This window comes from Pseudomonas sp. NPDC089396, assembly GCF_044749545.1.
Lineage (GTDB): Bacteria > Pseudomonadota > Gammaproteobacteria > Pseudomonadales > Pseudomonadaceae > Aquipseudomonas.
This window is the reverse complement of the sequence record NZ_JBIVIC010000004.1, coordinates 55,395-113,065: the sequence shown is the minus strand read 5'-3', so window position 1 is coordinate 113,065 and position 57,671 is coordinate 55,395. Positions and strand designations below refer to the sequence as shown.

The 57,671-nt window shown below is 64.7% G+C and carries 44 protein-coding genes (2 of these 44 cut by a window edge); 15 read left to right on the top strand and 29 right to left on the bottom strand.

From position 1 onward, the window contains the following. From ACIPZB_RS08750 to ACIPZB_RS08725, 6 genes are all read right to left on the bottom strand, one after another. Positions 1-795: the 5' portion of an ABC transporter permease gene (locus ACIPZB_RS08750; protein WP_400639860.1), read on the bottom strand. Its footprint begins 153 nt before the window's first position; only the first 795 of its 948 coding nucleotides appear in the window; it begins with the start codon at positions 793-795; the stop codon falls past the left edge of the window. Between the two features lie 12 nt (positions 796-807). Further along, entirely contained in the window at positions 808-2,310 is a 1,503-nt protein-coding gene (locus ACIPZB_RS08745; protein ID WP_400639859.1) for a sugar ABC transporter ATP-binding protein, read from the bottom strand. Between the two features lie 11 nt (positions 2,311-2,321). Next, positions 2,322-3,266, bottom strand: a complete 945-nt coding sequence (locus ACIPZB_RS08740; RefSeq protein WP_008090463.1) for an ABC transporter permease — start codon at positions 3,264-3,266, stop codon at positions 2,322-2,324. 82 nt (positions 3,267-3,348) lie between these two features. Beyond that, complete coding sequence (locus ACIPZB_RS08735; RefSeq protein WP_400639858.1) at positions 3,349-4,449, bottom strand: sugar ABC transporter substrate-binding protein; 1,101 nt, start codon at positions 4,447-4,449, stop codon at positions 3,349-3,351. 224 nt (positions 4,450-4,673) lie between these two features. Next, the gene (locus ACIPZB_RS08730; RefSeq protein WP_400639857.1) at positions 4,674-6,326 is read right to left on the bottom strand and encodes a GMC family oxidoreductase; all 1,653 of its coding nucleotides are present in this window, start codon (positions 6,324-6,326) and stop codon (positions 4,674-4,676) included. Positions 6,327-6,364: 38 nt separating this feature from the next. Continuing rightward, on the bottom strand, positions 6,365-7,882 hold the full coding sequence (locus tag ACIPZB_RS08725) for an aldehyde dehydrogenase family protein (RefSeq protein WP_400639856.1): 1,518 nt from the start codon (positions 7,880-7,882) through the stop codon (positions 6,365-6,367). 221 nt (positions 7,883-8,103) lie between these two features. On the opposite strand from ACIPZB_RS08725, the gene ACIPZB_RS08720 reads away from it, so the two are divergent. Then, positions 8,104-8,760: a TetR/AcrR family transcriptional regulator gene (locus tag ACIPZB_RS08720; protein ID WP_008090459.1), complete on the top strand. Its 657-nt coding sequence runs from the start codon at positions 8,104-8,106 to the stop codon at positions 8,758-8,760. Between the two features lie 59 nt (positions 8,761-8,819). Here the strand turns inward: ACIPZB_RS08720 and ACIPZB_RS08715 are convergent, their stop codons facing one another. Continuing rightward, complete coding sequence (locus tag ACIPZB_RS08715) at positions 8,820-10,331, bottom strand: CoA-transferase (protein WP_400639855.1); 1,512 nt, start codon at positions 10,329-10,331, stop codon at positions 8,820-8,822. Between the two features lie 188 nt (positions 10,332-10,519). On the opposite strand from ACIPZB_RS08715, the gene ACIPZB_RS08710 reads away from it, so the two are divergent. The 4 genes from ACIPZB_RS08710 (at position 10,520) to ACIPZB_RS08695 (ending at position 14,545) form a co-directional block, all read left to right on the top strand. Further along, positions 10,520-11,665: an acyl-CoA dehydrogenase family protein gene (locus tag ACIPZB_RS08710; protein WP_400639854.1), complete on the top strand. Its 1,146-nt coding sequence runs from the start codon at positions 10,520-10,522 to the stop codon at positions 11,663-11,665. Then, positions 11,662-12,432 (top strand): 3-ketoacyl-ACP reductase, encoded by a 771-nt coding sequence (locus ACIPZB_RS08705; RefSeq protein WP_400639853.1) that lies wholly within the window; start codon positions 11,662-11,664, stop codon positions 12,430-12,432. Before ACIPZB_RS08710 ends, ACIPZB_RS08705 begins: the two co-directional genes overlap by 4 nt. Before the next feature lie 14 nt (positions 12,433-12,446). Beyond that, a complete protein-coding gene (locus ACIPZB_RS08700; protein ID WP_400639852.1) occupies positions 12,447-13,622 on the top strand; it encodes a dihydrodipicolinate synthase family protein in 1,176 nt (391 codons plus the stop codon). Positions 13,623-13,687: 65 nt separating this feature from the next. Then, positions 13,688-14,545, top strand: coding sequence for a sugar phosphate isomerase/epimerase family protein (locus ACIPZB_RS08695; RefSeq protein WP_400639851.1), 858 nt, complete (start codon positions 13,688-13,690; stop codon positions 14,543-14,545). 174 nt (positions 14,546-14,719) lie between these two features. Here ACIPZB_RS08695 and ACIPZB_RS08690 read toward each other — a convergent pair whose 3' ends face one another. From ACIPZB_RS08690 to ACIPZB_RS08655, 8 genes are all read right to left on the bottom strand, one after another. Then, positions 14,720-15,535, bottom strand: coding sequence for a helix-turn-helix transcriptional regulator (locus ACIPZB_RS08690; protein WP_400639850.1), 816 nt, complete (start codon positions 15,533-15,535; stop codon positions 14,720-14,722). Between the two features lie 53 nt (positions 15,536-15,588). Then, positions 15,589-17,007: an aminotransferase gene (locus ACIPZB_RS08685; RefSeq protein ID WP_400639849.1), complete on the bottom strand. Its 1,419-nt coding sequence runs from the start codon at positions 17,005-17,007 to the stop codon at positions 15,589-15,591. Positions 17,008-17,043: 36 nt separating this feature from the next. Next, positions 17,044-18,147, bottom strand: a complete 1,104-nt coding sequence (locus tag ACIPZB_RS08680; RefSeq protein ID WP_400639848.1) for a polyamine ABC transporter substrate-binding protein — start codon at positions 18,145-18,147, stop codon at positions 17,044-17,046. Positions 18,148-18,439: 292 nt separating this feature from the next. After that, on the bottom strand, positions 18,440-19,144 hold the full coding sequence (locus tag ACIPZB_RS08675; RefSeq protein WP_400639847.1) for an NAD(P)H-dependent oxidoreductase: 705 nt from the start codon (positions 19,142-19,144) through the stop codon (positions 18,440-18,442). Positions 19,145-19,153: 9 nt separating this feature from the next. Further along, positions 19,154-20,788, bottom strand: a complete 1,635-nt coding sequence (locus ACIPZB_RS08670; RefSeq protein WP_400639846.1) for an ABC transporter ATP-binding protein — start codon at positions 20,786-20,788, stop codon at positions 19,154-19,156. 2 nt (positions 20,789-20,790) lie between these two features. Beyond that, positions 20,791-21,618, bottom strand: coding sequence for an ABC transporter permease (locus tag ACIPZB_RS08665; protein ID WP_400639845.1), 828 nt, complete (start codon positions 21,616-21,618; stop codon positions 20,791-20,793). Between the two features lie 3 nt (positions 21,619-21,621). Further along, positions 21,622-22,581, bottom strand: coding sequence for an ABC transporter permease (locus tag ACIPZB_RS08660; RefSeq protein WP_008090447.1), 960 nt, complete (start codon positions 22,579-22,581; stop codon positions 21,622-21,624). A gap of 52 nt (positions 22,582-22,633) precedes the next feature. Continuing rightward, a complete protein-coding gene (locus tag ACIPZB_RS08655) occupies positions 22,634-24,235 on the bottom strand; it encodes an ABC transporter substrate-binding protein (protein WP_400639844.1) in 1,602 nt (533 codons plus the stop codon). 187 nt (positions 24,236-24,422) lie between these two features. Here ACIPZB_RS08655 and ACIPZB_RS08650 point away from each other — a divergent pair, with 187 nt between their 5' ends. After that, positions 24,423-24,863 carry an RrF2 family transcriptional regulator gene (locus ACIPZB_RS08650; protein WP_400639843.1) on the top strand — a complete coding sequence of 147 codons (441 nt, stop codon included), beginning with the start codon at positions 24,423-24,425 and terminating at the stop codon, positions 24,861-24,863. Positions 24,864-25,138: 275 nt separating this feature from the next. On the opposite strand, the gene ACIPZB_RS08645 is transcribed toward ACIPZB_RS08650, so the two are convergent. The 11 genes from ACIPZB_RS08645 to ACIPZB_RS08595 form a co-directional block, all read right to left on the bottom strand. After that, a complete protein-coding gene (locus ACIPZB_RS08645; protein ID WP_400639842.1) occupies positions 25,139-26,554 on the bottom strand; it encodes an aldehyde dehydrogenase family protein in 1,416 nt (471 codons plus the stop codon). After that, on the bottom strand, positions 26,547-27,737 hold the full coding sequence (locus ACIPZB_RS08640; protein ID WP_400639841.1) for a pyridoxal phosphate-dependent aminotransferase: 1,191 nt from the start codon (positions 27,735-27,737) through the stop codon (positions 26,547-26,549). Before ACIPZB_RS08640 ends, ACIPZB_RS08645 begins: the two co-directional genes overlap by 8 nt. A 28-nt stretch (positions 27,738-27,765) precedes the next feature. After that, positions 27,766-29,373, bottom strand: a complete 1,608-nt coding sequence (locus tag ACIPZB_RS08635; protein WP_400639840.1) for a 5-guanidino-2-oxopentanoate decarboxylase — start codon at positions 29,371-29,373, stop codon at positions 27,766-27,768. A gap of 10 nt (positions 29,374-29,383) precedes the next feature. Further along, complete coding sequence (locus ACIPZB_RS08630) at positions 29,384-31,483, bottom strand: acetate--CoA ligase family protein (RefSeq protein ID WP_400639839.1); 2,100 nt, start codon at positions 31,481-31,483, stop codon at positions 29,384-29,386. Positions 31,484-31,501: 18 nt separating this feature from the next. Beyond that, the gene (locus ACIPZB_RS08625) at positions 31,502-32,662 is read right to left on the bottom strand and encodes an acyl-CoA dehydrogenase family protein (RefSeq protein WP_400639838.1); all 1,161 of its coding nucleotides are present in this window, start codon (positions 32,660-32,662) and stop codon (positions 31,502-31,504) included. 36 nt (positions 32,663-32,698) lie between these two features. After that, positions 32,699-33,490, bottom strand: coding sequence for an enoyl-CoA hydratase/isomerase family protein (locus tag ACIPZB_RS08620; protein ID WP_400639837.1), 792 nt, complete (start codon positions 33,488-33,490; stop codon positions 32,699-32,701). A 329-nt stretch (positions 33,491-33,819) separates the two neighbouring features. Further along, positions 33,820-35,232, bottom strand: a complete 1,413-nt coding sequence (locus ACIPZB_RS08615; protein WP_400639836.1) for an amino acid permease — start codon at positions 35,230-35,232, stop codon at positions 33,820-33,822. Between the two features lie 126 nt (positions 35,233-35,358). After that, positions 35,359-37,611 carry an ATP-binding protein gene (locus ACIPZB_RS08610; RefSeq protein ID WP_400639835.1) on the bottom strand — a complete coding sequence of 751 codons (2,253 nt, stop codon included), beginning with the start codon at positions 37,609-37,611 and terminating at the stop codon, positions 35,359-35,361. Continuing rightward, positions 37,608-38,372 (bottom strand): substrate-binding periplasmic protein, encoded by a 765-nt coding sequence (locus ACIPZB_RS08605; RefSeq protein ID WP_400639834.1) that lies wholly within the window; start codon positions 38,370-38,372, stop codon positions 37,608-37,610. The genes ACIPZB_RS08610 and ACIPZB_RS08605 overlap by 4 nt, the downstream gene beginning before the upstream one ends. After that, positions 38,369-39,085, bottom strand: coding sequence for a response regulator (locus tag ACIPZB_RS08600; RefSeq protein WP_400639833.1), 717 nt, complete (start codon positions 39,083-39,085; stop codon positions 38,369-38,371). The genes ACIPZB_RS08605 and ACIPZB_RS08600 overlap by 4 nt, the downstream gene beginning before the upstream one ends. Before the next feature lie 76 nt (positions 39,086-39,161). Next, complete coding sequence (locus tag ACIPZB_RS08595; protein ID WP_400639832.1) at positions 39,162-39,809, bottom strand: TetR family transcriptional regulator C-terminal domain-containing protein; 648 nt, start codon at positions 39,807-39,809, stop codon at positions 39,162-39,164. Between the two features lie 116 nt (positions 39,810-39,925). On the opposite strand from ACIPZB_RS08595, the gene ACIPZB_RS08590 reads away from it, so the two are divergent. The 5 genes from ACIPZB_RS08590 (at position 39,926) to ACIPZB_RS08570 (ending at position 48,987) form a co-directional block, all read left to right on the top strand. Further along, positions 39,926-40,672, top strand: coding sequence for an enoyl-CoA hydratase-related protein (locus ACIPZB_RS08590; protein ID WP_400639831.1), 747 nt, complete (start codon positions 39,926-39,928; stop codon positions 40,670-40,672). Positions 40,673-41,051: 379 nt separating this feature from the next. Next, positions 41,052-41,612 carry a TetR/AcrR family transcriptional regulator gene (locus ACIPZB_RS08585; protein ID WP_400639830.1) on the top strand — a complete coding sequence of 187 codons (561 nt, stop codon included), beginning with the start codon at positions 41,052-41,054 and terminating at the stop codon, positions 41,610-41,612. A gap of 571 nt (positions 41,613-42,183) precedes the next feature. After that, the gene (locus tag ACIPZB_RS08580) at positions 42,184-45,681 is read left to right on the top strand and encodes a hypothetical protein (protein WP_400639829.1); all 3,498 of its coding nucleotides are present in this window, start codon (positions 42,184-42,186) and stop codon (positions 45,679-45,681) included. Positions 45,682-45,723: 42 nt separating this feature from the next. Then, positions 45,724-47,427, top strand: coding sequence for a hypothetical protein (locus ACIPZB_RS08575; RefSeq protein WP_400639828.1), 1,704 nt, complete (start codon positions 45,724-45,726; stop codon positions 47,425-47,427). A gap of 36 nt (positions 47,428-47,463) precedes the next feature. Continuing rightward, a complete protein-coding gene (locus ACIPZB_RS08570) occupies positions 47,464-48,987 on the top strand; it encodes a DUF2235 domain-containing protein (RefSeq protein ID WP_400639827.1) in 1,524 nt (507 codons plus the stop codon). 97 nt (positions 48,988-49,084) lie between these two features. Here ACIPZB_RS08570 and ACIPZB_RS08565 read toward each other — a convergent pair whose 3' ends face one another. Then, positions 49,085-50,203: a DUF3616 domain-containing protein gene (locus ACIPZB_RS08565; RefSeq protein ID WP_400639826.1), complete on the bottom strand. Its 1,119-nt coding sequence runs from the start codon at positions 50,201-50,203 to the stop codon at positions 49,085-49,087. 227 nt (positions 50,204-50,430) lie between these two features. On the opposite strand from ACIPZB_RS08565, the gene ACIPZB_RS08560 reads away from it, so the two are divergent. The 4 genes from ACIPZB_RS08560 to ACIPZB_RS08545 all read left to right on the top strand — a co-directional run bounded on the left by ACIPZB_RS08560 (position 50,431) and on the right by ACIPZB_RS08545 (position 54,977). Next, the gene (locus ACIPZB_RS08560) at positions 50,431-50,946 is read left to right on the top strand and encodes a sigma-70 family RNA polymerase sigma factor (RefSeq protein WP_400639825.1); all 516 of its coding nucleotides are present in this window, start codon (positions 50,431-50,433) and stop codon (positions 50,944-50,946) included. 5 nt (positions 50,947-50,951) lie between these two features. Then, positions 50,952-51,911: a FecR domain-containing protein gene (locus tag ACIPZB_RS08555; protein WP_400639824.1), complete on the top strand. Its 960-nt coding sequence runs from the start codon at positions 50,952-50,954 to the stop codon at positions 51,909-51,911. A gap of 109 nt (positions 51,912-52,020) precedes the next feature. Then, positions 52,021-54,528 (top strand): TonB-dependent siderophore receptor, encoded by a 2,508-nt coding sequence (locus tag ACIPZB_RS08550; RefSeq protein ID WP_400640130.1) that lies wholly within the window; start codon positions 52,021-52,023, stop codon positions 54,526-54,528. 182 nt (positions 54,529-54,710) lie between these two features. Continuing rightward, positions 54,711-54,977 carry a WYL domain-containing protein gene (locus ACIPZB_RS08545; protein WP_400640129.1) on the top strand — a complete coding sequence of 89 codons (267 nt, stop codon included), beginning with the start codon at positions 54,711-54,713 and terminating at the stop codon, positions 54,975-54,977. Between the two features lie 5 nt (positions 54,978-54,982). Here the strand turns inward: ACIPZB_RS08545 and ACIPZB_RS08540 are convergent, their stop codons facing one another. Beyond that, positions 54,983-56,929, bottom strand: coding sequence for a response regulator (locus ACIPZB_RS08540; RefSeq protein ID WP_400639823.1), 1,947 nt, complete (start codon positions 56,927-56,929; stop codon positions 54,983-54,985). Further along, on the bottom strand, positions 56,919-57,671 hold the 3' portion of the coding sequence (locus tag ACIPZB_RS08535) for a sensor histidine kinase (protein ID WP_400639822.1). The gene runs 117 nt beyond the window's last position; the window shows 753 of its 870 coding nt (coding positions 118-870); its start codon lies off the right edge, out of view — the gene reads right to left on this strand; it ends in the stop codon at positions 56,919-56,921. Before ACIPZB_RS08535 ends, ACIPZB_RS08540 begins: the two co-directional genes overlap by 11 nt.

Below are 57,671 nucleotides of genomic sequence, written 5' to 3'. Positions count from 1 at the left end.
GCGCCACACGCTGCCGACGCCGCCGGTGAGCGCGGTGCCGCCGACCAATACGGCAGCAATCGCCGGCAGCAGGAACTCGTTGGCCAGGGTCGGCGAGCCGCTGGACAGCCGCCCGGCCATGAGCACCCCGGACAACGCCGCCAGCCCGGCCGACAGGGCGAACGTCAGCACCTTGATGCGGTTGACGTTGATCCCCGAGGCCCAGGCGGCCGGCTCACCGGCCCCCACGGCATTGCCGAAGCGGCCGAAGGGGGTCTTGCGCTGCAGGAAGATGCACAGCGCCAGCACCACACTGGCGACCAGCACTTCATTGGGGATGCCGGCCGTCTGCCCGGTCACCCAGCCGAACCAGGCATCGCGCTGTGCGCCATCGATATTGATGGTGCGATTGCTCGACACCAGCATGGTCAGGCTGGTGACCACCCCGCCGATCGCCAGGGTGACGATGAACGACGGGATGCGCAGCCAGGTATGCAGCACCCCGCTCAGCGCCCCGGCGGCGATACCCGCCAGCAGCCCGATGCCGAAGGCCCACGGGCCGAAGCCTGGCAACAGCAGCGCGACCAGCACGCTGGCCATGGAGGCCACGGCCTGGGACGACAGGTCGATGCCGCCGATCAGCAGCACGAAGGTGATGCCCGTGGCCATGATGAACAGCGTGGCGGTGTCGGCGAGCAGCCCTAGCACGGCGCCGGGGTGGATGAAGCCGGGGTCGTAGCCGGCGATCAGGGCCACCAGCAGGATCAGCGCCAGCAGCGGCGCCTGGGTGCGAAAACCATTGAGGATGATAGGCATCGTTGTGCTCTCTCAGACCATGTACTGGATCAGGTCGACCTGCTTGGGCTTGGCCCCCGGCAGGCATTCGAAGGACTGCGCCACGTCGCCATCGCGCATCACCAGGATGCGGTGGCTCAGGCCGATCATTTCCTCCAGGGTGTCGGCGGTGAGGATCACCGACACGCCCTCCTCGGTGATCTCGCGGATCAGCTGGTAGACGTCTTCCTTGGCGCCCACATCCAGCCCGCGGGTGGGGTGGTCGAGGATGAGGATGGTCGAGCCTGCGTTGCGCCACTTGGCCAGCACCACTTTCTGCTGGTTGCCGCCGCTGAGGTTGAGCAACAAGGCATCGGGACCTGGGGTCTTGATGCTCAGCCGCTTGATCCAGCTTTCGGCGAGGCTGCGCTCGTGCTTCTCGTCGAGCAGGCCGGCGCGGGTGACCTGGCCGATCCGCGCCAGGGTCATGTTCTGCGCCACACTGAGCATCGAGACAATGCCTTCGATCTTGCGTTCACGCGGGATGTAGCCGATCCCGGCGCGGATCGCCGCCGCCGGGCCACCGCCGGCCAGGCGCTTGCCATGCACCTCGATCTCGCCGCTGCTTCTGGGCAGCAGCCCGGCCAGCACCCGGCACAACTCCTCGCGCCCCGAGCCGATCACCCCGGCAATGCCGAGGATCTCGCCGCGATGCAGGTCGAAGTCGAGGCTGGCGAAATGGCCGTGCAAGGCCAGCCCGCGCGCCGACAGGACGACCTCGGGCAAGCACGCCTTCTGCAGCGATTCACGGTAGAACTCGGCCTGCAGCGAACGGCCCACCATCAGGCTGTGCAGGCGTTCCTTGGAGGCTTCGGCGGCCGGCATCTGCGCCACCACTTCACCGTCCTTCATCACATACACCCGGTCGCTGAGTTCGAGCAGTTCATCCAGCCGGTGCGACACGAAGATGAACGAAGCACGGGATTTGAGCTGCCGCACCAGGCGGAACAAGGCGTCGATCTCGCGCTGCTCCAGTACCGAAGTGGGTTCGTCGAGCAGAATCACCAGGTGGCCCTGGCAGCGCTCCTCCAGCGCCAGCGCCTTGGCCAGCTCGATCATCTGCCGCTGGCCGAAGCTCAGCTCGCTGCACAACATGCCCGGGTCGATGTCGAGGTTGACCTTGGCCAGTTGCTGGCGCGCCGCACGGTGCAGTTTTTTCCAATTCAGCCAGCCGAAGCGCGAGAATTCGTCTTCGCGGCCCATGAAAAGGTTTTCCGCCACCGAGAGGTTGGGCAGGATCGACTGCTCCTGGTAGACCATCGCGATGCCCTGCGCGGTGGCACCGCGTGGACCGTCGAGGACGATGGGCTGGCCATCGAGCTCAAGGTGTCCTTCATCGGGTTGGTAGACCCCGGTGAGGATCTTCATCAGGGTCGACTTGCCGGCACCGTTCTCGCCGATCAGGCCGACCACTTCGTGCTTGCGCACTTCCAGGTCGATGCCCTTGAGCACAGTGACGCCGTTGAAGCGCTTGGTGACATTGTTCAGGGTGAGCATGGCAGGGTTCCTCACTTGACGACCCGTGCCTTGGCACGGTCGAGGGCGATGGCGACAGCGGCGATGATCAACACCCCCTGCACGCCTTGCTGGACATAAGGTGCAACGCCCATCAGGACCATGCCGTTGCTCACCACCACCACGATCAGCACGCCCAGCAAGGTGCCCAGCGGGCTGCCGTTGCCACCGGCCAGCGAAGCGCCACCGACCACGATGGCGGTGATCGCGGTGAACAACTGGCCCTGGGCGATCAAGGCGTGCCCCTGACCGAACTGCGCGACCGCCAGGATCGCCGCCAGGCCATAGAACGCGCCGGCCAAGGCGAAGATGCAGATACGCGTGCGGTTGACGTTGACGCCGTTGAGCTGCGCCAGGTCCTCGCCTCCGCCAATGGCCAGGGCGTGGCGCCCCAGCACGGTGTGGCGCGAGATGAAATGCGCGACGCCCAGCGCCAGTACCACGATCCACACCGACAGCGGCAGGCCGAGCAGCCGCTGCAAGGCGATCGCCCGCACGTCCATGTCCAGCACCCGCACGGTGTTGCCTTGCAGCAAGGCCGTGGCCAGGCCGATGCCGACGAAGCCCAGGCCCAGGGTGGCCATGAACGACGGGATACGCAGCTTGACCTGCAGCAGGCCGTTGAGCAGGCCGGTGCCGGCGCCGACCACAATGGCCACCGGCAGGGCCCACAGGCCAAGGCTGTGGGCATTGAGGTTGTTGCCCACCAGCAAGGCGAAGCACACGGCAGCGACCGCGACCACGCCTTCGACGGACAGGTCGATGCTGCCCATCTGGATGACGAACATCCCGCCCAGTGCCATCAGCAGCGGGATCGAACAGGTGGTGGCGATGCGCACCAGGTTCATCGGGTCGAAGAAGTTGCTGTTGATCGAACCGATGAGCAGGCCGATGAGCAGTAACACAAGCAGTGACGAAAACCGTCGCAGGCGGGCCATGACGATAACTCCGGAAAACAGGCAGTAGGAAACCCTCGGCGTGCAGCCTTGCAGGCTGGCCGAATGACAAAAACGCAAGGGGTCAGGAGGTGTAGCGGATAGGCCCGGCGACACGCCCCCAGAAATCATTCACGTCCACCTCGGGCGTGGATTTGAAGTGGCTGGCGTAGAACGCCTCGACATTGGCCTTGGTAACCAGCTGCGGGCGCACGTAGAACTCGCGGTGCTCGTGGGGTTCCTTGGCCGGGTCGATGCGCCCGGTCTTGGCCGCGTGGCCGAGGGCCAGGCCCATGCTGCCGAGCCAGTAAGGGTCCAGGCTGGTGGTAGCGATGTACTCGCCGGTGCGGATCGCCTCGACGGCCTGCTCGATGCCATCGATGCCCACCACCGGGATCATCCCGGCCAGGCCTTCGCCGCGCAGCGCTTCCAGCGCGCCCATGCCCATGTCGTCATTGGCGCACCAGATGCCCTTGATGTCGCTGTTGAAGCGGGTCAGCCAGGACTGCACGATGGGAAATGCCTTGTTCGCGCTCCAGTCGGCAGGCTGGAAGTCCAAGAGGGTGATGCCGGGGTACTTCTTCAGCGCGGCTTCCAGGCCACTGCGCCGGCCGATGGCCGCCACGTTGCTGAGAATGCCGCCCAAGGCGACGATGCCACCGCTGCCGCCCATGGCTTCGAACAGCTCGGTGGCCACCGCCTCGCCCACGGCCTGGCCGTCTTCGGAGATGTGCGCCACCCAGTAGGGGCTGTAGTCCCAAGGGTGCATGTCGTCGGGCTTGTTCCACACGGTGGTGACGTACACCCCGGCCTTGACGCACTGCTCGATGATCGCGCGGGCATCGGCGGAGTCGTTGGGTTCGATGTTGAGGATCAGGTTGCCTTCGGTCTTGGCGATCAGCGCGCGGATATCGGCGATACCCTTCTGGCTGTTGCCCTCGGTGACCAGCGGCGAGTACGGCAGGTTGAGGCTGGCCGCATAGGCCTGACCGCCGCGGTTGTAGATCGCGTGGTAGGGGTTGGTCAGGGAGCGGAATGAGTTGGAGAACGTCAGCGTGGTCTGCGCCCAGAGCATGCTGGGCATCATCGCCGCCACGGCACCGACACCGGCAAGGCCCGCTGCACCGACCAGCAGCTTGCGCCGGGTGATGTCCAGCGGGCGGGTGGAATCATTGTTGTTGTTCATCTGGCCTCCGGGTGCAAGGCACCGGGTGAGTACTGCCTGTTGTTTTTATGTAACCAACTAGTTATTTATAAATCTAACGCAGCGAGGATGCAATCACTAATGTTTGGCTTGGGTTGAAAGGGGGTGTTGGCAGGTCTGGCCCTATCGCCGGCAAGCCGGCTCCCACAGAGGACGGTGCCGTACCTGTGGGAGCCGGCTTGCCGGCGATAGGGCCACAGCAGGATTCAGACTGCCTTGTGCAGCTCCCCACGCTCACTGCGCACCTGCACCTCGGAAGGCGCCAGACTGCGCCCAAGGATCAAGTCGGCCCCCTTCTCGGCAATCATGATCGACGGTGCATTGGTATTGGAGCTGACCAGCCGTGGCATCACTGAAGAGTCAACCACCCGCAGGCGCTGCACGCCCCGCACACGCAACTGCGGATCGACCACCGCCATGGCGTCGATGCCCATCTTGCAGGTACCCACCGGGTGATAACCGGTGCGCCCGCAACGCCGTGCGTAGTCTTCGTAGTCGGCCTGGGTGCGCACGCTGTCGCCGGGGAAATGCTCAGCCTTGATGTAGCGGCTCAAAGACTGCTGGGCCATGATCTCGCGGCTGAGCTTGATGCCCTCGACCGACACGTGCAGGTCATAGGGGTCGCTGATGTAGTTGGGGTCGATCAGCGGCGGCTGCAGCGGGTCGGCGCTGCGCAGGCGCACGCTGCCGCGGCTGCGCGGGCGCAGGAAGTAGGAGTTGAGCGTGCAACCGGAGCCGGACGGCACCGGCGGGATGCCCGCCTCCACCCCGGCACCGGGCAGGAAGTGGAACTGCAGGTCCGGCACGCTGGCGCGCGAATCCCCGTACCAGAAGGCGCCCGCCTCGGCGATGTTGGAGGTGACCGGGCCCTTGTTGAACAGTTTGTACTCAAGCCCGGCCATCAGCATCATGTGCGGCTTGGCGTACTTGTCCAGGCTCTGCGATCCCTTGAGTTCGTAGACGATGTCGATGTCGAAGTGATCCTGCAGGTTCTGCCCGACCCCGGGCAGGTCCTGCTTGACCTCGATGCCCAGGCGGTTCAGTTCCTCGGCCGGGCCAACCCCCGAGAGCATGAGGATCTTCGGCGAACCAATGGCCCCGGCCGCCAGCACCACTTCGCGCTCGGCAGCGACGAAGCGCACCTCGCGCGAACCGCTGCCCTGCACATACTCGACCCCGGTGGCCTGGCCGTTCTCCACGCGGATGCGGGTTACCAGGCAGTCGGTCTGGATGGTCAGGTTGGGCCGCTGGCGAGCCTTGCTCAGGTAGCCCTGGGCAGCGCTGCAACGGCGTCCGCCGCGCTGAGTGACCTGGTAGGCACCACAGCCTTCCTGCCGCGCGCCGTTGAAGTCGGCGTTGTAGGGAATGCCTGCTTCCTGGGCGGAACGGATGAAGGCCTTGGTCACTTCGTTAACGCTGATCAGGTCGGACACCCCCAGCGGGCCTTCGGTGCCGTGGTACTCGTTGGACAGGCGCTCGTTGTCCTCGGCCTTGCGAAAATACGGCAGCACCTCGCGGAACGACCAGCCACGGCAGCCTTCCTCCTGCTCCCAGTCGTCGTAGTCCTTGGCATTGCCGCGGGTATAGACCATGGCATTGATCGAACCGCCACCGCCCAGCACCCGGCCTTGCGGGTACAGCACCGAACGGTTGTTCATGGTGCCTTGGGCCACGGTGTCGAAGCCCCAGGTCAGCGGGCCGCCGGTCATCTTGAAAAAGCCCACCGGCATGTGGATGTAAGGGTTGGTATCGGCAGGTCCTGCTTCGAGCAGCAACACCCGCACCTCGGCCTGCTCGCTCAGGCGCGCCGCCAGCACACAACCGGCGGCCCCCCCGCCGATAACGACATAATCGTACATGCTTGTTATCTCCGATCTTGTTGTACTGCTGTCGACGTTCAGGCGCTGACCCAAGGCGTACGGGCACCCAACTGCACGTGCACGGACTTGAGCTCAGTGTACTCCTCTACCCCATAGCGCCCGGCCTCGCGGCCGATGCCCGACTGCTTGAAGCCGCCGGACGGCAACTCCGGCCCGCCAGCGATGGTGGTGTTGACCCAGACCCGGCCGGCCTTGATCTGCCGCGTGGCCTGCAGCGACGTTTCCAGGTTGCGGCTCCAGATGCTGGCCGCCAGCCCGAAGGGCGTGTCGTTAGCCAGCGCCACGGCCTCGTCGAAGCCGTCGAAGGCGGTGATGGTCAGTACCGGGCCGAAAATCTCTTCCCGGGCGATGACCATCTGCGGGGTGACATCGGCGAACACGGTCGGCTGCAGGTACATGCCGGTCGGCGAGTCGATGCGCTGGCCGCCACGCAGCAAACGTGCGCCTTCCCGGCGGCCCTGCTCGATGTAGCCCAGCACCCGCTCCAGGTGGCGGGCCTCGGTGATAGAGCCGACCTGGGTGCTTTCGTTCAGCGGGTCGCCGATGCGCACCTTGTCGATCAAGGCGCAGATCTTCTCGGTCAACGCCTGCTCCACCGAGCGCTCGACGATCAGGCGGCTGCCGCTGACGCAGCATTGCCCGGCATTGAAGCAGATGCCGAAGACGATCGCGTCGGCGGCCGCGTCCAGGTCGGCATCGGCGAACACCACCTGCGGGTTCTTGCCGCCCAGCTCCAGGGCGACCTTCTTCATGTTGCCGGTGGCCGCCGCCATGGTCAGGCGACCGACTTCGGTGGAGCCGGTGAACGACACCATGTCGACATCGGCATGCGTGCTGATCGCCTGGCCAAGCACCGCGCCTGGGCCGGTGAGCACATTGAGCACGCCGTCGGGCAGGCCGGCTTCCTGCATCAGCTCAGCCAGCATCAGGGTGGTGCCGGAGGTGAGTTCGCTGGGCTTGGCCACCACGGTGCAGCCGGAGGCCAAGATGAAGGGCAGACGCTCCGCGAGAATGAAGAACGGGAAGTTCCACGGCGTGATCAGCCCGACCACACCCACCGGCTCCCGGGTGACCAGGCCGAGCAGGTTGTCGCCCAGGTTGTTGAAGCTGTCGCCGTGCAAAGCCTGGGCTTGCCCTGCGGCATATTCCCAGACGCCTGCCGCGCCCAGCACCTCGCCACGGGACTGGCTGATCGGCTTGCCGGTTTCAAGGGTTTCCTGCAACGCCAGTGCTTCGCTGTGCTGGCGGATCAGTTCGGCGGTACGCAGCAGGACACCCGCACGATACGCGCCACCCGACCGGGCCCACGTGCCCTGGTCGAATGCCCGGCGCGCGGCGGCCACCGCCTGCTCCACATCGGCGACGCCGGCAGAGGGGTAGACGCTGACCGGCACTTCATGGGACGGGCTGCAGCGGGTGACCTGGCCGGTCGCCGATCCTTGGGTCCAGCGGCCGTCGATGAACATCTCGAAACGGCGCGGCTGCTGGGGCGGCGCCAGGCGTGGCGTATTGTCATTGTTGTTCACGGGAAACATCCTCAGTACAGCGTTTTTATTCTGGCAAGCCACCTGGACTGCACCTGGCAAGTGGCTGCCGGCTCGATATTTATAACTAACCGGTTGTTTACATACAAGCACCGGGCTAAGCTTTGTTTGTCAGCCTTATGCCCCCGCGGCTAAGCTCATCGCCCTTAACGCCGCAGCCATTGATCTCTGCGTCAGGAAGTACAGCACTCAAGCTCTGGAGAGCGTTTTACATGCCCAGCAAAGCCACCGAAGAGGCCACCGTACGCCCCACCCGTGATTCCGAAGCGACGCGCTTGAGAATCCTCAACGCCGCCAAGGTCGAATTCGCCAAACTGGGGCTGGCCGGTGCACGCATCGACAGCATCGCGCTGCGCGCCAAGTCCAATAAACGGATGATCTACGAGTACTTCGGCAACAAGGAGGGGCTGTTCGAAGCGGTCCTCGAATCGGCCTATCAGGACATCCGCCAGGCCGAACGCAAACTCAAGCTCGAAGAATTGGAACCGGTGGAGGCGATCACCCAACTGGTGACCTTCACCTGGAAGTACTACCTGAAAAACCCGCACTTCCTGACCCTGGTCAACAGCGAGAATCTGCACAAGGCCGTGCACCTCAAGCGCTCTCAGGAAAAGATGCAGCAGATGCACGCACCGATGGTCTCGATGGTCGCCGAGATCCTCGCCCGCGGCGAGGCCCAGGGCGTGTTCCGCGCTGGTGTGGACCCGGTGCAGCTGAACATCTCGATCGCGGCGATCAACTACTACTACCTGAACAACCGCTTCACCGGCGAAATCATCTACGGCTTCGACCTGATGTCGCCCGAAGCCCTGCAGGCGCGGATCGACTTCAACGTGCAGACCATCCTCGGCATGCTCCGCCCAGACTGACGCCCACGGCGCGCGCAGCCCCTCCCGGCCATGCACGGCGCCGCGAGGGGCTACCCGGCTCACGCCAGGCCCGCCACTTTGACGTCGCGCACGATCGGCGTGAACGCCATGCGCTGTAGCACATCACGCTCGATATCCACGCCGCGGGCCACTTCGATCAGCTCGATGCCCTCAGGCAGCAGACGGAACACCGCACGCTCGGTCACGTACAGCACTTCCTGGCCGGCGCGTACCGCCTGCGGGCCACTGAAGGTGATGTGACGCACCTGCTCGACCAGCTTCGGCACCTCGCCGCGCCGCTCGATCTGCAAGGCATCGCCGACCTTGGCGACATCCAGCCCCTTGGCTTCGAAGGCCCCGCAGAACACCACCTTGCGCGCGCCCTGGGTGATATCGACAAAACCTCCGGGACCGACCAGCGTGCCGCCCAGGTTGGACACGTTGACGTTGCCCTGCCCGTCCATCTCGCCCATGCCCAGGAACGCCAGGTCGACGCCGCCGCCACTGTAGAAGTCGAACTGGTCCAGCGAAGTGACGATCGCCTGCGGGTACTGCGCCGCGCCGAACATCGCGCCGCCCATCATGCGGCCGTTGTGGATGCCCTGCTCGATACTGCCCCAGTAGCTGTCCTGCAGGCCGCGCTCGGCCAACAGCGAAGGGATGCCGCCGGGGATGCCGAAACCGAAGTTCAGCGACATGCCAGGGACGAATTCATTGGCCGCACGGGCGGCGATGATGCGCCGGATATCGTCGGCCATGGGCGCTTCGCTGCGCGCCGACTGGGGCAGGCATTCACCGCTGATCGCCGGATCGTAGTCGGCGGCCACGCACTGGCGCTGATCCTCGACCACCACCACTTCATCCACCAGCACGCCAGGGATGCGCACCAGCCGCGCCGGCACGAAGGCGGTGTCGCTCAGGCCGCGCACCTGGGCATAGACCTTGCCGCCGCTGTTATGCGCCGCCAACGCCAGGGCGTAGGCATCCAGGTCCGCCGCTTCGTGGCACAGGCTGATGTTGCCGCTCGGGTCGGCCAGGCTGCCGCGCACGATCGCCACATCGACCTTGAACGGCTTGTAGCGCAGGTAGTCCTGCCCGTCGATGCTCAGCCGCTCGACCAGCGCTTCGCAGGCACTGGCGTTGCATTTGCCCCCGGCGACCTGCGGGTCGGCGAAAGTGCCCAGGCCGATATGGGTGATCAGCCCCGGGCGGCCAGCGCCGATCTCGCGCATCAGGCTCATGATCGCCCCGGCCGGCAGGCTGTAGGCCTGGATCTGCTCGTTGCGCGCCAGCGCCTGCATCTTCGCCGACCAGCTCCAGTGGCCGCCGATCACCTTGCGCACCAGGCCTGGGTGGGCCAGGCGCTCCAGGCCGCTGCCGCGCCCGTCGCCGATACCCAGGGCATGCACCAGGGTCAGGTCACGCGGGTGGCCGGTGCGCAGGAACGACGCTTCGATGGCCGCCAGCAAGGCGTCCGGCTCCAGCAAGGTACCCGACCCACAGATGGCCACGGTCGCGCCATCGGCTATCCGGTTGGCGACATCCGCAGCTGATGTACAGCTTCTTTTCATTGTTGTTTTCCTCATCGATTGCCCGGTCACGGGCCAATCCTGGTGTGCAATTGAGGGCTTGACGGCCTGCGCAAGGGCGCATTAAATAAATAACCAGTTGGTTACTTAAAAACACTTTAGAGCAGCCCGAAACAGAACACAACCCACGCGATGAACCCCCTCGTCGCCTCACGGAAAGGAAAACAACAATGCCGCTTTCTGAAACACACCTGATGATCCAGGACGTTGCCCGGCGCTTCGCCGACCAGACCATCCGCCCCATGGCCGAACGCCTCGACCATGAAGAAAGCTTCCCCGCGCCGCTGTACCGGCAGATGGGCGAGCTCGGCCTGTTCGGCATCACCGTGCCCGAAGCGTTCGGCGGCGCCGGCCTGGACACCCTCGCCTACGCCCTGGTGATGGAAGAGCTGTCGCGCGGCTACGCCTCGATCGCCGACCAGTGCGGCCTGCTGGAGCTGATCGGCACCCTGCTCTCGGTGCATGGCACCGCCGAGCAACGCGAGCGCTACCTGCCCACCCTGCTGCGCGCTGAAAAGCACCCGGCCTACTGCATCACCGAAGCCGAGGCCGGCTCCGATGTGTCGGGCATCCGCACCAGCGCCGTGCGCACTGAAACCGGCTGGCTGCTCAACGGCTCGAAGCTGTGGATCCACAACGCCCCGGTGGCCGACCTGGCCTTCGTCCTGGCGCGCACCGACCCCGCCGCCGGCAAGCGCGGCATGAGCATCTTCATCGTCGATTGCCACCTGCCGGGCGTGTCCAAAGGGCCGAAGGAACACAAGATGGGCCAGCGCGCCTCGCAAGTGGGCGGGCTGAACTTCGACAACGTCGAACTGCCGGCCGATGCCCTGCTGGGCGTCGAAGGTCGCGGCTTCCACATCATGATGAGTGCCCTGGACAAGGGCCGCGTCGGCATCGCCTCGCTGGCCGTGGGCATCGCCCAGGCAGGTCTGGATGCGGCACTGGAATACGTGCCCCAGCGCAAGCAGTTCGGCAAGCCGATCGCCGACAACCAGGGCGTGCAGTGGATGCTCGCCGACATGGCCAAGGACATCCGCGCCGCCCGCCTGCTGGTGCAAGACGCCGCCGAGCGGCTGGACCGCGCCGACAACGCCACCATCGCCTGCTCCATGGCCAAGTGCTTCGCCGCCGATATCGCCGTGGCGCAGACCGCCAATGCCGTGCAATTGTTCGGCGGCAGCGGCTTCATCCGTGGCTTCGAAGTCGAACGCCTGTACCGCGACGCCAAGATCACCCAGATCTACGAAGGCACCAACCAGATCCAGCGCACGATCATCGCCCGTGAGTTGCTCAACCAGGGAGCACGCGCATGACCGCCCGCCCTGTCGCTTTGGTCACCGGCGCCCGCGCCGGGATCGGCCGGGCCATCGCTGTCGGCCTGGCGCAAGCCGGGTTCGACCTGGCCCTGGTGGACCTGCAAGCCGATGCCGCCCTGCAGGAAACGGCCGAACTGGCGAGCCGCCACGGCGCCCGCGCCGTGGCCCTTGCCGGCGACATCGCCGCCATCGACCAGCATGACGCCCTGCTCGATGCAGCCGAACAGGCCCTCGGCGCGCTGAGCTGCCTGGTCAACAATGCCGGGGTTTCGGTGCTGTCACGCGGCGACCTGCTGGAGGTCACCCCGCAAAGCTACGACCGCTGCCAGCAGATCAACACCCGCGGCACCTTCTTTCTGACCCAGGCCTTTGCCCGCCGGCTGGTGCCGCGCGAAGCCGGCCAGGCACTGCGCAGCATCATCACCATCACCTCCTCCAACGCCCAGGCGGTGTCGGTGCTGCGCGGCGAGTACGGCATTTCCAAGGCCGCCCTGTCGATGGCTTCGCGGCTGTTCGCCGTACGCCTGGCCGAGAACGGTATCGGCGTCTACGAGGTGCAGCCCGGGCTGATCGCCACCGAAATGACCGCGCCGTCCAAGGCCCGCTACGACGCCGAGATCGAGCGTGGCCTGACCGCCATCAAGCGCTGGGGCCAGCCCGAAGATGTCGCACGGGTGGTGGTCAGCATGGCCACCGGTGCCCTGCCCTACACGGTCGGCCACGCTGTCCCGGTGGACGGCGGCCTGCTGCTTCCCAAGTTCTGACTGGAGTGACACGCATGTCCTTGAGCATCAACCTGCCCAGCGCCCAAGCCGGCCATCCGCTGCAGCGCTACACCCTGGTCGGCGAGCCGCTGCTGCCACCGACCAGCCCCTTGCCGGCCAACCGCATCGCCCTCTCCGCCGCCCATGTGGTGGCCGACCCGTTCAGCGCCAACCCACCCGGCGGCAAGGCCGCGATCGACTGGGCGCGCACCCTGGACTACCGCCGCTACCTGCTGCAACAAGGCCTGGGCATCGCCGAGGCGATGGACACCGCCCAACGCGGCATGGGCCTGGACTGGCCGACAGCACTGGAACTGATCGAACGGACCCTGAGCGAGACCCGCGACATCCCCCACGCGGTGATCTTCTCCGGCTGCGGAACCGACCAGTTGCCGGCGGACGACGCTCGCAACCTCGACGACGTGGTGCGTGCCTATGCCGAACAGCGCGACGCGATCGCCAAGCTCGACGGGCGCATGATCCTGATGGCCAGCCGCGCCCTGGCGCGGGTGGCGAAGACCACCTTCGACTACCGCCTGGTGTACCGCAAGGTGCTGGCCGAAGCCGACCAGCCGGTGATCCTGCATTGGCTGGGCGAGATGTTCGACCCGGCGCTGCAAGGCTACTGGGGCGGCGAGCGCTTCGAGGAGGCGCTGGACACCTGCCTGGAAGTGATCCACGAAAACGTGCACAAGGTGGACGGCATCAAGATCTCCCTGCTCGACAAGGACAAGGAGATCCTCATGCGTCGGCGCCTGCCGGCGTCGGTGAAGATGTACACCGGGGACGACTTCAACTACCCGGAACTGATCGCTGGCGACGCACACGGCTACTCCCACGCGTTGCTGGGGATCTTCGACGCCATCGCCCCGGCCGCCGCCCACGCCCTGGCCGCGTTGGCCGAGGATGACCTGGTGCGCTACCAGCGCCTGCTCGAACCGACCCTGCCGCTGGCGCGGCTGATCTTCAGCAGCCCGACCCAGTACTACAAGACCGGCGTGGTGTTCCTGGCCTACCTCAATGGCCACCAGGAGCACTTCGTCATGCTCGGCGGCCACCAGGCCATGCGGCCGCTGCCGTACTTCTGCGAGGTCTTCCGCCTGGCCGACCAGGCCGGCCTGCTCGCCGACCCGGCGCAAGCGGTCGCCCGGATGAAGCGCTTGCTGGCGCTCTACGGCGTCGACGCCTGACCCTGCGCGCAACGCCACGACCTGCGGCGTTGCGTTTTAACCCTCCTGCCCATGGTGATTGCCCCATGCCCGACGCCTCCCTGGAGCAGCGCCTCGACCGCTGCTCGATCAACACCGCGACCCTCGGCCACCGCCTGCCACTCGACCAGACCCTCGACCTCATCGCCCGCGCCGGCTTCGGCCATGTCGCGCCCTGGCGCCGCGACCTGCAAGGCCAGGACCTGCGACAGGTCCGCCGGCAACTGCGCAATTGCGGGCTGAAGGTCAACGCCTATTGCCGCTCCACCTACCTGCCAGCGGCCAGCCGCGAGGCATTCGCCGCCGCCGTGGCCGACAACCGCCGGGCCCTCGAAGAAGCCGCCGAGCTGCAGGCCGAGTGTTTCATCATGGTGGTCGGCGGCCTGCCGGAAGGCTCCCGCGACCTCCCCGACGCCCGCCAGCAGGTGACCGAGGGCATCGGCCTGTTGCTGGAAGATGCCCGCCGACACGGTGTGGCCCTGGCCCTGGAACCGCTGCACCCGGTGTACGCAGCAGACCGCTCGTGCCTGTCGACCTTGGAACAGGCCCTGGACCTGTGCGAGACGCTGGAGCCCGGCGGCTACCGGCACCTGGGTGTTGCCATCGATGCCTATCACTGCTGGTGGGACCCCAAGCTTGCCGAGCAGGTGCAACGCGCCGGCCAGCAGCAGCGCATCCTTGGCCTGCACCTGTCCGACTGGCTGGTGCCCACCCGCGACCTGTTGCTCGACCGCGGCATGATGGGCGACGGCGTCATCGACCTGCGCGGCCTGCGCCATAGCGTTGAAGCCGCCGGTTACCAAGGCGCGATCGAAGTCGAAATCTTCTCCCGCGACCACTGGTGGCAATGCGCACCCGAGGAGGTGCTGCGCACCTGCGCCGAGCGCCTTCAGCGCTGCTGCTGAGTCCTACAGCTTACAAGAACAGCGTCGTACTACCCTGTGGGAGCCGGCTTGCCGGCGATAGGGCCCGAATAGGCTATGCAGGACCGGCCTCATCGCCGGCAAGCCGGCTCCCACAGTGATCGCGCAGGCGCTTGAGTTTTGAGTAAAGACGGCGTCGCCCTGGTCAGCAGCCTTTCAAATCCGCCGCAACCACCCGATAAACTGGGCAAACAACTCCGATTGAGAGTTGATCTCCAGCTTCAGGTAGAGGTTCTTGCGGTGCATCCGCACTGTCTCCGGCGAGATCCCCAGCTCATGGGCCGTGGACTTCACCGAATGCCCCTGCAGCACCATCTGCGCCACTTCCCGCTCGCGCTCGGTCAGGACCCCGCAACCAAAGCTGTCGAACGCCGCCTGCACACTCCCCTTGTCTTCCGGCGCCTGCTCCAGCCCGTGCTGGGCAAAGCGCATCAGCAATTCGCGGACCATGGGTTCGACCGCCTGCAACAGGTGCAGTTGTTCGACACCCAGCCGCGCACCGCTGCAGCCCTGGAACAGGCTCAGGGAGATCTTGCTGTCATTGCCAAGGTCGACGATGAAGTAGCTGTCTTCGCTGCAACCGGTGCCCAGGTAATAGGTCTTGTAGTAATCGCTGTCGAAGAAGTTGTCCGGGGCGATGTCTTCCAGGTGGTAGAAGCCCTGGGCCAGGCCTTTCTCCACCGCCAGGCAGAACGGGTCGAGCAGGTAGCCGGCGGCGAAATAGCGCTCCAGCACCGCCTCGTGATAGCGCTGCGGAATCCCCTGCTGATACAGCAGCTGCGGCGGGCGGCCCTTGCATTCGAGGCTGATCAGCATCGATTCGGCGCCCACCAGCTGGCTGATGGCCGCCGCCAGCCAGGCCAGCGCGTCCGGGCCCTCGCTGTGGGCGAAGGCCTGTTGCAGGGCGCTGTGCCATTGCTGCAGGGCATGAAACGGCAGGCTTATTGGGGTGTTTTCGTGTGCTCGGCTCATGCCCCGCAGTCTACCGGCCGGGGCATGCGCGCGCACCTTTGCGTGCAGGTGGGTCATTGGCCGTGGTACAGGCCTTGCTCGGTCAGTTCCCGCGCGGCATCGAGGATGCAGCTGCGCAGGGTGTCGACGATCTGGTCCACCTGGGCATGGGTGATGATCAGCGGCGGCGACATCACGTTCAGGTGCATGATCGGACGCACCAGCAGCCCCTTGGCCTGGGCCCGCACGTGGATGCGCTCGCCGATGTTCACCGCGTCAGGGAACAACGCCTTGGTCTGCTTGTTGGCCACGAACTCGACGCAGGCCATCAGCTTCATGCAGCGCACCTGCCCCACCAGCGGCAGGTCCGCCAGGGTCTGAAGGCGCTGCTCCAGGTAGCTGCCGACATCGTTCACATGGGCCAGCAGGTTTTCCCGCTCGATGATCTCGATGTTCTTCAGCGCCGCCACGCAGCACACCGGGTGCCCGCTGTAGGTAAAGCCGTGGGTGAAGCAGCGGCCCTTGCCCGGCTCGGCGATCACCTTCCAGATACGCTCGCTGAAGATGCACGCGCCCAACGGCAGGTAGGCCGAGGTCAGGCCCTTGGCGGTAGTGATGATGTCCGGGGTGACGCCGAACAGCGCTTCGGAGGCGAAGAAGGTGCCCAGCCGGCCGAACGAGGTCACCACCTCGTCGGCGACGAAGAGGATGTCGTAGGTCTGGCACACCTGCCACATGCGCTGGAAATAGCCCTTGGGCGCAATGATCACGCCGCCCGAACCCATGATCGGCTCGGCGAAGAAGGCCGCGACGTTGTCCGCGCCCAGGGAAAGGATCTTGTCCTCGAACTCGGCCACCAGGAAGTCGAGGAACTCGGCCTCGTCCATGTCGTCCCCTGCCCGGTAGAAATTGGGGTTGGAGACGTGGTGGATCAGGTCGTTGGCGTAGTCGAACTCCGGCACCCGGTCGGCGGCCTTGTTGCCGATCGACATGGTCAGGCAGGTGGAGCCGTGATAGGCGTTGAAGCGGGCGATCACGTGCTTCTTGTGCGGCTTGCCGCAGCAGTTCTGGTAGTACTGGATCAGCCGGTAGGCGGTGTCCACGGCCGTCGAGCCGCCGGTGGTGAGGAACACATGGTTGAGGTCGCCCGGCGCCAGGCTTGCCAGCTTCTCGCAGAGCTCGATGGCTTTGGGGTTGGCCATGTCCGAAAACGGGTTGGAATAAGCCAGCTGGCGGACCTGGTCGGCGATGGCCAGGGCCATTTCCTCGCGGCCCAGACCGATGTTGGTGCACCACATGCCGCCGACGGCATCGAGGAAGCGGTTGCCTTCGGTGTCGTAGATGTAGGCGCCCTCGCCGGCTTCGATGTTCAGTGCGCCCTGCTCGGCGTGCTCGTCGAACATGTGGTAGCCGTGCATGTAGTGGGCCTTGTCGGCTTGCACCAGCAGGTCGTTGATCGGGGTGGCGGCCAATTTGCGAGTCGGGGTAGCCATGAGCGGTTCCTTGTCGGATCGGTACGGTGAAAGGTGTCAGATGCCGGTCTTGACCGAGCTCCAGACCCGGGTGATGGCGCGCATCGCCTGCGGGTCCTGGGATTTCTGGGTGAACAGGCGCTCGCGGGTCTGGTCGTCGGGGTAGATCGCCGGATCGTTGCGGATGTCGGCCTGTACCAGGGGCGTGGCGGCGGCGTTGCTGTTGGCGTAGTGGATGTAGTTGGTCACCTCGGCCATGGTCTTGGGCTGCAGCAGGTATTCGATGAAGCGGTGGGCGTTGGCCACGTGGGGGGCGTCATTGGGCAGGTAGAGGCTGTCGAACCAGATCAGCGAGCCCTCCTTGGGAATGAAGAACGCCAGGTTGATGTCCTTCTTCGCTTCCACGGCGCGGGCCTGGGCGGTGGCGTAGTCGCCGGACCAGGTCAGGGCCATGCACACGTCGCCGTTGGGCAGGCTGGTGAGGTAGTTCACCGAGTCGAATTTCTTGATGTACGGGCGCACGCCCATAAGCACGTCCTGGGCGGCCTTGAGGTCGGCCGGCTTGGCGCTTTGCGGGTCTTTGCCGAGGTACTTGAGGGCCAGCGGGATGACTTCGCTGGGGGCGTCCATGATGGTCACGCCGCAGTCGGCGAAGCGCGAGACGATCTTCGGGTCGAACAGCATGGCCAAGGACCCGATGGGCGCATCGGGCATGCGTTGCCTGATCTTGTCGACGTTGTAGGTGATGCCGGAGCTGCCCCAGGTGTACGGCGCCGAATAGACCATACCGGGGTCGAAGGCCTGCATGTGCTCGACCACTTGCGGGTCGAGGTTGGCCCAGCTGGGGAGCTTGGATTTGTCGAGAGGCTGGAACACCTTGGCCTTGATCAGCGGCGGCACCAGGGAGGCGTTGAGCATCACCAGGTCGTAGCCCGAGCGGCCGGTGAGGAGTTTGGTCTGGACCGTTTCGTAGCCGTCGAAGGTGTCGTAGATCACCTTGATGCCGGTTTGCTTTTCAAAATCGGCAAGGGTGTTTTCGCCGATGTAGTCGGTCCAGTTGTACAGCCTGAGCGTGTTGCCGGTGTCTGCCTCTGTGGCCAGGACGGCCGTGGCGGTACAGGACAGCAACAGACTGGAAATCACCTTCAATGCCTTGCGCATAGCAACTCCATCGTGTGATCAGGATGAAGTCCACTATCGAGGGATTGAAAGCTTGGGACCATACCCCGAATGGGTGTGTACCTGAGCTTTTTTCAGGGTCAGGACTGGCCCTATCGCCGGCAAGCCGGCTCCTACACTGGTACTGCGCAAGTCTCAAGCCCTAAACCAATCCTGTGGGAGCCGGCTTGCCGGCGATAGGGCCCGAACAGACGACCCAAGGCCAAGGTGGTGCCTGGGCTGGCCTCATCGCTGGCAAGCCAGCTCCCACAGGAGGGTATCGCGTTGACCCGATCTATTTCGCCAGCGGGTACAGCGCCTCATCGAACTGGTCCAGGCGCGGGAAGCTCATCGGCAGATCATCCGACAGCTGCTCCAGCCGCTGCTGATAGCCGCCCAGAAACGCCTTGCGCGCCTCGTCACTGATATAAGGCACATGCCACGCCACGAACGGCTCCAGCACCTCGAACCCGACGTACGCCAAAGTCCCCCGCAGAATCGGCCGCAGCATGTCCTCCAGCGGCCCATGGATCGCCCCTTCGCCGAACATGTGCTCACGCCCGCCAATCGTCACGGTCACCAACGCCCGCTTGCCGGCCAACCCGCCCTGGTCGTAGAACCGCTTGCCGCCATAGCACACCCCCGACACCAGCACCCGGTCGATCCAGCCCTTGAGCATCGCCGGCGCCGAGAACCAGAAGATCGGGAAGTTCAGCACCAGCAGGTCCGCCCACAGCAGCTTGTCCAGCTCCTGCTGGATGTCCGGCGCGATGGAGCCGCTCTTTACCCCCAGCCGCTGCTCCAGCGCATACACCAGGTATTCCGGGTTCTCGCGGTGGTTGAAATCCTCGGCACTGGCCACCGGGTTCCAGCCCATGGCGTAAAGGTCGCTGACCTGCACCTCATGGCCCTGGGCACGGAAGGTGTCCGTCGCCTGGTCACGCAGCGCGGCAGTGAAGGATTGAGGCTCGGGATGAGCGTGAACGATCAGAACTTTCATGGGCAATCCTCAAACAGTTGCCAAAGGGGAAGTAGGGTTGCGCGTCGCCAACAGGCGGTCGAGCCAGTCCGGGTCCATCTCCGGCTCGCAGGAGAACAGCAACCCGGTGTAATCACGGTATGGCGGCTGGAAGATCGCTTCGCGGCTGCCATGGTCGACCACCCGCCCGCGCTGCATCACCAGCACCTCGTCGGCGATGGCGCGCACGGTGGCCACGTCGTGGGTGATGAACAGGTAGGCCACGCCCAGCTCGCGCTGGATACGGTCGAGCAACTTCAGCACGCCCTCGGCCACCAGTTGGTCGAGGGCCGAGGTCACTTCGTCGCAGATGATCAGTTGCGGTTCGGCCGCCAGGGCGCGGGCGATGCAGATCCGCTGCTTCTGCCCGCCCGACAGCTCGCGCGGCAAGCGGTCCATGTACTTGGCCGGCTCAAGGTCGATCATCCGCAGCAGTTCGGCGACCCGCTCGCGCAGCGCCTTGCCCTTCAGGCCCAGGTAGAAGCTCAAGGGCCGGCCGATGATGTCGACGATGCGCTGACGTGGATTGAGCGCGGTGTCGGGGATCTGGTAGATCATCTGGATGCGTCGCAGCTGCTCCTTGCTGCGCTGGCGATAGTCCGCCGGCAACGCTTCGCCGTCATACAGCACCTGGCCAGAAGTGGGTTGCAGCAGGCCGCTGATCAACCGCGCCGTGGTGCTCTTGCCGCTGCCGGACTCGCCGATCACCGCCAGGGTCTGGCCCCGATAGAGCTTCAGCGAGACATCGTGCAGCACAGGCTGATGACCATAGCGAGCATCGGCATTGCGCACTTCCAGCAACGGTTTTTCATGGGTCGGGCACGCCTTTGCCGAGGTGTGGAAATTGCGCACCGCCCACAACGACTGGGTGTATTGCTGCTGCGGCGCGCTGAGCATGGTGCGGGTCTGCGCCTCCTCCACCAGGCTGCCGTGGCGCAGTACCATGATGCGCTCGGCCATCTGCGCCACCACCGCCAGGTCATGGCTGATATAGAGTGCGGCGCTGCCGAAGGTCTTCACCGCATCACGGATCGCCGCCAGCACCTCGATCTGGGTGGTGACGTCCAGCGCCGTGGTCGGTTCGTCGAAGATGATCAAGTCCGGGTGGCAGGCCATGGCCATCGCGGTCATCACCCGCTGCAACTGGCCGCCGGACAGCTGGTGCGGGTAACGTTGACCGATATGCTCGGGGTCCGGCAGGCGCAGGATGCGGTACAGCTCCACCGCCTCGGCTTCGGCCTTGGCGCGGTCGATACCGCCGTTGGTCACCGCCGTTTCCACGTGCTGATCGATCAGCCGGTGGGCCGGATTGAACGAGGCCGCCGCGCTCTGCGCCACATAGGCGATGCGCAGGCCGCGCAGTTTGCGCAGGGTTTCGGCGCTGGATTCGAGCAACTGAATACCGTCGAAGCACACGCTGCCCCCGGTGATCCGGCACCCGTCGCGCACATAGCCCATCGAGGCCAGGCCCAGGGTCGATTTGCCGGCCCCGGATTCGCCGATCAGCCCCAGCACTTCGCCCCGTTTCAAGGTCAGGTCGATGCCCTTGATCAGCGGGTGCCAGGCGTTCTCATAGTGGCCTTCGATGCGCAGGTCGCGAATTTCCAGCAAGGTATCGTTGCTCATGCTCAGCACTCCTTCAGGCCACTGGACAGGTGCAGCACCCAGTCGACGACGAAGTTCACGCTCACCGTGATCAACGCCACCGCCAGGGCCGGAAGCAGCGGGCTGAGGTCACCGAAGGTGATCAGCACCGCGTTGTCGCGCACCATGCTGCCCCAGTCGGCGGTCGGCGGCTGGATGCCCAGGCCGAGGAACGACAAGGCGCTGATGAACAGGAAGACGAAGCAGAAACGCAGGCCGAACTCGGCGATCAGCGGCGCCGCGGCATTGGGCAGCACTTCGCGAGTAACCAGCCACCACAGCCCTTCCCCGCGCAACCGCGCGGCCTCGACGAAGTCCTGCACCACCACGTTCATCGCCACCGCCCGCGACAGGCGGAACACGCGGGTGGCGTCGAGCAGCGCGATCACCAGCACCAGCGACGTGGCCGTGGTGCCGACCACGCTGAGGATCAGCAAGGCGAAGATCAGTTGCGGAATGGCCATCAGGATGTCCACCACCCGTGACAGGCCCTGGTCGATCCAGCCGCCCTTGATCGCCGCCACCAGCCCGCACAGGCCGCCCAGCAGGAACGCCAGGCTGGTGGTCAGGAAAGCGATGCCCAGGGTGTTGCGGGCGCCGTATAGCAGGCGGCTGAACATGTCGCGGCCAAGGTTGTCGGTGCCCAGCAGGAACTCCGGGCTCCAGGGCGCGAAGCCCTCGCCCACCACCTGGGTTTCGCCGAAGGGCGCCAGCAGCGGCGCGAACAGCGCCACGACGATGTAGGCAACAATCACCAGCAGGCCGAACTTGGCGCTCAAGGGCGCGCGCAGCAGAGGTGTGATCAGGCTCATGGTCTACCCCTTCGGATGCATCAGGCGTGGGTTGCTGGCGATCGACAGCACGTCGGCGCCGGTATTGAGCAGGATGTAGGTGCCGGCGAAGATCAGGCTGCAGGCCTGCACCACCGGGATGTCGCGCTTGGCCACCGAGTCCACCAGCAACTGGCCCAGACCCGGGTAGACGAACACCACCTCCACCACCACCACGCCCACCACCAGGTACGCAAGGTTCAGCGCCACCACGTTGACGATCGGCGCCAGGGCGTTGGGCAACGCGTGCTTGAAGATGATCCGCGCCGGCGATACGCCTTTGAGCCTGGCCATCTCGATATAAGGGCTGGCCAGCAGGTTGATCAGCGAGGCGCGGGTCATGCGCATCATCTGCGCGATCACCACCAGGCTCAGGGTCGCCACGGGCAGCACCGAGACCTCCAGCACCTCAGCCAGCGATGCATCCGGCGCCAGGCTGGAAATGCCCGGCAACCATTCGAGCTTCACCGCGAACACCAGAATCAGGATGTAGGCGACGAAAAACTCGGGGAACGACACCGCGCTCAGCGCGCTGGTGTTCAGCAACCGGTCGAACCAGCTGTTGCGGTACAACGCCGCAAGCATGCCCAACAGCAACGCGGTCGGCACCGAGAACAGCGCCGCCAGCAGGGCCAGGCTGAAGGTATTGCCCAGCCGCGCACCAACCAGCTCGACGATCGGCCGCTGGTTGGCCAGAGACAGGCCAAGGTCACCGTGCAACAGGCGCCACGCCCACTGGATGAAACGCTGCAGTGGCGACAGGTCCAGCCCCAGTTGGGCGCGGAACGCCGCCACGGTTTCCGGGGTGGCCGACTGGCCGAGCATGGCCTGGGCGATGTCGCCCGGCAGCATGCCCACGGCCAGGAAGATCACCACCGAGACCGCAAACAGCGACAACAGGCCCAGGGCCAGCCGCTGCACAAGCAGTTTGCCAAGATTGTTCACCGTACAACTCCTCGACTGGATGCGAAGTTCAGCCTTGCGAAACGCGACCGCTTCAGGCCTGCCACCAGCGCTCGATCACCCGCAGGCCATCGAGCTCGCCATACGGCGCGGTGAGCGGGCCATGGGCCACGCGGCTGGAACGGGCGGCGACGGAGCTTGCGAACAGCGGCACGATCGCCCCGCCGTCATCGCGGCACAGCGCCTGCATTTCGTTGTACATCTCGCGGCGCAGCGGCTCGTTCATCTCGCCGCGGGCGGCGTTGAGCAGCTGGTTGAAGCGCGGGTTGTCCCAGTGGGTCTCGTTCCAGGCCGCGCCTTTGGCGTAGCCGATGCTGAACATGCGGTCGGCGGTGAGGCTGGAATACCAGAACGAGGTGGTGAAGGGCTGTTTCATCCAGACGTTGGAGAAGAAGCCATCGGCTGGCTCGCGCACCACGTCGATGTCGATCCCGGCCTGGCGCGCCTGCTCCTTGAACAGCACCGAGGCATCCACCGCACCGCTGTAGGCGGCATCGGAGGCCTGCAGGCGCACCTTGAGGCTGTCCATGCCGGCCTGGCGCAGGTAAAAGCGGGCCTTGTCCGGGTCGTAGGCGCGCTGCTCAAGCGCCGGGTTGATGAAGCGGTTGGCCGGCTGCAGCGGGTGGTCGTTGCCGATCTGGCCGTAGCCGTAAAGCACTGAAGCCAGCAGGGTTTCGCGGTTGATCGCGTGCTTGAGGGCCATGCGCACGTTGTTGTCGCGGAACTGCTGGCTGTCGCAGAGCATCGGGAAGGTGTAGTGCTGGGCGCCTTTGGTTTCCTCGATCACCAGCTTCGTGTTGCGCTTGAGCAGGGCCACGGTCTTGAGATCGACCTTGTTGATCACGTCGACCTTGCCGGTCACCAGTGCGTTGACCCGCGCAGCGCCGTCGGCGATGGCGATCAGCTCGGCGCTGGCGAAATGCGCCCTGCCCGGCTTCCAGTAGTCCGGGCTGCGCTCCAGGTCCATGCGTACACCGGGTTCGAAGCTCTTGATGCGGTAGCCGCCGGTGCCGACCCCGGCTTGCCAGTCGGCCAGGCCGTCCTTGGCGGGCATGATCACCAGATGGTAGTCGGCGACCACGTAGGCGAAGTCGGCGTTGCCCGAGTGCAGCTCGAACACCACGGTGTCGGGGGCGCTGGCGGAGACCTTGGCGACATCGCCCAGCACGGTCTTGGCGGCGGAGGTGGATTTCTCGCCCAGGTGGTGCTGGATCGAGGCGACCACGTCGTCGGCGGTGAGGGATTTGCCGTTGTGGAAGGTCACGCCCTGGCGCAGGGTGAAGGTCCAGACCTTGGCATCCGGGCTCGATTCCCAGCGCTCGGCCAGCTCAGGGATGGCAGTGCCTTCCACGGAGATTTCGGTGAGGGTGTTGTACACCGCCGAAAAACCGATGAAGGTGAAGGTGTCGACCCACGAGCCCGGGTCCTTGGAGTCGGTGGTGCTGCCGCCGGCCAGGCCCAGGCGCAAGGTGCCGCCCGGCTTTGGCGTGGCCTCGGCGGCGTAGCCACCCAGCGGCAGGCCGAGGGAAAACGCCCCGGCGATGGCTGCGGCAGCAGCGCTGTATTTCAGGAAGTCCCGGCGCGGCAGGCCGCCGTCGAGAAAGGCTTGAGGACTCTTGTTTTTGTTGTCGCTCATGGCATTTGCCCCTGTTGAACCGCAAGGAATTGTTGTTCGGTCAAAGCGGATTGCGTAGAAGCTGTTTATAATTTGTAATTGTTACCGTAACAAATACATTAGCGGCAGGACAAGCGCTTTTCCAGGGCCCGATGACGGGCTTTTCCATGGTGTAACATTTGCGTTTTCGCAGGGAGCCATTACCTCCATGAGCCAGTCGACCCGACTCATCACTGCTTCGTACATTCTCTCGTTCGTGGCGGCCAATGCACCGCAGAAGCTGCGCACCGAGACCATCGCCAAATGGGTGAAGGTGCACCCTACCCGCGTGCGCGGGCTGGTGTCACAGATGGTCAAGGCCAACATCCTGACCTCGTTTCGCGGCGCCCAGGGCGGCGTGACCCTGGCCCGAGCGCCGCAGGAGATCACCCTGCGCGAGGTGTATGACGCGGTGCAGGAAAGCTCGCTGATCGCCGAGAAGATCGACAACCCGTTTGCCGGGCTGGAGGATCACTGCAAGGTGTACGAGGTGTTTACCCGGCTGTTCGCGATGCTGGAGCAGAACATGCGGCTGGATCTGGGGACGATTACGGCGGATCAGCTGTTTGTGGCGTTCGATACGCCGAAGGAACAACACCAGCTCGCGTGAGCCTGTGCCGGCCCTATCGCCGGCAAGCCGGCTCCCACAGGTACTGCACATGACCCAAGATCTATGGCGATTTGTGAGAGCAGGCTTGCCAGCGCCAAATAGGTACTGCACAACTCCCAAGATCTGTGGAGATCCCTGTGGGAGCCGGCTTGCCGGCGATAGGGCCAGCCCAGGCAACACCTCACTGATGGCCTGGTGCAGTTGCTCGCGGGTCAGCCGGCATCTGCACCTGAATCAATGATTTTTCGCGGTTTCGCGCCGGTCAGACCGCGATACTAGAGCTGAATAGCTTTGGTCTCGACAAACTCGCCCAGCCCCTCCTCCCCCCACTCTCGCCCATTCCCCGACTGCTTATATCCCCCAAACGGCGCCTGGTAGTTGAACGCCCCGCCATTGACGAAGCACTGCCCCGCCCGCATTTGCCGCGCCAGCTGCAACGCCTCGTCCCGGCTCCCGGCCCACACCGCGCTGGACAGCCCGAACGGCGAATCGTTGGCGAGCGCAATCCCCTCGGCCTCATCGGCATAAGGAATCAGGCACAACACCGGCCCGAAGATCTCCTCCTGGGCAATACGCATCCGGTTGTTCACATCAGCGAAAATCGTCGGCGGCACATAGAACCCGCGTTCGAACCCCGGCGCAGTCTCTGCGCCACACAACAGCCGCGCACCCTCCTCCAGCCCGACCCGAATGTATTCCTGCACCGTACGCCGCTGCCCCGCCGAACACATCGGCCCGAGGAAACTGCGCGGGTCCTGCGGGTCGCCCATCACCAGCCCGCGCGCCTCGTCCACGGCAATTTCCAGTGCCTCGGCATAACGCGACGCCGGCAACAACATGCGGGTCAGCGCCGTGCAGGTCTGCCCCGAGTTGATCATCACGTCCTGTACGCCATAGCGCACCGCCGCCTCAAGGTCCGCATCCGCCGTGATCAGCAACGGCGACTTGCCCCCCAGTTCAAGGCACACGCGCTTCACCGACGGCGCCGCCGCCTCGGACACCCGCACACCGGCACCGGTGGAGCCGGTGAACGAGACCATGTCCACCTGCGGATGCCGCGCCAGCGCCTCACCCACCTTCGACCCCGGCCCACTGACCAGGTTGAACACCCCGGCCGGCAGCCCGATGGCCTCGATCATCTCGGCCAGCAAAAACGCATGCAGCGGGGTTTCCTGGCTCGGCTTGACCACCACCGTGCAACCAGCGGCCAAGGCCGGGGCCAGCTTTCCGATCAACTGGTGCAGCGGGTAGTTCCAGGGGTTGATGAACGCACACACGCCCACCGCCTCGCGGTACACCCGCGAGTTGCCAACTTCCCGCACCTCGTCCATCAAGCCGGCCAACTCGATGTACTGCTCGAGTCCGGCAATCGGCCCGTCAACCTGCACCGACCGGCACCACTGCACCGGCATGCCCAACTCGGCGGTGATCACGCTGGCCATCTCGTCGGCACGCGCCTTGAGCTGTTCGACCAGATCACGAATAAATCCGGCCCGCACGCTGGATGAGGTCCGCGACCAGTCGGCGAACGCCCTGCGCGCTGCATCGACCGCCCGGTTCACATCCTCTTCGTTGCCCAGCGGCACTTTGCCCGCGACCGCCTCGCTGGCCGGGTCGATCACCTCGGCCATGCCCTGCCCCACCGGCTGCTGCCAGCGGCCATTGATGAACAAGCGGCTGTATTCACGCATTGCGCTGCGCCTCCATCAGCTCGTTGGCACACAGGGCGATGCGTCGGCAGGCCTCGCGCAGGGGTTCGGCACCGAGCACCAGGCCCAGGCGGATATGCCCGGCCGCACTCGGGCCAAAGGCTTCACCCGCCAGCACCGACACGCCATGCAGATCGAGCAGGCGATTGGAGAAGTCCTGCGCGCTGAGCCCGGTCTCGCGGATATCGACCATCACGAACATCCCGCCATCGGGCTTGAGCGCCCGTACGCCGGGGCAGTCGGCAAGGCTTGCGCACACCAGGTCGCGACGCTCGCGGTAGGCTTCGCGCATGGCTTCCAGCTCCGGCAACTGCAGCTCCAGCGCCGCCACGGCTGCATCCTGGATGAAGTCGGGCGAGCCGTAGAGCATGCACAGCGCCAGGTTTTCCAGGTGCCCGGCCAGCGCCGACGAACCGACCACCCAGCCGACCCGCCAGCCAGTCATGGCATGGGACTTGGACAGGCTGTTCAGCGTCGCCGTGCGCTCGGCCATGCCCGGCAGGCTGGCGGGGCTGATGTGCTCACCGTCGAACAGCAGCTCGCTGTACACCTCGTCGCTGATCAGCCACAAGTCATGGGCGATGCACAGTTCCGCCAGGGCCTCCCAGGTGCTGCGCGGCAGGCTCGCGCCGGAGGGGTTGTGCGGGCTGTTCAGCGCCAGGGCGCGGGTGCGCGGGGTGATGCGCGCCGCGACGTCTTCGGGCTGCACGCGAAAACCGTGCTCCGAACGCACCGGCACCGGCACGACCTTGGCACCGCAGGCGCCGAACACCGCTTCGTAGGTGACATACATCGGCTCGGCGACGATCACCTCATCGCCCGGTTCCAGCACGCACTGCGCCACGCAGAACAGCGCGCACTGCGCCCCGGCCAGCACCGTCACCTGGTCGGCCGTCACCGCCTGGCCGCTGCGTTGCTGGTGACGGCGGGCGATGGCCTCGCGCAGGCGGCGCTTGCCGCGCACATCGGAATAATGGGTGTGGCCGGCCTGCAGGCTGTCCACTGCCGCCTGGACAATGGGCGCGGGGGTGTCGAAGTCCGGGTCGCCGACCGAAAGCAGCAGCACGTCACGGCCCTGTTCGAGCATGGCCAGGGCGCGGTAGTGGATCTCCCAGGCGGCGGCGCCGTCACCGGCGATTCGTTGGGTCAATGAGGAAAAACGCATGGCAAGTATCCTGTTGTGCGGGATGGGCTCAGCGCGCGCAGGCGTGCTTGAGCTCGATCAGGGTCACGCCGTTGCGGGCGAAGCCGCCGCGCAGGTCCCGTTGCAGTTCGTCGAGGCTCTGCGGCTCGGCCACCGTACAGCCGAACGCGCGGGCAAGGCCAGCGAAGTCCGGGTTGCGCGGCAGTACGCCGATGGGCTCGATGTCCAGGTTGAGCATGTCGTCGCGGATCTGGCCGAGTGCGTCGTTGTTCCACAGCAGCACCACCAGCGGGCGGTCCAGTTCCTCGACGGCGGTGGCCAGCTCCTGCGCCGTATAGAGGAAGCCACCGTCACCGACCAGTACCAGGCCCGGGCGGTCGGCACTGCCGAACATCCCGCCAATCCCCGCCGGCAGGCCGTAGCCGAGGGTGCCGTAGCCGGTCGGGTGCAGCCAGCTGCGCGGCGCCCGGCTGTTGAAGACGTAGTTGCCGGTGTAGGCCAGCTGGGTCATGTCGGTGCTGATGAAGGCATTGTCCGGCAGATCTGCGGCGATCCGGGCCAGAATGGACTGGTGGATCGACTGCAAGGGGCCATGGCTCGCCTGCACGGCGCTGCGCAGACGGGCCACCGCAGCACTGGCCTGGGTGGCATCACGGACGCTGTCGGGCAGCTGTTCGAGCAGCGCCGCCACGGTCTGCCGGGCATCGCCGTGCAACGCCACCGCGCAGGGGTAGAAGTCGTTGAACTTGCGCGGGTCGATATCCACCCGCAGCAGCTCGCCGTTCAGTGGCAGGCGCTCGCGCCAGAAGTCGGTGTCGGCCATCTCGGTGCCGACCGCCAGCACCACATCGGCCTCGGCGATCAGCTCCCAGCCCGCTTCCACACACAGGGTGGAACCGGCATTGAGTGGCGAATCCAGCGGCGCCAGCCCTTTGCCGGCCACGCTGGTGAAGAACGGCGCGGCCAGGCGCTTGCTCAACAGCTGCAGCTCGGCACCCGCCTGCAGCGCACCACCGCCGGCGATGATCATCGGGCGCTTGGCTGCCGCCAGCTTGCTGGCGGCCTGTTCCAGGCGCTCGGCATTGGCCGGGCCGCGACCGGGGCGGCGCACCACTTCATTGCTCCAGTCCCGCGCCACCGGCGCCGCCAGCACGTCCAGCGGCACCGAGATATGCACCGGGCGCGGACGCTCGCTGTCGAACACGGCATAGGCACGGGCGATCAGCTCGGGCAAGTCTTCGGCCTTCAGGGCCACGGCCGAGAAGGCAGTGATCGGCGCGGTCATGGCGCGCTGGTCCTGGGTCTCGTGCAGGCAGCCCCAGCCTTTGCCCAGGCTCGCGGTGTGGTTGACGCTGGAGATCACCAGCATCGGAATCGAGTCGGCATAGGCCTGGCCGATAGCCGTGGCCGCGTTGGTCACGCCGGGGCCGGTGATGATGAAGCACACCCCTGGCTTGCCGCTGACCCGGGCATAGCCGTCGGCCATGAAGCCGGCGCCCTGCTCGTGGCGCGTCAGCACGTGGCGAATGCCACTGCCGGGCAGGCCGCGATACAGCTCCAGGGTATGTACACCGGGAATACCGAAGACGGTATCGACCCCGTAGTTGGCCAGCAGGCGCACCAGCGCCTGGCCCCCAGTGAGTGTTGGGTTCGTCATGTTCATGTCCTTACACCTGGCCGAGGCGGATCAAGGCATCGACCGCGGTGGTGCCGGTGGCACCGACCATCAATGGGTTCACATCCAGCTCCAAAAGCTGGCTGGCGTTCTCGCAGGCGTAGTCGGCCACGGCACGGATGGCCGCGACCAGCGCGTCCAGGTCCGCCGCCGGCTTGCCACGAAAGCCTTGCAGCAGCGCCGCGCTGCGCAAGCCGAGCACGGCATTGCGGATGGCGCCGTCAGTGGTCGGCAACAGCAGGCTCTTGCTGTCCTTGAGCAGCTCGACGAGGATGCCGCCCGCGCCAATCACCAGCGCCAGGCCAAAGTCCGGCTCGCGCTTGATGCCGACGATCAGCTCGGCCAGTGGCGCACTGGCCATGGGTTCAAGCAGGACCTGGTCGAAGGGTACCTCTGGCGCGTAGGCAGCAATGCGTGTGCGCATCTGCTCCAGTGCGCGGCCGAGCGCCGCCTCGTCGCCCAGGTTCAGCGCCACGGCACCGGCTTCGGTCTTGTGCGGCAACTGCGCACTGACTGCCTTGAGCACCAGCGGGAAACCGACCTTGCGGGCATCGGCCAGCGCGTTCTGCGGGCTGCTCAACACGCCATTCGGGATGGGCAGGCCGAAGCCGCGCAGGGCCTGTTTCGATTGCCACTCGTTGAGCAGCTGACTGTCACCGGCAAGCGCCTGCGGGCACAGCGGCACCAGCGCCGACTCGCCCAGTGCCAGCAAGGCCTGACGTTTCTGCGCGTAGCGGGCCACCCGGCCCCATGCTGCCAGGCCATCCTCCACCCCTTGCAGCGCCGGTACACCGGCAGCGTGCAAGCGCTCGCGGGCGCTGGCCGGCAGCAGCTCGGGGAAGGCCGAGGTGACGAAGCCGGTCTTGCCGTGGCACTTGAGCGCCGCGCAGTACAGTTCCAGCAGCAGGTCGCATTCCTTGCGCTCGCCGGTGAATTCAGCAGGGTAGTCAAGCACCAGCATCGCGGCGTCGGCGTCGCTGCGCAGGGCACTGTCGAGCATGCGTTGCTTGGCCGGTCCGTCGCCCCAGATCGCCGTGGTGAAGTCCAGCGGGTTGACCAGGTTGGCGTAGGCCGGCAGCACCTGGGCCAGTTCCTCGACCTGGCTAGCGTCGAGTGCCGGCAGGCGTAGCTGATTGCATTCCGAGTAGTCGGCGATCAGCCCCGCATCGCCGCCCGAGCAGGCCAGCGCGATCAGGCTGTCACCCTTGGGCAGGTTGCCGCAGGCGGCGGCCTTGAGTGTTTCGACGAAGCTGACCGGGCCGCTGACGCGGATCACGCCCAGGCGTTCGAACAGGCTGTCGTAGAGGGCGTCGGAGCCGGACAGCGAGCTGGTGTGACTGAGCGCCAGCTCGGCGCCGATCTGCGACACGCCGGTCTTCAGCGCAATGATCGGGATGCCCTTCTCCAGCGCCTTGTGGGCCGCGCGAGCGAAGCCTGGCACGTTCTTCAGGCCTTCCAGGTGCAGGCCGATGGCCGTCACGCGGGGCTCGTCGAGCAGCACGTCCATCAGCTCGGCGATGCCCAGCTGCGCCTGGTTACCGACCGAGGCCATGTAGGCCACCGGCAGCGAACGGTCGCTCATCGACAGGTTGTAGGCGAAGTTGCCGCTCTGGGTCAGCACCGCCACGCCCTTCTCCACCGCCTTGCCGCCATGGGCCACGGGCCACAGGGCGGAACTGTGCAGGTAGTCGAGCAGGCCGTAGCAGTTGGGCCCGAGCAGGGCCATGTCGCCGGCGGCGGCAAGCAGCTGCTGTTGCAGGGCCTGGCCCTCGGCGCCGCTTTCGGCGAAGCCCGAGGCGTAGCAGATCGCCCCGCCCGCGCCTTTGGCGGCGAGTTCGGCGACACAGGTCAGGGTCAGTTCGCGGTTGGTGGCGATGAACACCGCGTCCGGCGCGCAGGGCAGCTCGGCCACGCTGCACACGCAGGGGACGCCGTCGATGCTGTCCTGCTGCGGGTTCACCAGCCACATCTGGCCCTGGTAGCCGCCGTCGGCGCAGCGCTTGAGCGCGCGGGCCATGCTGCGCCCACCGATGAAGGCCAGGTGCCGGGGTGCGAGCAGGCGTTTGAGGTTGTCACGAATGGCTTGCGACATGGCGATTCTCCGGTCCGGTCAGCGCAGCAGTGGGCGCAGCAGTTCGCGGGAGATGATGTGCCGCTGGATCTCCGAGGTGCCTTCCCAGATCCGCTCGATCCGCGCGTTGCGCCAGATGCGCTCGACCGGTCCCTCGTCCATCAGGCCCATGCCCCCGTAAATCTGCACCGCCTCGTCGGCGACCTTGCCGAGCACTTCGCTGGCGAACAGCTTGGCCATGCCGGCTTCACCGTCGGTCATGCTGCCCTGGTCCATTTTCCAGGCGGTGTGCAGGGTCAGCAGTTCGGCGGCGCGGATCTGCGTGGCCATGTCGGCGAGCTTGAACGACACGCCTTGGTAGGTGCCGATCGGCTGGCCGAACTGCTTGCGGTCGGCCGCCCATTGCAGCGACACGTCCAGCGCGCGCTGGGCCTGGCCGACGCAGTTGGCAGCGACCATCACCCGGCCTGCGGTCAGCCAGGCGTTGGCCACGTCCCAGCCTTTGCCGACTTCGCCGAGCACCTTGGCGGCGGGCACCTTGCAATCGTCGAAGAACAGCTCGTAGGTGTGGTAGCCACGGTTGCTCACGCATTTCGGGCCGCGGCGGATGGTCATGCCCGGGGTGCCACGGTCGACCAGGAAGGCGGTCACGGCGTTGCGCTTCTTGCCGTTGTGCTCATAGGTGTCGGTGACGGCGAAGACGATGGCGAAGTCGGCGTGCCCGGCATGGCTGATGAAGTGCTTGCTGCCGTTGATGACGAAGTCGTCGCCTTCGCGCACGGCGCGGGTCTTGATCGAGTTGGCGTCGGAGCCGGCGCCCGGTTCGGTCAGGGCGAAGCAGTCGGTCTTCTCGCCGCGGATGCACGGCAGCAGGTAGTCCTCGACCTGCTGGCCGGTGCAGGCCATGAGGATCTTCGAAGGCCGCGCGACGAACACGTGCAGGGCCCAGGAAACTTTTGACAGCTCGCGTTCGATCAGGGCCTGGGACAAGTAGTCGAGGCCACCGCCCCCCACTTCCTCGGGCATGTTGAACGCGTAGAAGCCGGCAGCGATGGCCTTGCCACGGATCTGCGCGGCAAGCTCCGGGGAGACTTCGTCGGCGCGGTCCACGGCCTCTTCATGGGGCAGCAGCTCCTTGGTGACGAAGCTGCGTACGGCATCCACCAACATTTCTTGTTCTTGGGTCAGTTGGAAATTCATGGCCTGTTCCTGGGTAACCGGGGAATGAGTGAGTGCTTACTTGCCGGTGAAGCGTGGCGCGCGTTTTTCCGTGGCCGCGCGCAGGGCTTCGGCGCCGTCTTCGCTACGCCCGCAGAGCAGGCCGGCAGCGAGTTCTGCGCTGAGCTGCTCGGCAAGCGTGCGCGAGGCGCCGTCGCGGATCAGGCGCTTGGCCTGGGCGAAGGCGAAGGTCGGGCCCTGGGCCAGACGTGCGGCCAGTTCGGCGGTGGCGGTTGGCAGTTGGTCGTCGGCGACCACTTCACCGACCAGGCCGGCCGCCAGGGCGCGCTCGGCGCCCCAGAGTTCGTCGAGGAACAGCAGGCGCTTGGCCTGTTCGCTGCCGATCAGCCGTGGCAGGTGCCAGCTGGCGCCGGCGTCCGGCGAGTAGGCCATGCTGGTGTAGCCGGCCTTGAAGCGCGCCGACTGGGCGGCCAGGCGCAGGTCGCAGCACAGCGACAGGTCCATGCCGGCGCCGACGGCGGTGCCGTTGATGGCGGCGATGGTGGGTTTGTCCAGGCTGTGCAGGCACTGCATCAGGGCGTGGGCGGTTTCGGTCCAGCCGTAGGTTTCCAGGGCGCCACGGGCTTCGGCCTCGGCCCATTCGGCGAGGTCGGCGCCGGCGCAGAAGCTGCGGCCAGTGCCGGTCAGTACCACCACGCGCACGGCCGGGTCGGTGTTGTACGCCTCAAGGGTGGCGTGCAGTTTTTTCAGGGTTGGAATGTCCAGCGCGTTGCGCTGTTCGGGGCGGTTCAGGGTGATCCAGGCGACGCCGGCTTCAACCTGCGTGAGTAGGGACGACGGAGCGGTCATGACGGGCCTCGAATTATTGTGATGGGGGTAAGACCTGAGGCTCATGCTAAACGAGTGTTCAGTAAGGAGGCAATTGGGGGGGAGATTGAGATGTAATAGTCGGAAAAATGTCGTATCTGGTTGATTTATATCGGTTTATTTTAGTTTTCAGGCTTGCATTGGGCGGCGCTGTTACAACTTTGTACAACTGCCCTTGATGGCAGGGCTGCTGCGCAGCCCATCGCCGGCAAGCCGGCTCCCACAGGGGACCGCGCAATGCTTGAGCGCGCGCGGTACCTGTGGGAGCCGGCTTGCCGGCGATGGGCCGCAAAGCGGCCCCAAATCGCTTGTCACGCCACCGGCATATCCGGCTCCATGCCAACCCCCTGGCGCTTGCGTTGCACCACGAAGTACGCCGCATAGCACAGCGCAATGAACCCGAAGCCCCAGTACAACGAAGGCCGCTGGGTCTCATCCATGGCCAGGAACACGAACAGCGAACTGCACAAGGTAATGCACAGCAACGGCACCAGCGGGTACAGCGGCGCCCGGTACTTGAGCTCGCTCAACTGCCCGCCATCGCGCAGGAACTGCTGACGGAACCGGTACTGCGCCAAGGCAATCACGATCCAGGTCACCGTGCCCGACATCCCGCTCACCGCCATCAGCACCATGAACAGGGTGTCTGCGGCGACGAAGCTGGTCATCAGCGAGACCAGCGCAAAGCACAGGGTGATGAACAGGGCGCGCAGCGGCACACCGCGGCTGCTCAGCGGCGACAGGCTCTTGGGCGCCATGCCGGTCTTGGACATCGCCCAGAGGATGCGGGTAGACGCATAGAGGCCGGAGTTGCCCACCGAGAGAATCGCAGTGAGGATCACGAAGTTCATCAGGTCCGCGGCAAAGGGAATCCCGACCATGTCGAACACCTGCACGAACGGGCTTTCCATCAGCCCGGCCTGCTGCCACGGCACAATTGCCGAGAGCACCACGATCGCCAGCACATAGAAGATCAGCACACGGAACACCACGTTGCGCACGGCGCGCGGGATGCTCTTCTCCGGCTGGTCGGTCTCGCCCGCCGCCACGCCCATGATCTCGCAGCCCTGGAAGGCATAGACCACGGTCATCATCACGGCGAACACCGCCGACAAGCCATTGGGGAACAACGATTCGCCGATCAGGTTGCTCATCATCGGTGCCGGCGCCCCGCTGGTCAGCGGGATGGCGCCGAAGATCACCAGCACGCCGACGATGATGAAGCCGAGGATCGCCGCCACCTTGATGCCGGCGAACCAGTATTCCGCCTCACCGAAGGCACGGGTGGCCAGCGCGTTGATGCCGAACAGCACCGCGACGAACAGCGCCGACCAGTACCAGATCGGCACCCCGGGGAACCAGCGTTCCATCAGCATGCCGGCGGCGGTGAACTCCAGGCCCACGGTGGTTGCCCAGCTCATCCAGTACACCCAGCCGATCATGAAGCCCGTGGCCGGGCCGATGAATTTCGTCGCATGGGCCTGGAACGAGCCCGACACCGGCATCTGCACCGACAACTCACCCAGGCAGACCATCACCAGGTACATCAGGAAACCGGCCACCAGGTACGCCAGGATCGCGCCCACCGGCCCGCCCTGGTTGATGGTCACGCCCGAACCCATGAACAGCCCGGTGCCGATCACGCCACCGAGCGAGAGCATGAAGATGTGCCGACTCTTCAATGCCCGTGTGAGGTGGATACCTTCAGCTTTACGGCCTTTCATTATTATTATCTCCAATAAGCGTCGAAGACCGCGTGTGCAGCGGTTGACCCCGATTATTGGAAAGCGATGTAAGCCCCGGTTGATCGTAAAGATCAAAGATGTAAAAAGTCGTAAGTTTTTTGTCGCTCAGGCCGCCAGCAGTTCAGCCAGAGTGTCTTCGGCGCGCTGCAGGTGCTCACGCAGCAAGCCGGCCATGGCCCGCACACCCGGTTTATCACGTTCCAGACCGCGTTCCTCAAGCCGCCGCAAGGTTGCTGCCAGGCCACACAAGCCCATGGAATCGCTGCTACCGGCCAGGCGATGGGCCAGGTGGGTCACCTCTGTGCAGTCACCTGCCTCGACCGCTTCGAGCAAGGGCTGGCGGTGTTGCGCCAGGGCGTCCAGCAACGAGGCCAGCAGGCCCTGCAGCTTCTGCTCGCCCAGCAGCGTGCGGTGCGTGTCGAGCAGCTCGTGGTCAAGCCAGGTGGGCGTTGCCGATTGTTCCTCCAGGCCCTGCCCGGCCAGGGCCTGGCGCAGGTTGGCAAGCTTCAGCGGCTTGCCCAGCACGCCCTGCATGCCGGCTGCAAGGTAGGCACGCACCAGCGCCGGCTGGACGCTGGCCGTCAGCGCCAGGATGCGCGTCTCGCGGTTGGGCGTCTGGCCAGCGCGGACTTGCCGGCACAGCTCCACACCACTGATGCCCGGCAGGTGCACATCCAGCAGCAACAGGTCGAAGCGCCGCTGGGCGCACAGCTCAAGCCCCTGCTCGGCATCCTCGGCCAGCCACACCTTGTGCCCGTCACGCTCCAGCAGCCCGCGCACCACTTCACGGTTCAAGGCCACGTCTTCCACCACCAGAATTTCCAGCGGCGCCGCACTGGGAACCGCACGCGCGAGTGCCTGGGGAACTTGAGCCGTCGCCAGCTCCAGCTCGAACCAGAAGCAACTGCCCTCACCCTCGCGGCTGCGCACGCCGATCTGCCCGCCCATCTGCTCCACCAGGTGCTTGCTGATCGCCAGCCCCAGGCCGGTACCGCCATAGCGCCGCGCGACCGACTCGCTGGCCTGGACGAAACGGCCGAAGATCTTCGGCTGCATCGCCTCGCAGATGCCGATGCCGTCGTCGGTGACACTCAGCCGCAGGTGCTGGCGCCCAGGGGGTGATCGCAGCACCTGCACTTCGACCAGGATCTCGCCGCCCTCGGTGAACTTGATCGCATTGGCCAGCAGGTTGCTGAGCACCTGGCGCAGATACTGCTCGGCGCCGTGCTGGTGTGTGGCCAACTGCGGATCGATGCGACAGAGCACCACGCTGTCATTGGCCAACGCGCGGGGTTCGAGCAGGGTCAGCACCTCGTCGCACAGCTGGCGCAGGGAAAAATCGACGGCCTCGGGGTGGCTTTCGCCCTCTTCGAGGCGGGCGAAGTACAGCACTTCGTTGAGGATGCCGAGCAGCCCCTCGCCAGCCTTGTACAAGGCCTCCAGTCGCTTGCGATCGTCTGCCGCGAGCCCCGCGCCACGCAGCAGTTCGGCCATGCCAAGGATGCCGTTCAGTGGCGTGCGCAGTTCATGGCTCATGGTGGCGAGGAAGCGCGACTTGGCCAGGTTGGCCGCTTCGGCATCATCCTTGGCGCGCATCAGGCTCGCGGTGCGCCGCTCGACCTGCTTCTGCAGCTCGTCGCGCTTGTCCTGCAAGGCCAGGCGGTCGCTTTCGCGACGTTCGATATCGCTGAGGATCGCCCGGCGCATGTCATCCAGCGCCAGCGCCACGCTGTCGATCTCGTCGGTGTGTGGCGAGCGGCGCTTGTTCAGGCGCAGCGGCTCGTGCCACTGCCCGGCACCGATGCGCCGGGCAAAATCCGCCATGACCTGCAAGTGGCGGGTGACCAGGCGGTAGAACAGCCCGGACAACGCCAGCGCCAACCCGCAGAGGAACACACTCATCCACAACAGGCTGGTCAGCCCCGTGGCGAACAGCCGCCGGTGCACCGCGCCCAGGTCGATGCTCACCTCCAGTTCGCCCAGGTGGCGCGAGGGCCCGGAAGGTGGCTGGTAGTCCAGGGGAAAACGCTCGACCCGCAGCGGGCCCTGAGGCGACGGATCCCCTTGCTGCAAGGTGAAGTCGGCGCTGTTCAGACGCACCAGCGCCACATCGGAAAAGTCCACCAACCCGCGCAATTGCACGTTCAGCTGCTCCTGGTTCAGGTCCCAGAGGCTGCGCTCCAGGCTGGCCAGGTAACCCGCACGAATCAACGCCATGCGCGCATCGATCTCGCGCATCTCACGGCGGTACTCGAAATACAGCTGCACACTGCTGGCCAGCACCGTGAAGCACAGGCTGAACAGCAGGATGAACAACAGCAGCCGACGCAGCAGGCCCCCCGGTTGCAGGCGGGTCATGGCTGGCTGACCATGTCGCGGTAGGTGACCTCGCTTTCATGCAGCCAGCGCTCCAGCTCGCCGGCGTCGGTCATCTGCTGCAGCTGCGCGTCGATCTCGCTCATCCGCTCGCTCAGCGGCGAGCGGCGCGACACGGCCACGCGCAGGTAGTCGACGCTCAGTGCCGCCGGCAGCGCGACGATGTCCCGGGCACCGGGCAGGGACTCGACGAACAACTGGCCAGTGCGCCGCTCCTGGATCACGAAGTCGATGCGCCCGCGTATCAGCTTGCCGAAGTTCTGCCCGCTGTCCGACACCCATTCGATGTTCTGGTGCTGCGCCACGAAGCGGTCGAACTCGGGGCCGTAACTTTCGCCGAACAGCAGCCCGCCGCGGTATTGGGCCAGGTCTTCGAGCTTGGCGAACTTGAGCGGGCGCTGGCGGTTGGCGAACACCGCCACCTCCTCGCGCAGCACCGGCACCTGGGAAAAGCGCATGGCCTGGGCACGCTGCTCCGAGGTGTAGGCCAGCACCACATCCACCCGCCCTTCAGCGGCGTCGAGCAGGCAGCGCTGCCAGTTGCCCAGCACCACCATCTCGACCTGATAGCCCAGCCGCCCGAACAGCTCGCGGACCACCGTCGGCGCCAGCCCGCGCGGCTGCTTGCCATCGCTCCAGGAGACAGGGGGGTACACCGGATAATCGCAATAGCGGATGGTTTCTGCGGCCTGCAGCGCTGCGCTGGCCAGCAGCGCCAGCACGCCGAGCAGGTAGTGGCTCACGCGGCCACGCTGGCGGTGAACAGGTAGCCGGCGCCGTGGATGGTGATGATCAGTTCAGGTTCGGCCGGGTCGTCGTGCAACTTGCGCCGCAGGCGGCCGACCAGTACGTCGATGGAGCGGTCGTTGGGCACCCACTCGCGGTTGCGGATCTGGTCCATCAACTGGTCGCGGCTCAGGGTATGGCCGCTGTTACGCAGGAACACACTGAGCAGCTGGAATTCGCCATGGGTCAGCAAGGTTTCGCCGCCTTGCGGATCGATCAGACGGCGGCGGTCGCAGTCCAGCGACCAGTCGCCGAACTGCTTGAGGGTGACGTTGGCAGGCCCGGCCGGCCGAGGCCCCTGGGCGTGGCGCACGCGACGGATCAGGTTCTTCGCGCGGGACACCAGTTCACGGGGGTTGAGCGGTTTGCTCACGTAGTCGTCGGCGCCGCATTCCAAGCCGACGATGCGGTCGATCTCATCGTTGCGCCCGGTGATCAGGATGATCCCCACTTCCGAGCGCACCCGCAGCTCGCGGGTCAAGGTCAGGCCGTCCTTGCCGGGCAGGCGGATGTCCAGCATCACCAGCTCCACCGGCTGTTCGGCCAACAGCGTTTCGGCTTGTTCCGCGGTCGCGGCGCAATGGACGGTATAGCCTTCCTGGGACAGGTAGGCCTGGAGCAAGTCACGAATCAGCGGATCGTCGTCGACGATCAGTACGCGAGAGGTCATTGCGTAGGGTCCTGAAGCGCCCGTAGGCGTGTTTCTTATTAGAGTGCGCCAAGACTAGCGATTGCTGAACGGCCGATCAACAGCCCTCGCGGGTCAGGGTGAAACGTTGCCGACCGCCGGCCTGCAGGCCGTCGACCCAGGCTTCGCAGATCTGCACGCCCTGGGACGGGGTGAAAGTCCCCGGATTCAGGCCCGACTCCAGCCACAGCCCGTCAAGCAGGGCACTGAGGCTGATGGCGGCAAGGTCCGCATCAAAGTGTTCCCAGCCCTCCTCCCGCGCCAGTTCGCTGAGCAGGCTGCGCAGCTCACGGCGGTATTCACCGTAGGAATGGTCGTGCACCTGGTTGATCGCCTCGGCGGTCTTCACCGCGCCCCAGAATGCCAGCCAGGCGTCAAGCAGCTGCGGGTCGAGCAGCTCGGCGCTGAACGAGCCACGGAAGAAGGCCGACAGGCGTTCGCGCGCGTTGGGCGCGACCTGGTCCATGGCCTCGCGCAGCAGTTGCATGACCCGGCCGGTGACGGCCATGTAAGCCTCGGCGACCAGCTCGTCCTTGCCGGAATAGTGGTGGCTGATCAGGCCCACCGAGACACCGGCTTCGGCAGAAATCTTGCGGATCGAGGCGCCCTGGAAGCCATGACGCTTCAGGCAGGCCAGCGTGGCCTCGACCAGATTGGCCTTGCGCAGTTCGGGCAGCATGCGGCTGAAGCGGGCTTCCTGGGTCATCGGTCGTCCTCAAGCGGGGATAGTCCAGTTGAACGACTGTACAGCAAGTCGACTGAAACGCGATACTCCGGCGACACCTGCTTCAGCACCCCTCACAAAAACAACAGAGGCTCCTGATGACCGACCTGATCCAGCACGAACTCGACGAAGGCCTGCTGACCCTGCGCCTGAACCGCCCGGACAAGCTCAATGCCCTGACCAACGCCATGTACACGCGGCTGGCGGAGTTGTTCGAGTCAGCCAACAGCGACCCGCAGGTCGAGGTGATCGTGCTGACTGGCAGCGCCGAGTGCTTTACCGCCGGCAACGACTTGCCGGACTTCCTCGACCAGCCCCCGACCGACCTGCAAAGCCCGGTGTTTCGCATGATGTGGGCGGTGCTGGCGCTGGACAAGCCGCTGATCGCTGCGGTTGCGGGGCCTGCGATCGGCATCGGCACCACCGTGCTGCTGCATTGCGACCAGGTACTGGTGACCCGCGACGCCAAGTTGCGCACGCCGTTCGTGCCGTTGGGCGTGTGCCCGGAGTTTGGCGCGAGCCTGTTGCTGCCGCGGCTGCTGGGGCATGCCCGGGCTGCGCAGTTGTTGCTGTGCAGCCAGTTGATCGACGGCGAGCGGGCGGTGCAGTGGGGCCTGGCGACCGAGCTGTTCGAGGATGGCGCACAGTGCCAGGCCGCCGCCACGAAGCTGGCGCGGCGCCTGCAGCAGTTGCCGGCCGATGCGCTGCGCATCAGCAAGCGCCTGCTCAAGGATGCGCATCGCGAAGAGCTGGCGGCGACGGTGGCCAAGGAAGGGCTGCTGTTCATCGAGCGGCTGAACAGTGATGAGGCGAAGGCTGCACTGGCGGCAATGGCGAAGCGCTAGGCTGCCTGAACCGGCCTATCGCCGGCAAGCCGGCTCCCACAGGTACTGCGCGGGTCTTGAGCTGTGCGGGATTCATGTGGGAGCCGGCTTGCCGGCGATAGGGCCGCCACAGCTCACATTTTCTGCCCCCTGAAACCAATCCTCCCCACACCCTTGCGCCCGCTAGCAAACGCCTCCCTCAACAATAACGATCCAATGACCATCATCGAAGGCGAAGCGTTCGGCCACATGAATGAGCGTCTTGGGTTGGGCAATATCCATTTGGGGGGTGTCCAGCACGGTAATGGTGAATACAGTGAGCCAGTCAGTCCCGGCCTATCAGCTAGCGAGACACGCGCCTAGGGTGATGGCACACAACAACGACACCAGAGAGTTTCCCATGGCCGAAAACGCTTCGCGCACGCCCGATCTGCTGCTGCATGCCGCCGAGCTGATGGCCGAATGTGGCTTTGCCGGCATGAGCATGCGCCAGCTGGCGGCGCGGTGCGGGTTGCAGTCGGGCAGCCTCTATCACCATGTGGCGAGCAAGCAGGACCTGTTGCTGGATGTGCTGCTCGAGGTGCTGGCCCAACGCCTGGCGGCGTGGCACAACGGGTCGTTCAGTCGTGACGTGCCGGGTTACCTGCGGTTTCTGTTGGCCCGTCAGCGCTCGCACCCGCACGAGGATCTGCTGCTGCGCCATGAAGCCCGGCACCTGACGAGCGACCAGTGGCACTGGCTGGACCAGGCGCAGGGACGCCTGCGTGCGCCGCTGCTGACGTTCATCGATCAGGCCCGGCGCGGGACGCCCTTGCGGTGCATCGGCAGGGCTTGCGCCAGCGAGGCGATCTTCGCCCTGGTCGAGACGGCGCACGGCCTGCGCCGGCGCCCTGGGCCGGTGGACGAGGCCGGGATCGAGGCGTGGCTGATACAGGCGAGCACCGCCGTGCTTGGCGCCTGAGTCGATTAGTACGGCGGCAAGATCCCATTTCCCGAGCGGTCTGCCCCGGCCTCATCGCCGGCAAGCCGGCTCCCACAGGGATCGTGCAGGCTTCTGGATATGGCGCAAGACAGTTGTTCCCACAGGTACACCACCAGCTTTGAAAGCCGCGATGGACCTGTGGGTGCCGGCTTGCCGGCGATGAGGCCGGAACAGGCAAAACGGGGCAGTCTTGCAGCGCCAGTTCGGGCCCTATCGCCGGCAAGCCGGCTGCCACAGGAAAAACCACAGCTTTAACCAACGCACATCAAAATCAATGTACCTGGCAACTTGACTGTTAACTTGCCGATACACCTAGCGCCTTGTACTTGGCTTTTGTGTACCGAACATCAGAAAACAGGCAACGCACTAATCTGGCAACTTGCCAGCGTGCCGGGTTTTTCTAGACTTCAACTTGCCAATCTCTGTTAACAGAGACCAATGTCCGCCGCTCCGCACGTTCGACCCCATCGACGTAGTGCAAGCCGCTGTTCGTGGCTGCTGGATCCGGTCCCGCTCCTGTGCCAAGGGCGACCTGATTCAGGTATGCGCCATGGACACAAACAACAATTCAACGAGCAACTATGCCGTCTGGCTGCCCGGCAGCGCATTGATACTCAGCCTGGTGATTTCCACCTTTGCCCTGACCCGAGCACCCTTCCTTGAAACCCGCCCGGAGGGTAGCCAATTCCAGCCGCACATGCCGATCGAGGCACGCCTGTGGCAAGACCCTTTCGATGCACTTGAGCGTTACCGTAAACGTATCAAGGACCTGGGTATCAAACCCGCAATCGCGGCATGCACTGGCGCTCCACCTGGGAAAGCGACTCAGCTCATCGTGGCGTTGGTGGAAGATGGCGCCTATGCCGAAGCTGTCGAGCTTCGCCGCCGGATGCGCTATGCAATTCTGGCAGGCCTGAAGGGCGCTCGCCTGGTCCCCGAGGATGAGCAACATGTCCGCTGCCTGGCCATGACAACTTCGTTGGATCTCGCCAAAGAGCGAAAAGAATCCGAAGTACAAGGTAAGGAAGAAAAGACCGTACCAGCGCAGGTTGAAGCACCCTACGAGGACTTCGTCGCCGACCCACTGGTACCCGCTCCGATCAGCGAGGAAGAACAGCCACCTCCTGCGCGGGTTAGGCTGCTCTGGCTCAAGCAAGATGTGCTCGGGGAGGATCCGCTGGGCCAGTTGAGCAAGCTCAAGATGGCGTTGAGAGAGAGTACGGACAACGACACGCTCAAAGTGATCGGGCCCGCCGATTCACACATGCTGCGCATCATGTACCGCCAAGAGGCCTTCGCACGCTACGGGCTCGGCACTGATGGTAAACCTCCCCCTCCTCCGCCTCCTCCCCCTCTTCCTCCCGCGGGTAGTGGTGAAACTTTCACGCCAGCAGTCATTCCGCCAAACATCGAGATCTATTCGCCTTTGGCCACGGCTGACAGAAAGCTGTTGCTGAGTGACTTCGACAAACACGGCCAGAAGGCAGTCTCCCCGTTCAAGGGCATCCAGCTGATCCGCACCGTCAGCGACGACACCACGATGGCTCGCCTGTTACTCGACGAACTCAAGCTACGCCATGTCGACCCCGCAGCCGGCGCACACTGCACCACCCCGCAAGATGAACGGCAATGCTTTCCCGAGCGGCGCAGCGCGAATCGCATCGCACTGATTTCCGAATGGGACAGTTTCTACAGTCGCGCACTGATCGAAAGTTTCCGCAGCAAAATAGGCGAGCGGCCCTCGATGCCGCCTCTCGACAGCTCCAGGGTCGACCCTTGGGTTCTGCGCTACAGCTACTTGCGCGGTTTGGATGGCCGTCTACCGGAGGACACCATCGCCAAAACTGACCAGAAAACCGAAAAAGACAACCGCACGGTCGACCTCAGCCCACTGGAAAAATCGGACGGCAACTCGCAACTGGATTACCTGCGCCGCCTGGCAGATCACATCATGATGCAGGACCAGGCCTTCCGTGATGCGGGCAACAGCGGCATCGGCGCAATCGGCGTACTGGGCCTGGATACCTATGACAAGCTGCTGGTGCTGCAGGCCCTGAAGAGCCGCATGCCCAACAAACTGTATTTCTCCACCGACCTGGATGCGCGCATGTTGCAGCGTGGGCAAGCCCAGGTGACGCGCAACCTGGTGCTGGCATCGCCATACGGCCTGACCCTGACCCGCGCCTTGCAGCAGGAAATGCCGCCGTTTCGCGACAGCCTGCAAAGCGCGGTATTCGTCTCGGTGCTGGCAGCGCTGGCCCCCGAGCCGTTCGACGCCAAGCGCTGGAAGTTCGATTACTCCAAGGCCGGCATTCTGTCACCGAGCATCTACGAAGTGGGCATCAGCGGCTTCATACCGCTGGAAAGCAGCCTCACCAAGCGACGCGCCACCGATTGCGCACCCATCAGTAATCGCTCGGGTCAGGGCACCTATATCAGGCCCCAGGACATCATGGCCCTGCGCTGCCTGCAGGACCCCTCCCCGCCCATTTATCCAGAGCCTTCCGAAGCATTGAAGCATCGGTTGAATCGCATTCTGTCGCTATTCATGGCAGGACCGCTGGCACTGGTACTGGTGGTCCTCGGGTTGGTGTTGAGCTGGTGGAGCAGCAGTAACCGCGACAAAAGCACGGGGCTGGGCGTATGGGTGCCATCAGCCCTGTATGGCGTGGCAGCGCTGACGGCATGGATCGCCACAAACGCCTGGCGGGTCGAGATGCTGTGGGTAACCTTCGGCCTGATCCTGCTGGGGCTGATCGCAACAGGCCTGAACCGTCGCGCACGGAACAAAGGCAATACCGCCGGTAACTCGGCCGTGGCTAGTGGCCTCTTCGATGCCAATGCCTGGTACGTACTCGTGCCGCTGGTGATCTTCATCCTGGTATTGCTGCGCGGCTATCAAGAGCGCGAAAGCTTGACCGAGCAAGGTCTGGGCGAACCGATGTTCCTGTTCGAAGGCATCAGTGCCTGGCCAACCCTGGCCCTGAGGTTGCTCGCGGTGATCATATCGCTCGCCGCACTGGCCTGGGGTGCGCGCAATCTGCGGCTCAATCATCAGGAGATCGAGCGCGAATACCACCTGCATGTCGTTGAAAGGGTCGGCTTGTGGCAGCAACTGATGAAGTTGACTGACCATGGAAAAATGCGATCGCCGAATAGTCTGGCCAAGGCATTGGGCGAGTGGCTCAATCACGTTTTCCTGCCGCTCTCACCCAACTCCCAGCCCAAGAAGACCCAACCTGGCTCTAACGAAGTCCTGACGTACTGGACCGAACACCGTATCTGCGGCAGTTTCGGTGCTAGGTTGTTGCGCGCGATGCTCGGCTCCTGGATCTTCCTGGTGCTCACAAGCCTGCTGTTCGTGCTGTGGCCCATGGATGGCGACCCCGTGCGCGGCAACCCGCCGCTGCGAGGCTGGAACTGGCTCCCGCCTGTGTTGGCGTTCAACCTGCTGGTGTTCTGGGTAGTCGACGCCAACCGCCTGTTGACCCGCTTCATCCGCCAACTGAGCCAGGAGCACTGGATCTGGCCAAGGGAGTTGCAACGCGAGCAGAAAGCGCTGTTCGGTGACATCTACAACCCGGTGCCCAAGGCCGCTCACCCCAGCATCGACGAATGGTTCGGCCTGACCCTGATCGCCAAACGCACCGCCGCCGTCAGCCGCCTGATCTACGCGCCGACCGTGGTGCTGTTGATCCTGATCGTTTCTCGCAGCAGCTACTTCGACAACTGGCCCACCCCGCCAGGGATGATCATCACCTTCGCACTGACGGGCCTGATCTTGCTCGTTTCGGCGCTTTCGCTGCGCAGGGCTGCCGAGAAAGCGCGGACAGTCGGCCTTCAACGCATCGACCAGTACTTGCTTGAAATAGCGGGCAACGAAACCTTGTCCGCCAAGTTCCGCCTGATTCGCGAACGCATCGTGGCACTCAACACCGGTGCCTTCTCCCGCTATGCCGACGAACCGCTGGTGCGTGCACTGCTGCTGTCACTCACCGGTATCGGCGGGTCGGCGCTGGTCGATGCGTTGAACTACTCGAAGTTCTGATGCCACCACACGCCGGCCTGTGAGCCGGCAGAGGAGCACATCATGCCTAATGCAAACGATGTCCAATGGTTCAAGTCGCACTTCCAGAACCGCTTGCAACCCGCCTTGGCCGGCACTCCGCTGACCGTGGATTTCCTCACTGCCATCGCCTGCCAGGAGACGGGGGAAATCTGGCAGAACCTGCGCCACGACCTCCCAGAAGCCGAGGTACTGAGGCTGTGCGTCGGCGATACGCTCGACGCGGACAAGGGACGCAAAGCCTTTCCCAAGGACAAGGCCGCGCTGCTGGCAGCCCCGGGCGGCGAGAAGATGTTCGAGCTCGCCCATCGCTCGCTGGTGGAAATGGCCCAGCACATTCGAGCCTACGAGCCCGTGGCGAGAAGACAGAACAAGTTCTGCCACGGCTTCGGCATCTTTCAGCGCGACCTGCAGTTCTTCAAAGATGACCCCGACTACTTCCTCGACCAACGCTACGCGCAGTTCGACGGTGCCCTCGACCAGTGCCTGAGCGAACTCAAGCGAGGCCTGAAAACGCTTGGGTTGTCCAAGGCGCAGTCGCTCAGCGACCAGCAACTGGCATCGGTCGGCATCGCCTACAACACCGGCGGTTTCAACCCGAAAAAGGGCCTGCGCCAGGGCTTTTTCGATGGCAAACGGTTCTACGGCGAGAACCTGCTCGACTTCATTCAACTCGCCCATACCGTCAGCATGGACGGCGCGCCGCCACAGCTTGCCCCTGCCGCGCCCGGCCTTGCGCTGTTGCCGCCACCGAGCACACTGACGGCCACCGGGGAGTTCCTGCGGGTGGACACCCGCGAAAGCACCCTGCGCGTGCGCAGCGAGCCGCGCATCAGCGAACCGTCGAATGCCAACGTCATCGGCAACCTGCCCGACGGCCACCCGGTACGTGCTGTCGGTATCCGTGCGCAGAACGGCTTCAGGGAGATCGAGACCTCACTGTCCGGCGCATTGCTGCACGGCTTCGTCGCGCAGAAATTCCTGGTGACGGATGAGTCGATCGAGGATGTACCCATTACCCTTCCGGCGCCTACGGCGCCCAGCACCGGCATCGTCGCAGCGCACCTGGCGCACAAGCCCAACCAGGTAACCCGGCGCACTGCGCCAGCCGATGCACGTTCGCTGAACGAACGCGGTCAACCTCAACGCCAAGGCGACACGCCCCAGGCACTGCGCACCGAGCTGGCGGCCATCATCGACTGGCTGGGCGTCGACAATCCAGCCAACAAACGCTACCAGCCACGCGATGGCCTGACCTTCTGCAACATCTACTGCCACGACTATTGCGCCCTCGCCGGGGTGTATCTGCCGCGCACCTGGTGGACGGCCAGGGCGCTGCTGGACCTGTCGCACAACAAGCCCGTGGCACTGCTGATTGGCGCCACAATCACCGAAATGCGGGCCAACGACCTGTTCCGCTGGCTGCGCGATTTCGGCAGCGAGTTCGGTTGGCGGCAAACCGGCACGCTCAGCAAACTGCAGCAGGCAGCCAACCAGGGCGGCGTTGCCCTGATCGTCGCACGGCGCAAGGAAGATGGCCGGTCTGGGCACATCGTGGCGGTGGTGCCCGAGGACGCCATCCACAGCGCCAGGCGCGATGCGGCCGGTGACGTGATCGCACCGCTGCAGAGCCAGGCAGGTGCACGCAACTTCGCGTATGGAACCGGTACTGCCAACTGGTGGAACGGCGAGCAATTTGCCGAAAGTGCGTTCTGGATTCATGCGTAGTTCATGACTTCGTCAACCCGAACAGAGGGCAGTTTCATGTCCAACATCGTAATTTGCTGCGACGGCACCTGGAACACGCCCGAACAGCTGGATAAAGGTGTCCCGGCGCCCACCAACGTGGTCAGGCTGCATAACGCCGTGGCGGACGAGGACGGCGCCGGTGTTCATCAGGAAAAGTACTATCACCCCGGTGTCGGTACATCCGGCAAATGGTGGGACAAGGCGTTGGGTGGCGGCACGGGATCAGGGCTGGACGCCAACATCAAGAGCGCCTACCAGAAGCTTTGTTACTGCTATCAGCCGGGCATGGACATCTATCTATTCGGGTTCAGCCGTGGCGCCTATACCGTTCGAAGCCTGAGCGGATTGATCAGTCGTTGCGGCTTGCTGAAGATTGCCAGCATGGCGCCAGCGGACGTCTGGAGCCGCATCGACCGCCTGATGAAATTCGGCTACCGACGCAAACTGGAAGATCGCGAAGACTGGGACACGTTGGGCTGGCAATTTCATAACGCCAAAGGTGCCAGCATTCCGATTCGCTTCATCGGCGTGTGGGACACCGTCGGCGCACTCGGCATACCCGATGACATGGCCTTGCTCAACCTGCTCGATGACCGCAATCGCTACACCTTCCACGACACCGCCTTCCACGCCGCGGTAAAGACGGGCCGGCATGCCTTGGCGATGGACGAGCGCCGTGCGTCCTTCCAGCCCACGCTATGGACAGATGTGCCGGCAGGCTGTGACGTGCAGCAGTTGTGGTTCCCCGGCGTGCATTCGGACGTCGGCGGTGGCTATCGTGAAAGCGGCCTGGCTGACGGCGCGTTGCAGTGGATGGTCGAGGAAGCTTCGAAATGTGGGCTGGCGTTCAACCCCAAGACCATCAAGCAGATTCGTCCTGACTTTCACGACATGATGCATGACTCGTGCGACGGCGTGTTCAGCTTGTTGCCCACGCAACCGCGCAGCATCCCCAACCTCAGGTCGCAAGAAGCCAGTTTTCATCAAACCGCGCTCGAGCGTCAGAATGACCCGCCCATCACTCAACACCCATACCGGCAGTCTCGCCTGATCGCACCGCCCCTCCCGTTGGTGATCGACATTGCGGCCCGCGTGCCCTGGAACGAAACGGGCCTGTGGCTGGAAGCTGGCCAAACCTACCATTTCAGCGCCTCGGGGGAATGGCTCGACAGTTCGATCAGCTGCGACCCCGGCGGTACCGGTGACGGTAATTTCCAGCCGGCGGAGGTCGCCCACCTGGTGGCCAGCGCACTCGGCCAGGTGGAGACTTGGTACAGCAAGCTGTTCAACAACAACGATGCCAACTTCAACTTCACCAAGCGTCATGAACAGTTCAACTGGTTCAGCCTGATCGGGGCGATCGCCAACAGCGATGGGGTGGATGCCAAAGGGTATCTGATCAAGCCGGAAGTGTTCGAGATAGGTAAAGGGCGCACCTATACGCCGAAGCGGTCGGGGTATTTGTATGCCTATGCCAACGACGCGTGGAACTGTTATGGCAACAACCGAGGGCATGTTGCGCTGACGGTGAAAGGATGAGCTGTCGGTTCCATCGACATCAGACGTTATCAGCGCACGGACTGTCGCCGCCGGCATCCCTCCCCTGCCTGCGGCGACAGCGCATGAAGCACCGCCTTCACGGCAATTGGAAAATATCCGCCAGCACAGCGCAATGCTCCACTTTTCGGCACTCGGCGACAGCGTCGTACACCACCAGCAACGAGGGCTTCTGCCCGGTTTCTGGCACATACAGGGTGATGCCTTCTGCATGGTCGCTGCCGTCGCCATAAGGTACATCCAGCATGGGCTGCAATACGCTCGACGGGACCATAGCCTCGTCATCGGGTGCGCAACCACCGGGCCATCGGAAAACTTTGACCGGCCCATCGAGATCCAGGGTAGGCCCCGCAAGGATCAGCAAATCCGAGCCCTGCACGCACAGGTCGCGAATGCCCAGCCCCCCGAGTTGGAGGAAGTGCTTGCGATAGCGCCGTTTGTTCGGCCCGATGGCCTTCAGGCTCAGGGTGGAAGAGCCGGGGTCGTCGTCGACCGCCAGCTCCAGCACCACCGCCCAGCCGCGCAAGACCGGCCCGCGCAGGCCAATAAAGATCCGCCCGTCCACAACCGCAAGGCCTTCGATGTCAAAGCCATTGTCCTTGCCTGGGATCGCAAGGAATGGTCCGAGATGTTCATCGTCTTGCAGCGCGTCGGTCAGTTCGTCGCCAAACGCGTTCCCCCGCAGCCGGGCGGCGTAGAGGTCCTTGCCGTGCCGGGTAATGCGTTCTTCCAGCCGGCAGCCGCCGGCCTCTTCCTGGATGGGAATGCGGGCCAGCAGGTAGCGGTTGCCATCGCGGCCGATCTTGGCCAACTGCTGGCTGGCTTTGCCGTACCCCTCCTTGAGCTTCGGCTTCTTGCGCTTGAGGCTGTGCGAACCCACCAGCCAGAGATAACCGCCATCAAAGGCCAGCCCCTCGATGTCTGCCTCGTCCAGTTCTTCCGGGTCATCGCCGGGTGGCACTGGCAGCGCCAGATAATCGCCGAGCTGAAACTGCTTGTGCTGGCCGTAGCGGCAAGCGCCAGCGCCATCGTCCGGCAGTGGCGTCAGCCGCTCCAGGCTCACCGTTTCATCGTTGGCAACCCAGAGCGTCGTGCCGATCTGCAAGGCAACGGATAGCCCATCGCGAAGCGCCTTGCCTTTGGCCAGGTCATTGAGATCGGCATCGAATTGCAAGGTTACGACATGCCCCTTGTTCATGCTGAAGGCCCTCGTTTGACGCGTGATGGCAAGCGCCGCCCCTGCTCACTCGAACTAGTCAACAGCGAGTGGCGAGCAATTGCAAAGACACGCCCTAGACGATTTCGCTATGCACTTTATTTCGTGCCAAAGCACAATTTCCGACTTGAATTCCGGCGTCCCGATGATTGCCAAAGCGCGCACAAAAAGGTCAAACTGCGACTCATTATCATTATCGATCTATTTCCATGTCTGCCGACCACAGTGCCCTGCGTTTTGCCGCCCACGAGCTCTACAGTACCCACAGCGCCTGGCTACGCGGCTGGCTACGCAAGCGCCTGGATTGCAGCAGCGATGCCGCAGACCTCGTCCAAGACACTTTCGTGCGGGTGATCAAGGCCCGTCAGGCCCTGGAGATTCGCCAACCGCGGCAATACCTCAGCACGGTAGCCAAAGGCTTGGTGATCGACCTGTTCCGCCGCCGTGCACTGGAGCAAAGCTACCTCGAAGCGCTGGCCGCACTCCCTGTCGACGTCTACCCCTCGCAAGAAACACAGGCCATCGTTCTGGAAACCCTGTTGGAAATCGACCGCATGCTCGACAGCCTGGGCGATAAGGTCAGGCAGACGTTCATCCTTTCCCAGTTCGAGGGCCTGAGCTATCCGAAGATCGCCGAGCGCCTGGGCATCTCCCTGCGCACGGTGAACAACCACATGGCCAAGGCCATGGAGCATTGCTGCCTGATGCGCCTGGGGTTGTTGTGACACACGTGCGCCCACCCTTGGACCCCGCCGAACGCGAGGCGCTGCGCAGCGCGGCGCAGTGGTATGCGCAGCTCACTTCCGGGCTGGACTCGGCCACCGTGCAACTACGCTGGCAGCACTGGCACGATGCCGACCCGCTGCACCGGCACGCTTGGCAGCAGGTCGAGGCCGTCCGGCAACTGGTCGAAGGCGTGCCAGGCAATGTCGCGGCGCCGGCCCTGCAGCAGGCCAGGGAATCGCGCCGCCGGGTACTGCGCCAGCTGCTGGTGCTCGCCGGTGTAGGCGCTGTGGGATGGGCCGGCTGGGAAAGCGACGTGAGGACGAACCTGCTCGCCACTCACCACACCGGTGTTGGCGAACAGCGTGGCGTCTCGTTGGCAGATGGCAGCCAGGTCTTGCTCGACAGCCGCTCGGCGCTGGACGTGCGTTTCGACAACGATCGGCGTCTGCTGCGCCTGCTCAGCGGCCGGGTAATGGTGCAGACGGCTGCCGACGCCCTCGCCCGTCCATTCCTGGTTGAGACTGCCCAAGGCCAGGTGCAGGCATTGGGCACCCGCTTCACCGTGCAGACCGACGCGCGCTACTGCGAAGTGGCGGTGATGGAAAAAGCCGTGCAGATCCGCCCTGCGGACAGCGACCAGTCGCTGCGCCTGGACGCCGGCCAGCAGGTGCGGTTCGACCGTGCCCGGTCCGGCGCCCCTTGGCTCAGCGATGCCTCGGTGGCCTCGTGGCGAACGGGCAACCTGATCGCTATCAAGCGCCCGCTGGGCGATCTGCTCGAAGAAATGTCACGCTATCGCCGCGGCTGGCTGCGCTGTGCCCCTTCCATTGCCGGGCTGCGGGTCTCCGGTGCCTTTCCCCTGGACGATACCGAACGTGCCCTTGCCGCACTGGAAAGCGGCTTTGAGCTGCGTATCGTGCGTCGCACCGACTACTGGGTGAGCGTCATGCCCAAGCACGCGTGAGACATCGCCGAAAAAATTCTCGGCGATGTTGCACTGTTTGCCTCGGCTGTTCGGCCAATCCTCAGACAGATGCCGTTCGATCGGTTTCATTTTGGGGAGGAAGTTCATGATGTACCCGTACACCCACCGACTCAGACCTTTGACCGCTGCCATTGGCCTGAGCCTCTGTGCCGTCACCCTGGCCAGCTTGCCGGCCGCCGTCTGCGCGGACCAGATCAGCGACATGCGCCAGTACCAGATTCCGGCTGGCAACCTCACCGAAACGCTCAGCGCGTTCGCCTCGGCGTCAGGCAGCGCGCTGTCGTTCGATGCGGCTTTGACCGAAGGCCATCCTTCTGGCGGGTTGCAGGGCAACTACAGCGTCGCCCAAGGGTTTGCCGTACTGTTGCAAGGCACTGGCCTGCAAGCCGTGGCGCAAAGCAATGGCAGTGTTGCGCTGCGCCCCTTGGCCAACCAGCAGGGCTCACTGGAACTGGACGCCACGACTGTCTCCAGCCGGCACCTGGACCCGACCTCGGAAGGCACCAACGCCTACGCGGCCCGCGCCGTGACCATAGGCAAAGGCGTGCACACCCTGCGCGAAACGCCTCAAGCAGTGACCGTCCTGACCCGCAGGTACATGGACGACCAGAACATCAACACCATCGAGCAGGCGATGGAGAAAACCCCTGGCATCGCGGTGTACGAGTCGCCCATGGGCGGCAAGTACTTCTACTCCCGCGGTTTCATGATGCAGGGGCAGTACCAGTACGACGGCGTGCCGCTGGACGTGGGGGGCGAGTATGTCCAGGCCAACAGCTTCTCCGGCGACATGGCCTTTTACGACCGTGTCGAAGTGCTCAAGGGTGCGGCGGGCATGATGAAAGGCTCGGGCAGCTCGGCGGGCGGGGTCAATTTCGTGCGCAAACGTGGTCAGAGCACACCGACCACCAGCCTGACACTCTCGGCAGGCTCGTGGGACAACTACCGCGGCCAGGTGGACACCGGCGGCCCACTCAACGCGTCGGGTACCTTGCGCGGTCGCGCCGTGGTGGCGCAGCAGGATCGCCAGTACTTCTACGACCTGGGCAAGCGCAACGACCAGATCCTCTATGGTGCCCTGGACTACGACGTAACGCCAGATACCACGGTCGGCGTCGGTGTCGCCTACGAACGCCTCGATGCCCGTCCTTGCTGGCACGGCCTGCCGCGCTACAGCGATGGCAAGGACTTGAAGCTAAGCCGCTCGACCTGCCTGGGGGCGTCCTGGAACAGCTGGGACAGCGAGCGCACCACGGTATTCGCCGACCTGAACCATCAGTTCAATGACGACTGGGCGATGAAGGTGGCCGGCGTCTGGACCCATAACGACCAGGACATCAAATATGCCTTGTCGGAAACCCCAGGTGGCGTAACGCCAGGTGCAAGCTCGGCGCCCTCATCGGTGTACTCCGGGCTGTTCGACTACGACCAGACCGACTACGGCTTCGATGCCTACCTGGACGGCAAATTCGATGCATTCGGCCTGCAGCACGAAGTGATCGTCGGGGCCAACGCCAGCCGCGCGAAGACCCGTGACCATTGGGCGCTGATCAACATGACCGACTTGCTCGGTACCCGCCAGGACCCACTCAACCCCAACCCGCACATCCCCGAGCCTGACGACAGCTTCTACCCGCCCAATTCCTACCGCGGTGGCCCGATTCCCACCGAAACGGACACCAAGCAGTACGGAACCTACGCCACGCTGCGGCTGAAACTGGCCGAGCCGCTCACCTTCGTCCTCGGTTCGCGCGTCAGCTGGTATCGCAATACCCGCGACTCCTACACCCAGGCCTGGGACTACTGGCAGCACGACAAGAGCCAGGAAAACGGCGAGGTCACGCCCTTCGCGGCGCTCATCTATGACCTGAACGACAACTGGTCCGTCTATACCAGCTACGCGGACATCTTCCAGCCCCAGAGCACCTACACCGATGAGTCCGGCAGCCCGTTGCAACCCAAGACCGGCGCCAGCTACGAGGTCGGCATCAAGGGCGAGCTGCTGGACGGCCGCGTCAACACCGCCTTCAACCTGTTCCGCACGGTCGAGGAGCACCGCGCCGAAGCCAACTACGATTCCTCCTGCCCCGGCTCCTCGGACGGCTTCTGCTACAGCGATGTGGGCAAGGTCAGGGCACAGGGCTTCGAAGCGGAAATCAGCGGCGAGGTCATCGACCGCTTGCAAGTGCTGGCGGGCTACACCTACACCCAGACCAAGTACCTGGACAGCATGGATGACAACCCGCAGGAACCGGCCTTCTCGATCAGCTACTTCCCGCGCCACCTGTTCCGGGCTTGGGGTGACTACCAGTTGGCCGGGCCACTGGATCGCTGGAGCGTGGGGGCCGGGGTAACGGCACAGAGCGACGTTTCATTCCGCGATGGGAACGTGACGCCTGCGGTGAAATCGGTTCAAGCCGGCTACGCCATCTGGAGTGGGCGCATCGGCTATCGAATCGATGAGAACTGGACGGTAGCGCTCAACGGCAACAACCTGTTCGACAAGAAGTACTACCAGAGCGTGGGCGCCGTTTCATGGGGCAACTTCTATGGCGAGCCGCGCAACTTCATGGTGACGCTCAAAGGGAGTTTCTGAGGCCCGACGCGAGATCGCTGTTTGCACGGTGTCGCGGAGCCAGGGCCCGGCCAGCAGCGTGGGCTCAGGCAGACAAGCTGCCCCGCAACAGAGGCAGCCTGCGCCTGGCAAAGCCAAACCGCTGATGCTGCACCGCTGAGCCCGCAGGTTACGACCCTGGGTCGCCGCAAGCACAGCGAGACCTGATCACGCTTGTCGAACTGAAACTGCGCCTGAGCCCAAACCTTCACAACCGACTCACCGAGAATCCGCTGTCTGCCGATCAGCTCGTCACGCAGGACCGGCATGGTTGGGTATTGACCTGCCGGTTAAACGACAGCCAGGGGCTACGCCTGTTTCTGCTCAGCAACGCGGCAGACATCGAAGTACTGGCCCCCACTGATTTGCGGGCGTACATATGCGAGAGACTGCTCACGCAGGTCGTTTTCACAGGTTCGGGCGAACGCTGAACGGTTTACTTCACCTGGCCAAGGGTCAGCCGCACCTTGTCGAGCAGCTCGCCGATCTGGAACGGTTTGATCAGCAGGTCCATGCCGGTATCGAGGAAGGCCTGGCGATCCAGCGCCGTCTCTGCGTAGCCGGTCATGAACAGCACCGGCAAGCCTGGGCGATAGGTACGAGCCATATCGGCCAAGTCGCGGCCACTGATGCCGGGTAGACCGACATCGGTCAGCAGCAATGCGATATCGGCATCTTCACGCAGATGGTCAAGTGCCTGTTCGATGGTTTCGGCCAAGGTGCAACGATAGCCGGCATCGGCCAGGACTTCGGCCACGGACAGGCGCACGCACGCCATGTCCTCGACCACCAGCACATGCTCGCCCGCCCCCTGCTGCTCGGGCCTTGGCCTGTGCTCCTCGCGGGCCTCCAGCTGATTGCTGCCCGGCAACATCAAGGTGACTTCGGTACCCTGCCCCGGCACGCTGCGGATCGCCACATGCCCACCCGACTGGCGGGCGAAGCCATAGATGGTCGATAGCCCCAGGCCGGTGCCTTGGCCCAGTGGCTTGGTGGTGAAGAACGGGTCGAACACCTTTTCCAGCAGCTCTGGCGCGATGCCGCTGCCATCGTCGCGGACGGTCACCGCGACATAACGGCCGTCCTGCAGGTTGGGGTCGCCATGGGACCAGGTCGCCGCGGTATTCACCCAGATATGCCCGCCCTTGGCCAGGGCATCGCGGGCGTTGATCACCAGGTTGAGCACCGCGCTCTCCAGCTGGATCGGGTCGACCAGCGCGATGGTCGGTTCGCTGGAAAGCTCCAGCGTCAGCACGATACGTTCGCCAATGGTCCGGGTGATCAACTCTTCCAGTGACCGCACTCGCTCGTTGACGTCCACCGGGCGGGTGTCCAGAGGTTGCTGGCGAGCGAAGGCCAGCAGCCGGTGGGTCAGGGAGGCGGCGCTCATGGCCGAGCTGAGCGCTGCGTCGGCATAGTCCGGGACTTTCTCCACACGGTTTTGCGCAACGCGTTTACGGATCAGCTCCAGGCTGGTGATGATGCCCGTCAACAGGTTGTTGAAGTCATGGGCGATGCCGCCAGTCAGGCTGCCCAGGGCATCCATTTTCTGCAATTGCAGCAGTTGCGCCTCGGTCCGTTCGCGCTGCGCCATTTCCCGCGCCAGCTGGGTATTGGCGTCGTCCAGGCGTGCCAGGTGCGAGCGTTCGCGATGGCGATGTGCGGTGACGTCTTCGACGAAGACCAGACTCAAACCCGGTGCCCGATAGGGCGAAAGCTGCCACTCGGTGTCCCGCGGCACCCCGCCCACGCTCATGCCCAGGGTGCCCCGCCAGCGCTGACCGTCGACCAGGTGTTGGCGTAACGCGGCAAGGGTTGTTTTCTGGTGGTCGGCAAAGCATTCCTGCAGCACTTCAGGGTTGCGATTGTCCTGGATCAGTTGGGCGAATGCATGGTTGCACTCATGCACCTTGAGCTCGGCATCGAGCACGGCGATCGGCGCCGAGACATTGGTGAAGATTTCTCGAAAGTTGGCCTCGCTTTCGCGCAACGCCCGCTCGGTGTCGCGCACCCGCAGGAGGGTACGCAGGGTGGCGACCAGCACATCCGGGTCCACCGGATGCACCAGATAGGCATCGGCACCGGCATCGAGCCCGGTAATGATATCGCCGGTCTGGATCGACGCCGCCGACACGTGGATCACCGGCAGCAAGGCGGTCGCCGGCCGCACCCGCAGCAATCTGACGATATCGAAGCCACTCATGTCGGGCAGGTTGACATCGAGGATCAGCGCATCGATCTGCTCGCTGCCGAGCAGCGTCAGCCCCTCACCGCCGGTACCAGCCTCGAGTACCTGGTAACCATGCAGGGCCAGGCGACGCCGCAGCGCATAGCGCGTGGCCGCATTGTCATCGACGATCAGCAGGTGCACGTCAGCGTTCATCAGCGCCCTCCTGGGCCAGCGCCAGGGGCAGGATGACAAAAAACGACGAACCGACACCGGGTGTACTGTCCACCCCCACCTCACCGCCCAGCAGCGCGGCGAAACGCTTGCACAGTGACAACCCAAGGCCTGTGCCGCGCAGACGTTTCTGCAGGGGTGAGTCAAGCTGGGCGAAGTCTTCGAACAATCCGCCCAGCAGTTGCGGGGCAATACCGATTCCCGTGTCGCTGACGGCGAATCGGACCCGGTCGCTGCCATGCAACTGCGCTGTCACCCGGACTTCGCCGCGGGTAGTGAACTTCAGGGCATTGGCAATGAAGTTGCGCAGGATCTGCGCGAGCTTCTTGTCATCGGTGTACATCTGCCCCAGCCCTTGGGGCTCTTCGAAGATCAGGTCCACCGTGCCCGCATCGACGATCGGGCGGAACATCCCGCGCAAGGCTGCGAACAGGTCGAGCATGTCGAACCAGGCTGGCGAGATGGTGATCCGGCCGGCTTCGATCTTGGCAAGGTCCAGCAGGTCTTCGACCATGTCGCTCAGCTCGCGCGTTGCCGTGCTGATGAAGGCCACCTGCAGTTGCTGCTCCTTGCTCAGCGGCCCGTCCACTTCGTCGGCAAGCAGGCTGGTGATGCTCAGGATCGAGCCCAGGGGCGTGCGGAACTCGTGGCTCATGTAGGAGAGGAAGCGGCTTTTCAGGTCTGACGCCTGGCGCAACTGCTCGGCCTGAATGTCCAGTTCGGC

Excerpts from the sequence above, each read along its gene's own strand:
- ACIPZB_RS08610 (WP_400639835.1), bottom strand. The coding sequence starts at position 37,611 with ATGACCCGCCTGCAACCGGGGGGCCTGCTGCGTCGGCTGCTGTTGTTC.
- ACIPZB_RS08630 (WP_400639839.1), bottom strand. The coding sequence starts at position 31,483 with ATGTCGCAAGCCATTCGTGACAACCTCAAACGCCTGCTCGCACCCCGG.
- ACIPZB_RS08665 (WP_400639845.1), bottom strand. The coding sequence starts at position 21,618 with ATGAGCCTGATCACACCTCTGCTGCGCGCGCCCTTGAGCGCCAAGTTC.
- ACIPZB_RS08575 (WP_400639828.1), top strand. The coding sequence starts at position 45,724 with ATGCCTAATGCAAACGATGTCCAATGGTTCAAGTCGCACTTCCAGAAC.
- ACIPZB_RS08690 (WP_400639850.1), bottom strand. The coding sequence starts at position 15,535 with ATGAGCCGAGCACACGAAAACACCCCAATAAGCCTGCCGTTTCATGCC.
- ACIPZB_RS08695 (WP_400639851.1), top strand. The coding sequence starts at position 13,688 with ATGCCCGACGCCTCCCTGGAGCAGCGCCTCGACCGCTGCTCGATCAAC.
- ACIPZB_RS08565 (WP_400639826.1), bottom strand. The coding sequence starts at position 50,203 with ATGAACAAGGGGCATGTCGTAACCTTGCAATTCGATGCCGATCTCAAT.
- ACIPZB_RS08540 (WP_400639823.1), bottom strand. The coding sequence starts at position 56,929 with ATGAACGCTGACGTGCACCTGCTGATCGTCGATGACAATGCGGCCACG.
- ACIPZB_RS08725 (WP_400639856.1), bottom strand. The coding sequence starts at position 7,882 with ATGTTTCCCGTGAACAACAATGACAATACGCCACGCCTGGCGCCGCCC.
- ACIPZB_RS08625 (WP_400639838.1), bottom strand. The coding sequence starts at position 32,662 with ATGAATTTCCAACTGACCCAAGAACAAGAAATGTTGGTGGATGCCGTA.
- ACIPZB_RS08590 (WP_400639831.1), top strand. The coding sequence starts at position 39,926 with ATGACCGACCTGATCCAGCACGAACTCGACGAAGGCCTGCTGACCCTG.
- ACIPZB_RS08700 (WP_400639852.1), top strand. The coding sequence starts at position 12,447 with ATGTCCTTGAGCATCAACCTGCCCAGCGCCCAAGCCGGCCATCCGCTG.
- ACIPZB_RS08560 (WP_400639825.1), top strand. The coding sequence starts at position 50,431 with ATGTCTGCCGACCACAGTGCCCTGCGTTTTGCCGCCCACGAGCTCTAC.
- ACIPZB_RS08620 (WP_400639837.1), bottom strand. The coding sequence starts at position 33,490 with ATGACCGCTCCGTCGTCCCTACTCACGCAGGTTGAAGCCGGCGTCGCC.
- ACIPZB_RS08720 (WP_008090459.1), top strand. The coding sequence starts at position 8,104 with ATGCCCAGCAAAGCCACCGAAGAGGCCACCGTACGCCCCACCCGTGAT.
- ACIPZB_RS08640 (WP_400639841.1), bottom strand. The coding sequence starts at position 27,737 with ATGCGTTTTTCCTCATTGACCCAACGAATCGCCGGTGACGGCGCCGCC.
- ACIPZB_RS08730 (WP_400639857.1), bottom strand. The coding sequence starts at position 6,326 with ATGTACGATTATGTCGTTATCGGCGGGGGGGCCGCCGGTTGTGTGCTG.
- ACIPZB_RS08670 (WP_400639846.1), bottom strand. The coding sequence starts at position 20,788 with ATGAGCAACGATACCTTGCTGGAAATTCGCGACCTGCGCATCGAAGGC.
- ACIPZB_RS08675 (WP_400639847.1), bottom strand. The coding sequence starts at position 19,144 with ATGAAAGTTCTGATCGTTCACGCTCATCCCGAGCCTCAATCCTTCACT.
- ACIPZB_RS08655 (WP_400639844.1), bottom strand. The coding sequence starts at position 24,235 with ATGAGCGACAACAAAAACAAGAGTCCTCAAGCCTTTCTCGACGGCGGC.
- ACIPZB_RS08715 (WP_400639855.1), bottom strand. The coding sequence starts at position 10,331 with ATGAAAAGAAGCTGTACATCAGCTGCGGATGTCGCCAACCGGATAGCC.
- ACIPZB_RS08645 (WP_400639842.1), bottom strand. The coding sequence starts at position 26,554 with ATGCGTGAATACAGCCGCTTGTTCATCAATGGCCGCTGGCAGCAGCCG.
- ACIPZB_RS08680 (WP_400639848.1), bottom strand. The coding sequence starts at position 18,147 with ATGCGCAAGGCATTGAAGGTGATTTCCAGTCTGTTGCTGTCCTGTACC.
- ACIPZB_RS08570 (WP_400639827.1), top strand. The coding sequence starts at position 47,464 with ATGTCCAACATCGTAATTTGCTGCGACGGCACCTGGAACACGCCCGAA.
- ACIPZB_RS08685 (WP_400639849.1), bottom strand. The coding sequence starts at position 17,007 with ATGGCTACCCCGACTCGCAAATTGGCCGCCACCCCGATCAACGACCTG.
- ACIPZB_RS08550 (WP_400640130.1), top strand. The coding sequence starts at position 52,021 with ATGTACCCGTACACCCACCGACTCAGACCTTTGACCGCTGCCATTGGC.
- ACIPZB_RS08580 (WP_400639829.1), top strand. The coding sequence starts at position 42,184 with ATGGACACAAACAACAATTCAACGAGCAACTATGCCGTCTGGCTGCCC.
- ACIPZB_RS08745 (WP_400639859.1), bottom strand. The coding sequence starts at position 2,310 with ATGCTCACCCTGAACAATGTCACCAAGCGCTTCAACGGCGTCACTGTG.
- ACIPZB_RS08710 (WP_400639854.1), top strand. The coding sequence starts at position 10,520 with ATGCCGCTTTCTGAAACACACCTGATGATCCAGGACGTTGCCCGGCGC.
- ACIPZB_RS08705 (WP_400639853.1), top strand. The coding sequence starts at position 11,662 with ATGACCGCCCGCCCTGTCGCTTTGGTCACCGGCGCCCGCGCCGGGATC.
- ACIPZB_RS08585 (WP_400639830.1), top strand. The coding sequence starts at position 41,052 with ATGGCCGAAAACGCTTCGCGCACGCCCGATCTGCTGCTGCATGCCGCC.
- ACIPZB_RS08615 (WP_400639836.1), bottom strand. The coding sequence starts at position 35,232 with ATGAAAGGCCGTAAAGCTGAAGGTATCCACCTCACACGGGCATTGAAG.
- ACIPZB_RS08740 (WP_008090463.1), bottom strand. The coding sequence starts at position 3,266 with ATGGCCCGCCTGCGACGGTTTTCGTCACTGCTTGTGTTACTGCTCATC.
- ACIPZB_RS08600 (WP_400639833.1), bottom strand. The coding sequence starts at position 39,085 with ATGACCTCTCGCGTACTGATCGTCGACGACGATCCGCTGATTCGTGAC.
- ACIPZB_RS08635 (WP_400639840.1), bottom strand. The coding sequence starts at position 29,373 with ATGACGAACCCAACACTCACTGGGGGCCAGGCGCTGGTGCGCCTGCTG.
- ACIPZB_RS08595 (WP_400639832.1), bottom strand. The coding sequence starts at position 39,809 with ATGACCCAGGAAGCCCGCTTCAGCCGCATGCTGCCCGAACTGCGCAAG.
- ACIPZB_RS08735 (WP_400639858.1), bottom strand. The coding sequence starts at position 4,449 with ATGAACAACAACAATGATTCCACCCGCCCGCTGGACATCACCCGGCGC.
- ACIPZB_RS08650 (WP_400639843.1), top strand. The coding sequence starts at position 24,423 with ATGAGCCAGTCGACCCGACTCATCACTGCTTCGTACATTCTCTCGTTC.